General features: G+C 47.4%; 54 protein-coding genes (2 of these 54 only partly in view). 36 read left to right on the plus strand and 18 right to left on the minus strand.

Annotated elements, in window-relative coordinates:
* The 5 genes from ACO05Z_RS19835 to ACO05Z_RS19855 form a co-directional block, all read left to right on the plus strand.
* Positions 1–515, plus strand: partial view of a DnaA ATPase domain-containing protein gene (locus ACO05Z_RS19835; protein WP_421903918.1) — the 3' end only. The gene continues 790 nt to the left of window position 1, outside the view; 515 of the gene's 1,305 nt are visible here — the last part of the coding sequence; its start codon lies beyond the left edge, outside the window; it ends in the stop codon at positions 513–515.
* Between the two features lie 134 nt (positions 516–649).
* Entirely contained in the window at positions 650–1,813 is a 1,164-nt protein-coding gene (gene dnaN, locus ACO05Z_RS19840; RefSeq protein WP_421903920.1) for a DNA polymerase III subunit beta, read from the plus strand.
* Positions 1,813–4,209, plus strand: a complete 2,397-nt coding sequence (gene gyrB / locus ACO05Z_RS19845) for a DNA topoisomerase (ATP-hydrolyzing) subunit B (RefSeq protein WP_421903921.1) — start codon at positions 1,813–1,815, stop codon at positions 4,207–4,209. Before dnaN ends, gyrB begins: the two co-directional genes overlap by 1 nt.
* A gap of 12 nt (positions 4,210–4,221) precedes the next feature.
* A complete protein-coding gene (gene gyrA / locus ACO05Z_RS19850) occupies positions 4,222–6,675 on the plus strand; it encodes a DNA gyrase subunit A (protein ID WP_421903922.1) in 2,454 nt (817 codons plus the stop codon).
* Entirely contained in the window at positions 6,675–7,463 is a 789-nt protein-coding gene (locus ACO05Z_RS19855; protein WP_421903923.1) for a tetratricopeptide repeat protein, read from the plus strand. Before gyrA ends, ACO05Z_RS19855 begins: the two co-directional genes overlap by 1 nt.
* 69 nt (positions 7,464–7,532) lie before the next feature.
* On the opposite strand, the gene ACO05Z_RS19860 is transcribed toward ACO05Z_RS19855, so the two are convergent.
* Entirely contained in the window at positions 7,533–8,399 is an 867-nt protein-coding gene (locus ACO05Z_RS19860) for a LysR family transcriptional regulator (protein ID WP_421903924.1), read from the minus strand.
* 100 nt (positions 8,400–8,499) lie between these two features.
* On the opposite strand from ACO05Z_RS19860, the gene ACO05Z_RS19865 reads away from it, so the two are divergent.
* Positions 8,500–8,847, plus strand: a complete 348-nt coding sequence (locus ACO05Z_RS19865; RefSeq protein WP_421903925.1) for a carboxymuconolactone decarboxylase family protein — start codon at positions 8,500–8,502, stop codon at positions 8,845–8,847.
* A 161-nt stretch (positions 8,848–9,008) separates the two neighbouring features.
* Here the strand turns inward: ACO05Z_RS19865 and ACO05Z_RS19870 are convergent, their stop codons facing one another.
* From ACO05Z_RS19870 to ACO05Z_RS19900, 7 genes are all read right to left on the minus strand, one after another.
* Positions 9,009–10,112, minus strand: a complete 1,104-nt coding sequence (locus ACO05Z_RS19870; RefSeq protein WP_421903926.1) for a hypothetical protein — start codon at positions 10,110–10,112, stop codon at positions 9,009–9,011.
* A gap of 111 nt (positions 10,113–10,223) precedes the next feature.
* Positions 10,224–11,567: a glutamine synthetase family protein gene (locus ACO05Z_RS19875; RefSeq protein ID WP_421903927.1), complete on the minus strand. Its 1,344-nt coding sequence runs from the start codon at positions 11,565–11,567 to the stop codon at positions 10,224–10,226.
* A gap of 161 nt (positions 11,568–11,728) precedes the next feature.
* Complete coding sequence (locus ACO05Z_RS19880) at positions 11,729–12,679, minus strand: hypothetical protein (RefSeq protein ID WP_421903928.1); 951 nt, start codon at positions 12,677–12,679, stop codon at positions 11,729–11,731.
* Between the two features lie 398 nt (positions 12,680–13,077).
* Positions 13,078–13,233, minus strand: a complete 156-nt coding sequence (locus ACO05Z_RS19885) for a hypothetical protein (protein WP_421903929.1) — start codon at positions 13,231–13,233, stop codon at positions 13,078–13,080.
* Between the two features lie 566 nt (positions 13,234–13,799).
* Positions 13,800–14,675: an ATP phosphoribosyltransferase gene (hisG, locus tag ACO05Z_RS19890; RefSeq protein ID WP_421903930.1), complete on the minus strand. Its 876-nt coding sequence runs from the start codon at positions 14,673–14,675 to the stop codon at positions 13,800–13,802.
* Positions 14,675–15,049 carry a phosphoribosyl-AMP cyclohydrolase gene (gene hisI, locus ACO05Z_RS19895; protein WP_421903931.1) on the minus strand — a complete coding sequence of 125 codons (375 nt, stop codon included), beginning with the start codon at positions 15,047–15,049 and terminating at the stop codon, positions 14,675–14,677. Before hisI ends, hisG begins: the two co-directional genes overlap by 1 nt.
* 160 nt (positions 15,050–15,209) lie before the next feature.
* A complete protein-coding gene (locus ACO05Z_RS19900; RefSeq protein WP_421903932.1) occupies positions 15,210–15,650 on the minus strand; it encodes a Fur family transcriptional regulator in 441 nt (146 codons plus the stop codon).
* 224 nt (positions 15,651–15,874) lie between these two features.
* Here ACO05Z_RS19900 and ACO05Z_RS19905 point away from each other — a divergent pair, with 224 nt between their 5' ends.
* The 7 genes from ACO05Z_RS19905 to ACO05Z_RS19935 all read left to right on the plus strand — a co-directional run bounded on the left by ACO05Z_RS19905 (position 15,875) and on the right by ACO05Z_RS19935 (position 26,643).
* A complete protein-coding gene (locus tag ACO05Z_RS19905) occupies positions 15,875–16,264 on the plus strand; it encodes a hypothetical protein (protein WP_015853659.1) in 390 nt (129 codons plus the stop codon).
* A 172-nt stretch (positions 16,265–16,436) separates the two neighbouring features.
* A complete protein-coding gene (nhaA, locus tag ACO05Z_RS19910) occupies positions 16,437–17,795 on the plus strand; it encodes a Na+/H+ antiporter NhaA (RefSeq protein WP_421903933.1) in 1,359 nt (452 codons plus the stop codon).
* Between the two features lie 134 nt (positions 17,796–17,929).
* Positions 17,930–20,485 (plus strand): PAS domain S-box protein, encoded by a 2,556-nt coding sequence (locus ACO05Z_RS19915; protein ID WP_421903934.1) that lies wholly within the window; start codon positions 17,930–17,932, stop codon positions 20,483–20,485.
* Between the two features lie 16 nt (positions 20,486–20,501).
* Positions 20,502–21,560: an HD-GYP domain-containing protein gene (locus ACO05Z_RS19920; RefSeq protein WP_421903935.1), complete on the plus strand. Its 1,059-nt coding sequence runs from the start codon at positions 20,502–20,504 to the stop codon at positions 21,558–21,560.
* A 204-nt stretch (positions 21,561–21,764) separates the two neighbouring features.
* The gene (locus ACO05Z_RS19925; RefSeq protein ID WP_421903936.1) at positions 21,765–22,364 is read left to right on the plus strand and encodes a TetR/AcrR family transcriptional regulator; all 600 of its coding nucleotides are present in this window, start codon (positions 21,765–21,767) and stop codon (positions 22,362–22,364) included.
* Positions 22,354–23,370, plus strand: coding sequence for an efflux RND transporter periplasmic adaptor subunit (locus ACO05Z_RS19930; protein WP_421903937.1), 1,017 nt, complete (start codon positions 22,354–22,356; stop codon positions 23,368–23,370). The genes ACO05Z_RS19925 and ACO05Z_RS19930 overlap by 11 nt, the downstream gene beginning before the upstream one ends.
* A gap of 108 nt (positions 23,371–23,478) precedes the next feature.
* Positions 23,479–26,643 (plus strand): efflux RND transporter permease subunit, encoded by a 3,165-nt coding sequence (locus tag ACO05Z_RS19935; RefSeq protein ID WP_421903938.1) that lies wholly within the window; start codon positions 23,479–23,481, stop codon positions 26,641–26,643.
* 27 nt (positions 26,644–26,670) lie between these two features.
* On the opposite strand, the gene ACO05Z_RS19940 is transcribed toward ACO05Z_RS19935, so the two are convergent.
* The 3 genes from ACO05Z_RS19940 to ACO05Z_RS19950 all read right to left on the minus strand — a co-directional run bounded on the left by ACO05Z_RS19940 (position 26,671) and on the right by ACO05Z_RS19950 (position 28,686).
* Positions 26,671–27,132, minus strand: a complete 462-nt coding sequence (locus ACO05Z_RS19940) for a GNAT family N-acetyltransferase (RefSeq protein ID WP_421903939.1) — start codon at positions 27,130–27,132, stop codon at positions 26,671–26,673.
* 88 nt (positions 27,133–27,220) lie between these two features.
* Positions 27,221–28,294 (minus strand): ribosome small subunit-dependent GTPase A, encoded by a 1,074-nt coding sequence (gene rsgA, locus ACO05Z_RS19945; protein WP_421903941.1) that lies wholly within the window; start codon positions 28,292–28,294, stop codon positions 27,221–27,223.
* Between the two features lie 2 nt (positions 28,295–28,296).
* Positions 28,297–28,686, minus strand: a complete 390-nt coding sequence (locus ACO05Z_RS19950) for an RNHCP domain-containing protein (protein WP_421903942.1) — start codon at positions 28,684–28,686, stop codon at positions 28,297–28,299.
* A gap of 744 nt (positions 28,687–29,430) precedes the next feature.
* Here ACO05Z_RS19950 and ACO05Z_RS19955 point away from each other — a divergent pair.
* The 13 genes from ACO05Z_RS19955 (at position 29,431) to fliQ (ending at position 40,923) form a co-directional block, all read left to right on the plus strand.
* Entirely contained in the window at positions 29,431–30,756 is a 1,326-nt protein-coding gene (locus ACO05Z_RS19955) for an APC family permease (RefSeq protein WP_421903943.1), read from the plus strand.
* Between the two features lie 141 nt (positions 30,757–30,897).
* Positions 30,898–31,191, plus strand: a complete 294-nt coding sequence (locus ACO05Z_RS19960; protein ID WP_421903944.1) for an Hpt domain-containing protein — start codon at positions 30,898–30,900, stop codon at positions 31,189–31,191.
* 123 nt (positions 31,192–31,314) lie between these two features.
* Positions 31,315–33,717 carry a type I DNA topoisomerase gene (topA, locus tag ACO05Z_RS19965; protein WP_421903945.1) on the plus strand — a complete coding sequence of 801 codons (2,403 nt, stop codon included), beginning with the start codon at positions 31,315–31,317 and terminating at the stop codon, positions 33,715–33,717.
* A 364-nt stretch (positions 33,718–34,081) separates the two neighbouring features.
* Positions 34,082–34,999 carry a GTPase Era gene (era, locus tag ACO05Z_RS19970; protein WP_421903946.1) on the plus strand — a complete coding sequence of 306 codons (918 nt, stop codon included), beginning with the start codon at positions 34,082–34,084 and terminating at the stop codon, positions 34,997–34,999.
* A 104-nt stretch (positions 35,000–35,103) separates the two neighbouring features.
* Complete coding sequence (locus tag ACO05Z_RS19975) at positions 35,104–35,808, plus strand: YggS family pyridoxal phosphate-dependent enzyme (RefSeq protein ID WP_421903947.1); 705 nt, start codon at positions 35,104–35,106, stop codon at positions 35,806–35,808.
* A 27-nt stretch (positions 35,809–35,835) separates the two neighbouring features.
* Positions 35,836–36,597: a motility protein A gene (locus ACO05Z_RS19980; protein ID WP_421903948.1), complete on the plus strand. Its 762-nt coding sequence runs from the start codon at positions 35,836–35,838 to the stop codon at positions 36,595–36,597.
* Positions 36,598–36,645: 48 nt separating this feature from the next.
* Positions 36,646–37,476, plus strand: coding sequence for an OmpA/MotB family protein (locus ACO05Z_RS19985; RefSeq protein ID WP_421903949.1), 831 nt, complete (start codon positions 36,646–36,648; stop codon positions 37,474–37,476).
* Positions 37,477–37,485: 9 nt separating this feature from the next.
* The gene (locus tag ACO05Z_RS19990) at positions 37,486–38,214 is read left to right on the plus strand and encodes an OmpA family protein (protein WP_421903950.1); all 729 of its coding nucleotides are present in this window, start codon (positions 37,486–37,488) and stop codon (positions 38,212–38,214) included.
* 29 nt (positions 38,215–38,243) lie between these two features.
* Positions 38,244–38,744 (plus strand): flagellar basal body-associated FliL family protein, encoded by a 501-nt coding sequence (locus tag ACO05Z_RS19995; RefSeq protein ID WP_421903951.1) that lies wholly within the window; start codon positions 38,244–38,246, stop codon positions 38,742–38,744.
* 95 nt (positions 38,745–38,839) lie between these two features.
* Complete coding sequence (gene fliN / locus ACO05Z_RS20000; protein ID WP_421903952.1) at positions 38,840–39,529, plus strand: flagellar motor switch protein FliN; 690 nt, start codon at positions 38,840–38,842, stop codon at positions 39,527–39,529.
* Positions 39,522–39,887 (plus strand): flagellar biosynthetic protein FliO, encoded by a 366-nt coding sequence (gene fliO / locus ACO05Z_RS20005; RefSeq protein WP_421903953.1) that lies wholly within the window; start codon positions 39,522–39,524, stop codon positions 39,885–39,887. The genes fliN and fliO overlap by 8 nt, the downstream gene beginning before the upstream one ends.
* Positions 39,820–40,611 (plus strand): flagellar type III secretion system pore protein FliP, encoded by a 792-nt coding sequence (fliP, locus tag ACO05Z_RS20010; RefSeq protein ID WP_421903954.1) that lies wholly within the window; start codon positions 39,820–39,822, stop codon positions 40,609–40,611. The genes fliO and fliP overlap by 68 nt, the downstream gene beginning before the upstream one ends.
* 42 nt (positions 40,612–40,653) lie before the next feature.
* The gene (gene fliQ / locus ACO05Z_RS20015) at positions 40,654–40,923 is read left to right on the plus strand and encodes a flagellar biosynthesis protein FliQ (RefSeq protein ID WP_015853679.1); all 270 of its coding nucleotides are present in this window, start codon (positions 40,654–40,656) and stop codon (positions 40,921–40,923) included.
* A 98-nt stretch (positions 40,924–41,021) separates the two neighbouring features.
* On the opposite strand, the gene rlmB is transcribed toward fliQ, so the two are convergent.
* The gene (gene rlmB / locus ACO05Z_RS20020; protein ID WP_421903955.1) at positions 41,022–41,777 is read right to left on the minus strand and encodes a 23S rRNA (guanosine(2251)-2'-O)-methyltransferase RlmB; all 756 of its coding nucleotides are present in this window, start codon (positions 41,775–41,777) and stop codon (positions 41,022–41,024) included.
* A 439-nt stretch (positions 41,778–42,216) separates the two neighbouring features.
* Here rlmB and ACO05Z_RS20025 point away from each other — a divergent pair, with 439 nt between their 5' ends.
* From ACO05Z_RS20025 to ACO05Z_RS20035, 3 genes are all read left to right on the plus strand, one after another.
* Complete coding sequence (locus tag ACO05Z_RS20025) at positions 42,217–43,839, plus strand: LysM peptidoglycan-binding domain-containing protein (protein WP_421903956.1); 1,623 nt, start codon at positions 42,217–42,219, stop codon at positions 43,837–43,839.
* A gap of 150 nt (positions 43,840–43,989) precedes the next feature.
* Complete coding sequence (locus ACO05Z_RS20030) at positions 43,990–45,354, plus strand: NAD-dependent succinate-semialdehyde dehydrogenase (RefSeq protein WP_421903957.1); 1,365 nt, start codon at positions 43,990–43,992, stop codon at positions 45,352–45,354.
* A 114-nt stretch (positions 45,355–45,468) separates the two neighbouring features.
* A complete protein-coding gene (locus ACO05Z_RS20035) occupies positions 45,469–45,804 on the plus strand; it encodes a cupin domain-containing protein (RefSeq protein WP_421903958.1) in 336 nt (111 codons plus the stop codon).
* Between the two features lie 127 nt (positions 45,805–45,931).
* Here the strand turns inward: ACO05Z_RS20035 and aroE are convergent, their stop codons facing one another.
* The 6 genes from aroE to queA all read right to left on the minus strand — a co-directional run bounded on the left by aroE (position 45,932) and on the right by queA (position 50,911).
* Positions 45,932–46,750 carry a shikimate dehydrogenase gene (gene aroE / locus ACO05Z_RS20040; RefSeq protein ID WP_421903960.1) on the minus strand — a complete coding sequence of 273 codons (819 nt, stop codon included), beginning with the start codon at positions 46,748–46,750 and terminating at the stop codon, positions 45,932–45,934.
* Between the two features lie 290 nt (positions 46,751–47,040).
* Positions 47,041–47,583, minus strand: a complete 543-nt coding sequence (locus ACO05Z_RS20045; protein WP_421903961.1) for a 2-oxoacid:acceptor oxidoreductase family protein — start codon at positions 47,581–47,583, stop codon at positions 47,041–47,043.
* A gap of 1 nt (position 47,584) precedes the next feature.
* The gene (locus tag ACO05Z_RS20050) at positions 47,585–48,343 is read right to left on the minus strand and encodes a thiamine pyrophosphate-dependent enzyme (protein ID WP_421903962.1); all 759 of its coding nucleotides are present in this window, start codon (positions 48,341–48,343) and stop codon (positions 47,585–47,587) included.
* Positions 48,344–48,345: 2 nt separating this feature from the next.
* Positions 48,346–49,413, minus strand: coding sequence for a 3-methyl-2-oxobutanoate dehydrogenase subunit VorB (locus ACO05Z_RS20055; RefSeq protein WP_421903963.1), 1,068 nt, complete (start codon positions 49,411–49,413; stop codon positions 48,346–48,348).
* Between the two features lies 1 nt (position 49,414).
* On the minus strand, positions 49,415–49,645 hold the full coding sequence (locus ACO05Z_RS20060; protein ID WP_421903964.1) for a 4Fe-4S binding protein: 231 nt from the start codon (positions 49,643–49,645) through the stop codon (positions 49,415–49,417).
* 180 nt (positions 49,646–49,825) lie between these two features.
* Positions 49,826–50,911: a tRNA preQ1(34) S-adenosylmethionine ribosyltransferase-isomerase QueA gene (gene queA / locus ACO05Z_RS20065; protein WP_421903965.1), complete on the minus strand. Its 1,086-nt coding sequence runs from the start codon at positions 50,909–50,911 to the stop codon at positions 49,826–49,828.
* Between the two features lie 148 nt (positions 50,912–51,059).
* On the opposite strand from queA, the gene ACO05Z_RS20070 reads away from it, so the two are divergent.
* The 7 genes from ACO05Z_RS20070 to ACO05Z_RS20100 all read left to right on the plus strand — a co-directional run.
* Positions 51,060–51,737, plus strand: a complete 678-nt coding sequence (locus ACO05Z_RS20070) for a hypothetical protein (RefSeq protein ID WP_421903966.1) — start codon at positions 51,060–51,062, stop codon at positions 51,735–51,737.
* Between the two features lie 168 nt (positions 51,738–51,905).
* A complete protein-coding gene (locus ACO05Z_RS20075; protein WP_421903967.1) occupies positions 51,906–52,397 on the plus strand; it encodes a hypothetical protein in 492 nt (163 codons plus the stop codon).
* Positions 52,397–53,608 carry a bifunctional phosphopantothenoylcysteine decarboxylase/phosphopantothenate--cysteine ligase CoaBC gene (gene coaBC, locus ACO05Z_RS20080; RefSeq protein ID WP_421903968.1) on the plus strand — a complete coding sequence of 404 codons (1,212 nt, stop codon included), beginning with the start codon at positions 52,397–52,399 and terminating at the stop codon, positions 53,606–53,608. The genes ACO05Z_RS20075 and coaBC overlap by 1 nt, the downstream gene beginning before the upstream one ends.
* Positions 53,584–54,429 (plus strand): hypothetical protein, encoded by an 846-nt coding sequence (locus tag ACO05Z_RS20085; RefSeq protein ID WP_421903969.1) that lies wholly within the window; start codon positions 53,584–53,586, stop codon positions 54,427–54,429. The genes coaBC and ACO05Z_RS20085 overlap by 25 nt, the downstream gene beginning before the upstream one ends.
* Before the next feature lie 125 nt (positions 54,430–54,554).
* Positions 54,555–55,865, plus strand: a complete 1,311-nt coding sequence (locus tag ACO05Z_RS20090) for an NfeD family protein (RefSeq protein WP_421903970.1) — start codon at positions 54,555–54,557, stop codon at positions 55,863–55,865.
* Between the two features lie 26 nt (positions 55,866–55,891).
* Complete coding sequence (locus ACO05Z_RS20095) at positions 55,892–56,674, plus strand: slipin family protein (RefSeq protein ID WP_421903971.1); 783 nt, start codon at positions 55,892–55,894, stop codon at positions 56,672–56,674.
* Between the two features lie 2 nt (positions 56,675–56,676).
* Positions 56,677–57,671: the 5' portion of an NAD-dependent epimerase gene (locus ACO05Z_RS20100; RefSeq protein ID WP_421903972.1), read on the plus strand. 13 nt of this gene lie beyond the right edge of the window; 995 of the gene's 1,008 nt are visible here — the first part of the coding sequence; its start codon is at positions 56,677–56,679; the stop codon falls past the right edge of the window.

Below are 57,671 nucleotides of genomic sequence, written 5' to 3' on the forward strand. Positions count from 1 at the left end.
AGATCAGAGCCAAGTATGTTCAAAAGCAGTGCAAACTGAAAAAGCTGCCTTTGAGCAAAGACCAGATCCTGACTCTTTCCCAAAGATTTCAGGACTTCAGATACCTCCAAGGTATCATCATCAAACTTTCAGCATTCCGTGAACTTGTGCGCAAGAACATGGATGACCGTGATTTTGAACACATCCTCAGTAACACGGAAGAAAAGGCTGACGAGACCCTTACACCGGAATATGTGATTGAGTCCGTGGCCTCCCATTTCAACCTCAAACCATCCGACCTTACCGGGAGCAAAAGGCACAAGATGACTGCCCACGCAAGGCAGGTGGCCATGTACCTTTGCAGGGAACTTTTAGGTATCTCCTATCCCGCACTCGGCCGGACATTTGGAGGCAAAGACCACTCGACTGTTCTTTATTCGGTAAAAAAAATACAAGAATTACAAAGAGATGATAGAGTTTTGAAAAGACTGTTGATAGACTTGAAGAATAAGTGTCTTTTGCGTGTCTCAAACTGAACAAGTTCAAAAAGAGTGTAGGTTTGTCACTTAAATGCGACAGGGATTGTGCATAAAAAAACAATAAATTTTAAAGACTTAACAAAGAAAGAAACATAGGAACCAACCTAATAAAAAAAACAAGGAGAATATATATGTATTTAAAGGTGAATAGGGATGAAGTGATCGAAGGATTGCAGAAGTCTGCCAGCATCATTCCCGCCAAAACAGGAGCAGCATATCTGCGCACTATCTGGCTGAAAAGTGATGGTGGAAACCTGCGCATCATGTCCACAGATTCCAATCTGGAATTTTGCGGAACATATCCGGCAGAGATCATGGAAGAGGGCCTTGCTGGGGTACAGGGACGTGCTTTCTATGATCTGGTCCGCAAACTTCCTTCCGGAGAACTGACCATCAAAGCTGATGCTGAAGGTTCTTCCATTCTGGTGGAGCAGGGTTCCAGAAAATACAAGCTGCCTACCAACGATCCCACCTGGTTTCAGAAATTCTCCTCTTTTCCTTCTGAAGGAGCAGTATTCTGGTCCGGTGACTTCCTGCTTGAACTCATTGAAAGAATCTCCTTTTGCATCAGTGATGAGGACAGCATGGAAGCCATTGCCTGCATGAACATTGTACCAGCTGCTGATGAGAATGGTCAGTTTGTGGAAGTATGCGGCCTGAACGGACACCAGTTCGCTCGCCTTAAATTCATCAATGATGACATCCATTCCATTCTTCCTGAAGAAGGCATCCTTATTCAGAAGAAATATCTGGTTGAACTGAAAAAGTGGCTCACTGAAGATGAGATTGAACTCAGCCTCAGTGAAAAACGTCTTTTCTTTAAGACCGCAGACGGCAAGGAAACATTCAGCCTGCCGCTGAGCTACTACCAGTATCCCAACTACAAGAATTTCCTGTCCAAGCTCAATGATGACGATGTGTCACGCATGAAAGTGGATAAATCCGAGCTTTCCATGGCTCTGGACCGTATCTCCATTTTTAACACCGATTCCAACCGTTGCGCTTCCTTCCTCTTTAACCCGGGTGAGCTGGTGCTATTCTCGCAGGGACAGGAAGTAGGTACTGCAACCGAATCCATGGAAATTGAATTCTCCGGTGAAATGGAACGCATTGCTTTCCCCACCAAAAACCTCATTGAGATCCTTGGACACTTCCAGTCCGACAAAATTAACTTCACCCTGACCGGAGCCGAAGCGCCCTGCGGCGTTACCGGCGATGATGACAATGAATACCTTGTTATCGTCATGCCCATGAAGGTTCAGGAAGAGACTTACTACAGCGAGGAAGACGTTTAATGGCTCCCAATCAAGATTACAGCGCGGAATCGATTACGGTCCTTGAGGGACTTGCCGCGGTTAGAAAAAGACCTGCCATGTACATCGGCTCCACCGATATCAGGGGTCTGCACCACCTTGTTTACGAGGTGGTCGATAACTCCATCGATGAAGCCATGGGCGGTTACTGCGACAAGTTCAAGGTAACCCTGCACATGGATAACAGTGTAACCGTATCCGATAACGGCCGCGGTATTCCTGTTGATATCCATCCCAAGAAGAAAAAGCCGGCTCTTGAGATCGTTATGACCGTGCTCCACGCCGGTGGTAAGTTCGATAACGATGCCTATAAAGTTTCCGGCGGTCTGCACGGGGTTGGTGTTTCCTGCGTAAACGCCCTTTCTGAGTCTCTTGAAGCTACAGTTCGACGCGGGGGTAAGATTTACCGCCAAAGTTACGAGAGAGGGGTTCCTACGGGTCCTTTGGAGTGCATTGGTGATGCGGTGACCACCGGTACCACCATCCGCTTTCGTCCTGACGAGGAAATTTTTGAAACCAACCAGTTTGATTTCAATACCCTCAAAAAACGTTTCCGCGAGCTGGCCTACCTGAACAAAGGGCTGATGATCGAGTTCGTTGACGAGCGTTCCAACGAATCCGCCAGCTTTAAGGCTGACGGCGGTATTGTTTCTTTTGTCGAAGATCTGAATAAAGGTCAGACCACAGTAAGTGACATCATTTATGCCGAGTCCGAGACTGACAACGTGATCACTGAACTGGCCGTGCAGTACAACACTGCCTTCAAGGAAAATACCCATACCTTTGCCAACAACATCCGTACTGTTGAGGGCGGAACACACCTGGCAGGTTTTAAGGGTGCCCTGACCCGTGCCATCAATACCTACATCCAGAACTCTGATCTGCCTAAAAAGCTTAAAATCAAGCTTTCCGGTGATGATGTTCGTGAAGGTCTGACCGCGGTAATCAGCGTTAAGCTTCCTGATCCGCAGTTCGAAGGGCAGACCAAGACCAAGCTCGGTAACTCCGAAATGGTCGGTATTGTGTCCGGTATGGTTTACGACAAACTTTCTTCCTATTTTCAGGAGAATCCCAAGGACGCAAAATCCATTGTTGAAAAAGTTGTTGATGCGGCACGTGCAAGGGATGCAGCGCGCAAGGCTCGTGACCTTGTCCGTCGCAAGGGGGCTCTTTCCGACCACTCCCTGCCCGGTAAGCTTGCCGACTGCCAGTCCAAGGACCCCAGCGAAAGTGAACTGTTCATTGTTGAGGGTGACTCCGCGGGTGGTTCTGCAAAGCAGGGCCGTAACCCCAAGCATCAGGCTATCCTGCCCCTGCGCGGTAAGATTCTGAATGTTGAGAAAACCCGTTTTGACAAGATGCTCGGTAACAAGGAAATTCGGGCTCTGATCACTGCCATGGGTATCGGCATCGGTCAGGAAGAGGGCGAGAAGGATTTTGACAAACTGCGTTACCATAAGGTCGTTATCATGACTGACGCGGATGTTGACGGTTCCCACATTCGAACCCTGCTGCTGACTTTCTTTTTCCGTCAGTACGAAGAGCTTATTCAACGCGGCCACCTCTACATTGCGCAGCCGCCTCTGTACCGTATTGCCAAGGGTAAATACGAGAAGTTCATCAAGGATGATTCCGAACTCTATTCCCTGCTTATCCAGAGGGTAGCCAAGGATATCAGCATCAAGACCGAGTGCGGTCAGGAATACCATCAGGAATCCCTGATCGAAATGCTTGATGATATCCGTTTTATCAAAGGAAAAATCGGTGAAGCAGCCAACATGGGTATTTCCGATGCCCTGTTTGCCAAGCTGGTCAGCCTTGATGAGAAGATGACTCCGGAAATGTTCGCTGACAGTGATCCGCAGAATTTCATCTTTAAGATGGAAGAAGCCGGTTACAAGGTCATCATCGAGCGCGAAGAGACAGAAACTGAAGGTGAAGCGCGTGTTTACGTTGTCTTTGAGAACGAAAATGGACACCGCACCAGACTGGCTGTTGAATTCTTCAACTCCAAGCTGTTCCGCAACACCTATGACCGTAACCGCAAGATCGTTGATGAGTGCGACGGTACCGACTTCAAGATCACCCGTGGTGAGAATGAAACTGAAGTCAGCGGTATTTTCAGCCTGCTCGATGGCGTGATGGAAGAAGCCTACAAGGGCATCAACCTCCAGCGGTATAAAGGTCTGGGTGAAATGAACCCCGAGCAGCTCTGGGAAACCACCATGGATCCCGAAAAGAGAACCATGCTGCAGGTGACCATTGAAGACGCATCCGCTGCCAACGACATCTTTGAAGATCTCATGGGTGATAACGTTGAGCCGCGCCGCGAATTTATTGAAAAGAACGCTCTCGCAGTTCAAGAGCTTGATATTTAATTCGGAGAAACAATGTCTCAAATCACAATTGAAGAAGAGCTTAAGAAATCGTACTTAGAGTACTCCTTGAGCGTAATCATCGGCCGTGCGATTCCCGATGTAAGGGACGGGCTGAAGCCTGTACACCGGCGTATCCTTTACGCCATGCACGAGCTTGGTAACACCTACAACAGGTCCTATAAAAAGTCGGCCCGTGTTGTCGGTGACGTAATCGGTAAATATCACCCTCACGGTGACTCAGCTGTTTACGATGCCTTGGTACGTATGGCGCAGGAATTTTCCATGCGCGATCCGCTTGTTGACGGTCAGGGTAACTTCGGTTCCATTGACGGCGACGCTGCAGCGGCTATGCGTTACACCGAAGCAAGGATGTCCAAGCTCAGCTCCGAGTTTCTGGGAGACCTTGAGAAAAAGACTGTCGATTTCCGCGACAACTACGATAACTCATTGCAGGAACCTTCTGTCCTGCCTACTAAGGTGCCCAACCTGCTGCTCAACGGTACTTCCGGTATTGCGGTCGGTATGGCCACCAACATTCCCCCTCATAACCTCGGCGAGCTGATCAACGGTACCGTGCATCTGCTCGACAACCCCGAGTGTGAAATTGAAGACCTCATGGGCCACATCAAGGGGCCTGACTTCCCCACCGGAGCACTTTGCTTCGGCGGTAAAGGGCTTCGTGAAGCTTACCTGACCGGACGCGGCTCCATTAAAATCCGCGGTGTTGTTAACATCGAGGAGAAAAAGAACGGCCGCCAGTCCATCGTCATCACCGAGATTCCTTACGCTTTGAACAAATCCAGCATGGTCGAAAAGATCGCCCAGCTGGTGGGTGAAGGTAAGATCGAAGGCGTATCCGACCTTCGTGATGAATCCGACCGTAAAGGTATCCGTGTTGTTGTTGACCTTAAGAAAGGCGCAATCGCAGATATCATCATCAACTCCCTGTACAAGTTCACCCAGCTGGAACAGAGCTTCGGCATTAACATGATGGCTGTTAACGCCAACCGTCCGCAGCTCATGAACCTGAAGCAGATTCTGGCTGCATTTCTGGAACACCGCCGCGAAGTCATCATCCGCCGGACCCGCTTTGATCTGGATAAATGCGAAAAGCGCGCCCATATTCTTGAAGGTCTGCGTATCGCACTGGATAACATCGATGAAGTTGTTAAAATCATCCGCGGTTCCAAGAACGGTGATGAAGCACGTATCGGTTTGATGGAACGTTTCGAACTGTCCAAGGTTCAGGCTCAGGCTATTCTCGACATGCGATTGCAGAGACTGACCAACCTTGAACATGAAAAGCTGCTTGAAGAGTACGCAGAAATTCTCAAGAAGATTGAATACTTCAAGTCCATTCTTGAAAATGATGAAATACTCAAAGGCGTTATCCGCGACGAGTTGGTTGAGATCAAAGACAACTACGCCACCGAGCGTAAGACCGTGCTTATGGATCACAATCCCGATGATATCGACATTGAAGACCTGATCCCTGATGACGATGCGGTTATAACCCTTTCCAGACGCGGATACATCAAACGTACCCCGCTTTCCAACTACCAGAAGCAGAAGCGCGGCGGTAAAGGTATTGCCGGTGTTCAGACCAAGGACGGAGACTTTATCCACACCTTCCTGACCACCTCGAACCACCAGTACCTGCTGCTGTTCACTTCCAAGGGTAAGATGTTCAAAATCAAGGTTCATCAGGTTCCCGAAGCAAGCCGCATCGCCCGTGGCGCGCATATCGCCAACCTGCTACCCCTTGAAAAGGACGAGACCATTGCCACTGCAATGACCATGCGCGAGTTCGAAGAGGAGTGTTTCTTCCTGTTCGTAACCAAGAACGGCATGATCAAGCGGTCCTCCATTGCTCTGTACCGCAACTGCCGCCAGTCCGGTATCCGCGCAGTAGCCCTGAAAGACGGTGATGAACTGATTACCGTAAAAGAGGTCAGCGCTGATTCTGAAGCTGTACTGGTTACCAGAAACGGTACCTCCATCCGCTTTAGCTGTCAGGATGCAAGAGCTATGGGCCGCGTAGCCAGCGGTGTTAAGGGTATTGCCCTGCGCCCCGGCGACGAGGTTGTTTCCGGCGTTGTGACCGGCGATGAAGAGCGCGTTCAGCTGCTGACCATCTCCGAAGGCGGTTACGGTAAGCGTACCGATATTGAACAGCACCGCATTCAGACCCGTGGCGGTAAGGGGATCATCAGCATGAGGGTGACCACCAAGACCGGCAAGGTGCTTGGTTCAATCATGGTTTCCCCTGATGATGAAGTTGTCCTGCTGACCTCCGGTAACAAGATCATCCGCATGGGTGTCAAAGATGTTTCCCTTGTTGGCCGTGCCACTCAGGGGGTTCGTCTTGTACGCATGGATGACGGTGACCATGTTGTCGGTTTTGACCTTGTTCAAGATGCGGCTGAAGAGCCAGCTTCCGAACCTGAAGGCGAAGAATCCGAATAATGAAGAGATTCTTGATTATATTAATCGCATCCCTGCTGCTTATGGCGCAGGGATGCGATAAACCTAACGACAACAGATCAGAAGTTATCGATAAGGCTAGGTCTAGTTTTATTAGCGGCTTTTACAGTGATTCGGAAAAAGGGTTCGAAAGATACCTGCAGGATAACCCGCAGGGCGAGCATCGTTTTGAAGCCTGGAATTATCTGGTAAAAATTGCTGCTGAAGTTCGTCATGACAGCGAGCGCGGTGCCGCTATTCTTGAGGCCATGTATCTAGAATTCGGCCATAAACCTGATATAGCCTCAAAGTTGAAGCTGCAACTGGCTGAAATGTATATTCGTACCGGGCAGTACAAAGCTGCTGTTGAGGCTCTTGAAAAGAGTCTTGAATATGCGGACCAGACACAAGAGCAGCTTGATTCAAAGCGGACCCTGCTTGCCGAAACTTTTTGCAAGCTCAGGAATTATGATCTCGCCATTTATACATACAACGACATAGCAAAAACTACTGATGATCCGGCCACCAAAGCCCGGGCTATTTTTGAAATGGCCCATACATTGACTCTTATTCAGGCCTGGGAAAGGGCGGAATCAGAGTTGGAGAAGCTGCTCAAAATGGACGGTGTTCCTGAGAGTATCCAAGCCGAAGCAACATTCATGCTGGCTGATATCTATGAAGACAGGCATGAATACAAACAGGCCGCAGAGTTGCTGGAAGAGATTGTCGATACCTACCCCAATCCATACGCAGTCAGGTATAAACTCGATTATTTGAAGAAGAAATTTTAATGATCGGAAGTTTTGAACTTGTAAGGCCTGCTTGCAAGTTCAAAATGTTCCAAAAACTGCTCAACTCGTTTAGATCACAATTCCCAATCCCTTCGCAATAAACCCACCTAAAACCGAAACAACCTCTGAACGGTTTCTCGGCTTAAATCTCAAGTCTATATAGACAGATTTTATGGGCGGTAATCCGTCTGAGGGCAGGGCATGTCTGCATCCTTTGGCTGTTGTGTCTTTGGTGACCACAGCTATTGCCAATCCTCCCTGAACTGCGGCAAGTAACCCGGCCAGACTGGGGCTGCCGTATGCAATGCGGTATTTACGACTTGCTTTTTCAAGAGCTTTCAAACCGTTTTCCCGGTAACAGCAAACCGGATGGAAAAGGGCTAAAGGCAGTTCTTTTAGCCCTGAAGGGTCCATTCTTTCCGGCAGAATCCATGTCAATTCCAATGGAGCAGAAAATTTAGTTTTGACATTATCGGTTGCAATAACCAGATCGAGTTGTCCATTATCCAGCATTTTGCTTAAGTTCGGGGTGTCATCACAAAAAACATCAACTTGGACCTGTGGATGGTTTACGGAAAATTCCCGCAGTATACCGGGGAGATGTTTCATGGCGTAATCGTCAGGTGCTCCCAAGCGAACCTTGCCATGAAGTTTTGGTCCGGATACAGCCGTAAGGGCCTCATCGTGCAGTTCAAGTATCTTGGCTGAATAGCGGTAAAGAATTTCACCTTCGGCGGTAAGGCTGACCCCTCTTCCGTCCCTCTTGAAAAGTAGGCATTGCAGGTCTTCTTCCAGTTTTTTCATCTGCATGCTTACTGCGGCCTGTGTTTTATGTACAAGGCTGGCAGTGCGGGTAAAGCTGCCTGTGTCAGCTGCTACTAAAAATGAGCGAAGCAGGTCCGGAGTCAGTTGTGCAGTTTTTGCGATATCAAGCATTTTTATGTCTTAGATAAAAAACATTAGTTTGTCTAATGTTCGTGGTTCAGTCACTATCTTCACAGGCAAGAAGTTAAATCCAAAAACAAGGAGATAAAAAATGGCTGAAAAACAAGTAGAAATTCATACTCAGATTGGCGAGAACTGGGCAACTTACAACAAACTGATGCCCGAAGTAGGAGATCTTTATGACCAGTTTCACGGTGAAATCTACAAAGACGGTAGCGTGAAGGCTAAAGAGAAAAGGCTGATGGCTGTGGTGGGTGCACTGGTCAGCGGGTGTCGGGCCTGCATGCTTTACCAGACTGAAGAGGCTCTGAATCTTGGCGCTACTGTTGATGAAATTCTCGAAACATGCGCTGTGGCTATTTCCCTTGGTGGTACAATGGCTGCCGGGGAAGCAACCCATATCATGGGATTCCTTAAAGAGTTGGGAAAGATTGATTAGAGTTGAGGCGCTATCGCGCTTTTGATGAAATGATTTTGCCTCCGGCGGCTTAAACCCTTTGAAAAGGGTTCAAGAATCCCAAACTATTTTTAATAGGCTTTGCTGTTTCGTATTAATAAAATATTTAAAAAGTCGGCTCCGCAAGGAACCGACTTTTTTGTTTATTCTTCAAAATCATAAACTGTGTAGCTGCTCATCAATTCCAGCATGATGTAGGTGCTGGCATTTTCCCTGATACATGTGGCCGCATCAATAATCATCTTTAGCTTAATTCCAAATTCATCCAGAATCGATTTTTTGCGCACTTTGATGATTCTATTAGCGTATTTTGGATTCATATTAGATGAAGTTATCGATAGCCCTTTTGTGAAATAATAATTATTTGATGAGCGAATAAGCTTTTCGATGCCATGCATGTCGTATTCGTCATGAATCAGTTTAAGCTTGAAAAGACTCATGGCAATATCCTCTGCCGGAAGCTCATCTTTTACTGCCGGGATGAGTAGCAGGGGACCGTTTTTAAGGAGTTTGTCCTGCATGGAATTATCTTCAGGAAAATGGTCGGCCAATCTTGCGGCGAAGTCACGGTCATTTTTTTTGTCCAGCAGTTCCAGCAGAAATTCTTCAATCAGATTTAGGCGCAGTTCGTATTCACGAAATGTTGATACGCGCAGTCCTTCAGCTTTGTCGCTGAATTCACTTTTTCTGAGATCATCAATGGTATGGGCAAAAATTTCAGCACTGAATTCATCTTCAAGTCTTTTGAGGACAATGTTTTCGGCTTGTGCCTTTTGTCCGAAAAGAGATTTGATATTCTTGGCGGCAAGATTCCACCATGAAATTAAATCATGAATGTCATTGTGATAAAAATTAAATCTGGGAAGAGTGTCTGAGAAGTCAGATAACTCTCCGGAAGTATTCAGAATTGATTCATCAAGGCATATTGTGGGGACTTGAATCCTGCCATCTTCTTTTAGTTCCTGAACCCGGTCCATTAAGTCTTCGCAGGTCTTTTCAAAACGGGAAAAAGGTATCTCTAACTCTCCGTTTTCAAAATCATTAATTATCTTATTTATCCGCACAGCACGGACCATATTGAAATTCTCTAATACCTTTAGGCGGGTGTTCTCCGAGAGGAGAATAATGATTTTAGCTGCGGTGGCGTTGTTAATTTCACGGCTGAAGATTTCCTGCAAACAGAAGTCAGGAAGCAGGCCGAGTGAATCGAGCTTGTACTGTTTATTGAGTGATGAAATTTCAGCCATAATGTTTTGCCCTGACGAAGACGCGAAGCGTATTGAAAGGTTTTGAAAAGGGGAGTCCAGAGGGGAAAAACTTTTGCAAAAGTTTTTCCCCTCTGGTCGCCGAAGGCAATATTAAAGTACAGGCAGATAGGTTGAGATTTCGTACTCAGTTACCTGAGTGCGGTATTTATCCCATTCCTTGATCTTGTTCCTGTAGAGGTTGCTGTGAATATGTTCGCCAAGGCATTCCTTGACCACTTCACCGTTTTTCATGGCCACGGCTGCTTCGTAAAGGTTGCCGGGCAGGGCGGTGATACCGTGTTCTGCAAGGGTAGGGCCGTCCATGGCGAAGATATTTTCTTCGATAGGTGCAGGCAGTTCGTAAGCTTCGTCGATACCCTTGAGACCGGCCTGCAGCATTACTGCAAAGCAGAGATAGGGATTGGCTGCCGGATCAGGACAACGCAGTTCCATTCTGGTGGCGTTTTCCTTGCCGGGTTTATACATGGGTACCCTGACCAGTGTGGAGCGGTTCTTACGGGCCCATGAAACATATACTGGTGCTTCATAACCGGGAACCAGACGCTTGTATGAGTTTACCCACTGGTTGGTAACGCAGGTCATTTCCGGGGCATGCTTTAGAATACCGGCAATGTAGCTCTTACCTTCAGGGCTGAGATGGTATTCATCATTGGCATCGAAAAATACGTTACGGCCGTTTTTGAACAGGGACTGGTGCACGTGCATGCCGGAGCCGTTTTCACCGAAGATGGGCTTGGGCATGAAGGTGGCGTAGATACCGTGTTTTCGGGCCACTTCCTTGACTATAACCCGGTAAGTCATGGCGGTATCAGCCATGCGCATACCTTCAGCATAACGCAGGTCGATTTCATGCTGGCTGGGGGCAACTTCGTGGTGGCTGTATTCTACATCATAGCCCATCTGTTCGAGTGAAAAGATGATGTCTCGGCGTACATCGTTACCGAGATCCAGCGGCGGAGCGTCAAAGTAGCCGCCACGGTCAATGATTTTGGTGCCTTTTTCATCCTGAAAGAGGAAGAACTCAAGCTCGGGGCCTACATAGTAGGTGTAACCACGCTCAGCAGCCTTATCGAGAGTCTTTTTGAGTACCCAGCGGCTGTCGCCTTCATAGGGCGTTCCATCAGGATTCTGGATGTCGCAGAACATGCGGGCTACAGGGCGTTCTGTGGGGCGCCATGAGCAGAGCTGGAAGGTTGTGGGATCAGGGATGGCAATCATGTCCGATTCTTCAATACGGGTAAAACCGAGGATTGAAGAACCGTCAAAGCCCATACCTTCTTCAAAGGAAGCTTCAAGTTCCTTTGGTGTTATCTGGAAACTTTTCAGAGTTCCGAGAATGTCCACAAACCAGAACTGTACGAAACTTATATTGTAGTCACGTACAGCTTTCAGAACATCGTCAGCATTTTTGCAGTTAAAGATTGGCGCAGTCACAGTGGTTTCCTCCTTAAAAAAGAAGTTTTAAAACAACCCCGGTAAAACAGGATAGTTTTTGATATTGTTGAAAATAATTGTGCCAGATTATTTAATATCAGGCTGATAATAGCTGATTATGGATTCTTTTTGCAAACAGTATCCGCACAATTTTCCAGAAATCAGATCGAATCAATCAAGTCCCGTACTTCCTTGAAGAAGGAAAGAATATCTGCATGGTTGCGAGATTCAGAATTAATATCCAACTTGTTGAAGAAAGATACAATATTTCCTTTGGGGGTCTTGGTCATGCTGAAGTGAAGCTCGTAGAGAGGACCTTCAGATGATTTGACAGCCAGTACCCAGTCCCGGCCTTCTTTGTGCCAAACTCTAGAGGCTCCTTCGAGCTTGCGGGTGCTGACCAGATAGACCAGCTCCTGCAATGTGAAAGGGTGTCCCGGCTTACCGGGCAGGCCTAGAAATTCACCGTTTTCAGAGTGGATAACCACCGGGAGTTCCAGAAAATCAGCTTCAGGTTCAATAGCTGAAGTGTCAGCATCAAAAGAATATGAGTCTTCCTGACCGTTATCTTTCTTGATGGTCACAACCTTTTTGGCTGTGATTCTTTCAGGTTGCTGCAATCCACCGGAGCTGGCCAGTATATCTTTGATTTCCTGCAGTAGCTCAGTTGTTTCTGCCGGGGATTCACTTTGGGCCTGCACCAGTTCTTTAAGGGATTTTTCCATGCGCGCAAGGCGTTGCTCCGCTTTTGCCTGAGCTGTAACCAGTGCAGCAAGGCCATTCATCATCTGAGAGGTTGTTTTAGCCAGCTTTTCGAATTCATCATTGTTAATTTGTGAATCCGACTTGGTTTCCGATAACTGATGATTTTCTTTAACCGACTCAAATTCTGTTAAAAGTTTGTCGCGAATCTGCTTTACCGATAAATTTTTGTTAAAGAGATCACGGATGCGCAGGCAGAGTTTGTCAGCTCCTTTTCTGAAGCGCAGGGGTTTGCCGTGTCCGACAATGAAAAAGAATTCGGGAAATTTTTTACGATAACTCTTGATGGTGGTGACTGATACTCCGGTAATGGAGGAAAGGTTCCGGTGGGTGAATGTTTCGGCAGTCATTTTAAGTTGTCCTGTATAATTTTTATTGATCCGTCAGCTTGCAGATCAATGTTTATCTACTGAATCGTCATAAAATAATTCCAATATATCTAGTGAATAGTAATTGGATTTAGTTATCGATAACTTTAATCGTCAGTGAGGTCAACAAGGTAAAAAAATAGAACGGCTGCAGTCATGGTAAAAGCAGCCGTTCTAAGCAACAGAGGTCATGAGATAACCTTACTCAGGAATGTGAGTGGAGTATTAATCCCTGAGAGACATCAGAATAATCCCCCTTCGGATTGAATAGCAATGTTAAAATTTAAATCAGATGTTAAGTTTATTTAAGGTAATGCTCTAGTTTTTTATTTATGGAGTAAAAATAATTTTTAGTTATCGATAAGTATTTATGGAAAATGTCAGTTTTGAAATCTGGTCAGCAGGGAAATGATGAAAAGAACAACCAGAGCGGCCATGAGGATGGTATTGATATTGATGCCGCCTTTGATTTTTTGCTTTTTGCGGTACCCGAATATCAGGATCAGGATTGCTATGAAGAGAAGAAGCTTGAACATACGAGTCTGCTGGATTTAAATCGTTTTGTAGTGTGGACAATGTTTAAATCGTCTTGTGGAAAAAAGCAAAGTAATATGCCGTCTCCATAAAGTTTGATTAGCAGCTATATTTGAATTATTATATTAAAATTAATAGGTGCGAGTTTGTATCACTAAAATATAGTCGGAGCGCTATGATCATGACTTGGAAAAAATGTGCAGTAATTGTTTTTATGTGCATCTTGTTATCTTCTCTGTCTTCACTCTCAGCGCAAGCATCCAGCATGCATCAACTTATTGAGCAGCATTTATTGGGAGACAAACCTCAGTTGTTTCAATGCCCTTCGGGAACTTCTTTGCATCGAATGAAGAGTGATTCCAAATTTTATTGCATTAGAATTAACTATTCGAGCAGCAATTATTGCCCTTCTGGACAAGAGGAAGTTTTTCTTATTCAAAGAAATAGATTAATTCCGGTTTGCGTTAAACAATTTCGAAATTGATAGTTTGGGTCTAGTAAAATCCACAAAAAAACGGGACAACAGCGATTGCCATTGTCCCGTTTTTATTTTGAGTAATTGTTGTTGCTAGATAACTTTATTCAGCGGGTACTCGATGATTCCCTCTGCTCCCATGTCGATGAGTTCTGGGATGAGTTCGCGGACAACCACTTCTTCGACCATGATTTCAACAGATACCCATTCGGGATCGGAAAGATCGGATACAGTGGGGGAATTCAGGCTGGGCATGACCTTCATGGCTTTTTCAAGAGAAGCCTTGGGCATGTTCATTTTAAGGCCGACCATCTTTTCAGCCCGCAGCGCACCTTGGAGGAGCAGGTTGATATTTTCGATTTTTTTGCGTTTCCATGGATCGTTCCAGGCGTCCTTGTTGACGATGAAGACGGTGTTGGTGGACATGACTTCGTCAATTACACGCAGGCCGTGGGCCTTGATGGTGGTTCCGGTTTCAGTAACTTCGACGATGGCATCGCAGAGTCCTTCGACAACTTTTGCTTCAGTGGCACCCCAAGAGTAGAAAACGTCTACGGGGATGTTCTTGGATTCGAAGTATTCTTTGGTGGCGCCGAGAAGTTCAGTGGCGATTTTTTTTCCGGCAAGGTCTTCAGGTTTTTTGTAGGGAGAGTCTCCGGAAACCGCTAGAATCCAGCGGGCAGGTCGGTTGCTGACTTTGGAATAGACGAGGCTGGAAATTTCTACAACATCGGATTTGTTTTCAAGAACCCAGTCTCTTCCGGCAAGTCCGCAGTCCAGAACTCCGTCTTCAATATAGCGGGATACTTCCTGTACCCGGCACATGGAGATATTCAGCTCTTCATCGTTAACATCAGGAAAATAGTTTCTGTGGTGCAGGTTGATCTTCCAGCCGGACTTGGCGAAGAGTTTGATTGTTGAATCCTGCAGGGAACCTTTGGGCAGTCCGATTTTAAGTTGTTTGGACATTATTTATATACCTCCTTGGGGTCAAAAACCATGGGCGAACATTCAATTACTTCGCCATCCTTAAGTTCACGATAAAAACAGCTTCTGTATCCTTTGTGGCAGGCTGCGCCGCCGATCTGGTCCACGAGCAGGACAAGGGTATCCTCATCACAATCAATCTTGATGGATTTGATTTTCTGCACATGACCGGATGTTCCGCCTTTATGCCAGAGGGTGTTGCGGCTTCTGCTCCAGTAATGGGCATCACCGGTTTCAAGCGTCTTATTCCATGCTTCTTCATTCATGTAAGCCATCATTAGGACTTCGCCTGTTTCAGCATCCTGCGCGATGGCCGGTACCAGACCGTTCATTTTTTCAAAGTCGGGCTTGATCATACAATCCTCTGTTTAGCGGGGCTTTGCAGCCTCATGTAATTAGATGAAAAGGGATTTGTTATCCCGCCAATTGCCTTATATTGAAATTTCCCGTGAGCCAAAAAAAAGCGCCGTCTGATCTCAGGCGGCGCTTTTAAGTATGTGTAAGGAAATATCTGCGTTATTTATCGCTTTTTCCCTGGCACTCCTTGCAGACGCCGAAAAGATACATCTCATGATGGGTAAGTTCGAAACCGTACTTCTTAGCAAGTTCTTCCTGTAGATGTTCGATTTCGTTGTCCACAGCTTCGATGGTCTTACCGCAACGTTCGCAAACGAGATGGTCATGATGCTCATGACCGTACTTATGCTCATAGCGGATGACTCCGTCGTTGAAGTCGACGGATTTGGCAATGCCGGAGTCAGCAAGTAGTTTAAGGGTACGGTAAACAGTGGCCTGTCCGATGGATGAATCTTCTGTACGGACAAGGTTGTACAGTTCTTCTGAAGAAATATGGCCTTCCTCAGCAAGGAACACTTCCAGAATTGTCCTGCGCTGGGGGGTCATCTTAAGTCTCTGACGGGTCAGATATTCAGTAAATATGTCCTGTGCTGATTTCATTAAACTGTATCCAAAAAATTTATGATTACCTTGAGAATACAGTTCACTTACATTGAATTGAAGACCGATGTCAATTGATCATTGCTCATATTTATTCCTAGGAGTATGAATATCGCAAAAAAGTGACGAAATTATGTCCTGATCATGAATTATTACAATTTTCAGGTCTGTTTCGTTTCGCCCTTTGCGGGGATCGATAATACTAAACCAAGGAGCTATGCAAAATGGAACTGGAAAAATTTATTTCTGAATGGACTGAAGATCCTGCCGGCGTGAAAGATGTTTTTGTTGAATTCAAGCAGATTCTCGAATCTCTCGATAATACTGAGATTGAATTCCATGCCCGTCCCGGTGTTACCTATTCCATGCGCGGAGTTAAGAAAGGTCAGGACAAATGGCCTCTTTTCGCAATGGTGGATGTTATTGATGATGATCCCGCCAACCGCTGGCTTTCCGTTTGCTTTTTCGGTGATTGTATCAATGACCCTGACGAGCTTGGCGACTTTGTTCCCGGTGGGCTCCTTGGTCAGGATGGACATTGCTTTGATGCTGATGACGCTGAACCCAAGGAATATATTGCTGCCAGAATTAAGGAAGCACATTCAAATCAGTAAGCCAGATAATGATGTAATTCTTAGCGGGTTTCAGTGTAGCTGGAGCCCGCTTTTCCATTTATAATCTTACTTTAACTAATTTCCATATACATACATTCCTGTTATGGTGTTGCTGCTTTAATGAATATTATTCGTTAGTATTATATACCGGACACAATATGCAGGAGTTCCTATGAGCAAAGCACAAGTTGTGAGCAAGGATAGTGAGCCAAGAATTGATAAGATGCTCCAGCCTTTCTATGAGTTCGTTAAGGTCGAATCTTCCGGTGGGTTGGTGCTGATCATAGCAACAATTATTGCTCTGATCTGGGCCAATTCTCCCTGGGGGCATTTGTACGAAGCTTTTAAGAATATGCCGCTTATTGTCGGCGCTGGAGATTTTGTTCTTTCAAAGCCCGCAATTCTCTGGATCAATGACGGCTTGATGGCAGTGTTCTTTTTTTTGGTCGGCCTTGAGATCAAACGAGAAATTCTTGTCGGTGAACTCAATTCCTTCAGACAGGCTTCATTGCCGATTTTTGCGGCTATCGGCGGTATGGTTGTTCCGGCGCTTGTTTACGTTTTTTTCAATATGGGGACACCTTCTGCTGACGGCTGGGGAATCCCCATGGCTACGGATATCGCCTTTTCTCTGGGGGTGCTTTCAATGCTCGGTGACCGAGTTCCGCTGAGCCTTAAGGTTTTCCTTACAGCAGTCGCCATTGTAGATGACATCGGCGCAATACTTGTTATCGCGATTTTTTATTCTTCGGGTATCTCGCTTTGGATTATCGGGCTGGGAATGCTCTTCTTTCTGTGCATGATGGTACTGAACCGTCTTGGAGTTCGCCATCCGCTCCCATATCTGTTTTTGGGAGCCCTGATGTGGTTGGCTTTTCTTAAAAGCGGTGTCCACGCTACAGTAGCCGGGGTTTTGGCTGCCATGACTATTCCCGCCTCTACAAGGATTTGTTGTACTGATTTTACCATTCCCATGCGTAACCATATTACTGAATATGAAATGGGCGGGGATAAAAACAGGGTAACTCTTTCCAATAAGCAAATGCTTTCAGCCCTCGGTAATATGAATAGGGATGTGCTTATGGCCAGCCCGCCTTTGAAGAGGATTGAACATAACCTGCATTACTGGGTTGCTTTCGGGATTATGCCTGTTTTCGCCCTTGCAAATGCGGGTATAAACTTCAGCGGCGAAGGTGGAGGAATTGATATTTTCCATCCGGTAAGCCTTGGTATCTTCTTCGGCTTAATCGTGGGGAAAGTCATAGGAATATGTTTTGCCAGTTGGGTAGCCGTGAAGAGCGGAATAGCTGAAATGCCGAGAACGTTAGTTCCCGGTCATTTTGTCGGGGCGGCATTGTTGGCGGGGATAGGTTTTACCATGTCTATTTTTATTACCACCCTTGCCTGGGATGCTTCTTCTCCTTTCATTGTTGATGCCAAGTTCAGTATTCTTGCAGCTTCTGTTGTCGCCGGAATTCTGGGATTTATTGTGTTGAGAAGTTGCCCTCTGGCTGTAGGGTGTGAAGATTAGGTTCGCTATTTTTAGTTATGCGTGAAACAAAGATTGTTTTTTTTAAATATACAGCGGTTGTGCTCGGTTTATTCCTGACTCTGGATATCTTTATTCAATATCAGCTTTATCAGCGGTATAGGAATGACCAGAAATTGTCAGTCTACCATCAGGCTGCAGCAATTCGCGCCCAGCTTGAGAAGGAAGTAAACAGCAATCTTTTGTTGATTCAGGGCTTGGCAGACTATGTTTCTTACCATCCTGAATTTCGCACAAGTGAGTTGGAGAGTTATTGTCAGGGAATGCTTTTCCGCTCAAAGCTGATCAAGAGTATCGGTGTAGCTCCTGATTATGTCGTTAAATATGTCTATCCGTTTGATGGTAATGAGGCTGTAATAGGTTTTGATTACAGGTTTTCACCAGAGCAGTGGGAAAAGGTGAAAGAGGTTCATGATTCCGGTAAAATGGTTGTTGCCGGGCCGCTCAATCTGGTTCAAGGCGGGAGAGGATTGATAGGGCGTGCTCCTGTTTTCGTACGTTCCAATGAATATTTTTGGGGAATTGTTTCTGCGGTTATAGATTTAGATGAGCTTTTAGTTAACGCCGGACTATCAAATCTTCCGAATCTTGATGTTGCTATTCGCGGTGTGGATGCCAAGGGGGTAGACGGTACTGTCTTTTATGGAGATTCCAAGCTGTTCGATTCGGGTAACAGCCCGGTTATCATGCAGGTTGTCCTTTCATCCGGATCTTGGAAGATTGCCGCCATGCCTTTTGGAGGCTGGGGAGTAATACCACCCGGGTCAATTGTTCTGCATGCAATTCTATTTCTGCTCGCCCTTAGTATTTGTTTTACCATTTATAAAATTATTACCAAGAATGCTGAGGTTGAAATGGTAAAAACCAACCTCAGTGAAGCACAGTCCATTGCCCACCTTGGCAACTGGTCTATGGATTTGCTGACTGGAAAAATCTGGTGGTCAAATGAGACATATCATATTTTTGGATTGACCAAGGGCGAATATACTCCTTCAAAAAGAGGTTTTTTTAGCGGATTAGTTCATCATAAAGATCGAAAGGCTGTTAATGATAGCTATATTGAGTCAATGAGAAGTGGAGAGCCTTATTCGCTGGACCACAGGATTGTACGTCCCGATGGGGAGATACGATATGTTTCTGAGCGAGGTAGGTTTAGCTACAATGATGATGGTAATCCTATCCGGGCATATGGAACAGTCCATGATATTACTGAGCGTAAATTGATCGAAGAGGAGCTTAGGGAAAGTAAAACCCGTTTTGACCATGTGACTAATAAGTTGAGTAACAAGCTTGTCTTCTTTTCCCACACCATCAATGGCAAATTTATCCGCTTAAGTGAGGGGATTACTTATTTAGGGTATGGTTCACCTGAATCAGGATTGGGACATAGTTGGACTGAACTCTTTGATTTTACGCCTGAATCCGTTGCGTTGGCGGAGGAGAATAATGCCCGGGTTATTTCCGGTGAGCTTGAATCAACTGAGTACGAAATGAAATTTACAACTCCTGATGGGCAAGAGCGGTGTATGTCCGTTTATGCTTACCTGGCTTATGATTTTGAGCTCGAAACAAATGTTGTTGAGGGAGTTGTTCTGGATATTACTGAGAGAAAAGCTTGGGAAGAAAGGTTGAAAATTTTGACCCGGGCAATTGAGAATGCTCCAGTATCAGTTGTAATTACCGACACTAAAGGAGTAATTACTTATGTTAATCCGTATTTCTGCAAGCAGACCGGTTATTCAAAAAAGGAAGCTGTTGGTGAAACTCCGCGTATTTTAAGGTCCGGCGAGCATGATGAGTCCTTTTACAAGGACATGTGGGAAACTTTAGTCGGTGGAAGGACATGGCGCGGAGAGATTGTTAACAGAAAGAAAAACGGTTCGTTTTATTGGGAATTAGCCTCTATTTCACCTGTTTATAATGAAAAAGGTGAAGTTGTCAGTTATGTTGCGGTAAAGGATAATATAAACGACCAGAAGGAACTTGAACGTCTCAAGTCCGATGTTGATTTGATCATGCGTCATGATTTGAAAACCCCGCTAAATGGTATTATCGGTCTTCCGGGCTTGCTGCGGATGGATGACAACCTGACAGAGCAGCAGCATGAATTGCTTAAAACAATTGAGAATTCCGGAAAGAACATGCTCCATATGATTGATATGTCATTGGATATGTTCAAAATGGAAACCGGAAAATATGAATATTATCCCCTGCAGGTTGATGTAATCAGTGTGGCCAGGCAAGTAGTTGATAATTGCAGGTCGAATATTTCAGCTCAAAAAGTGGAAGTTGAATTAATTGCTTCCGGAAATACTGATCTTTCTGAAAATATTGTCGTTTGGGGTGAGGAAAGATTAATCTATTCCCTAATTTCCGGATTGTTAACCAACGCTATTGAAGCCTCGCCTTCCGGTGAAAAAATAGTTATTGAATGTATGCAGGACGGTAATACTTTAATTTCCATTAAGAATACCGGGGTGGTACCTGAGCCGATCAGGGAGAGGTTTTTTCATAAATATGTGACCCACGGTAAAGATAACGGTACCGGACTTGGAACATATTCGGCTAAGCTTATGGCTGATGCCATGCATTATGATATAAAAATGCAAACTTATGATGAGCGTAACGAAACAGTGATAAGTGTTAATATTCCTGAAGAAAGGCCTGAATAAACGGGATGGTTTTTTCATGGAGTGTAAAAGAAAAATATTAGTTGTCGATGACGAGCCGCACAATATTGTGCTGCTGGAAGGTATCTTGACCAAGCTGGGTCATAATGTGGTCGGAGCTGAGAATGCCGTGGTAGCACTCGAAAAGCTGGACCGCACTTATGATCTTGTGCTCAGTGATGTAATGATGCCGGTAATGAACGGTTTTGAGTTTGTTGAGAAAATCAGGGAAAATTCAGAGACTCAGGATATCCCGGTAATTATGGTTACAACCCTTTCTCAGAAGGGTGACCGCCTTAAGGCTGTTGAGGTCGGGGCTAACGATTTCATAACTAAGCCTATTGATATAGTAGAGCTTAGAGTCCGTACTGAATCCATGCTGCGCCAGAAAGCACAGCAGGATGAAATTAAAGCTTTTGAGTCAGATCTTCATGAGTTGGTGGAAAGCCGGACCCTTGAATTGCGGGAAGCTCTGTTCAAGCTTGATGAAGCACACGTGGAGACCATTCATCATCTTTGCGCCGCAGCTGAGTATAAGGACGAGGAGACCGCCAACCATTTGGTCCGCATGGCCGAGTACAGCCGTATTCTCGCAAAGCAAAAAGGTCTTGATAAGGAAACGGTGCAACTGATTCACACCAGCAGCCCCATGCATGATATCGGCAAGATCGGTATTCCGGACAATGTCTTACTTAAGCCCGGAAAACTGACAGCCGAAGAATGGGATGTGATGAAGAGTCATGCTGTTATCGGTGGAAACATCCTTTCCATGGGCACTTCAGATTACATAAATATGGGTGCGGTTATAGCCTTGAGTCATCATGAAAAATGGGATGGTTCAGGTTACCCTTCAGGTCTTTCCGGTGAAGATATTCCTTTGCCCGGCAGGATTTGTGCTATTGCGGATGTTTTCGATGCCCTGACCAGTAAACGTCCTTATAAGGAGCCGTTTTCAGTTGAGAGATCCCTTGAAATTATGAAAGAGGGGCGCGGTAAACATTTTGATCCTGAACTTATTGATTTGTTTTTTGAAAACCTTGAAGAGATTCTTTCCATTAAAGAAAGTTGTGCTGATTAAGAGTAGTTAGTTTAATTTCTAAGAGCAGCCAAAAGCCGGCTATGCATTTGCTAAAAAATGCATGGCCGGCTTTTTATTTTGTGTATAGCTATGGTTCTGATTTTAGTATGTGAAGTTTTTGTGAACAGTGTTTACAAAGTTAACACTGTTTGCTAAATGCAGTTTATGTCAAAAATAACCAGAAGAGAAGAAGAGCATAAACGGATGAAGCAAAGAATCCTTGATGCAGCACGAGAGCTGTTCGTTAAGGATGGATTTGATAATGTTTCCATGCGCAAGATTGCGGCTAAAATTAATTACAGTCCGGCAGCTCTGTATCGATATTTCAAGAACAAGGAAGAACTTCTTTTAACCCTTAAGCAGGGGGGGATGGAAAAATTCGGGCGAATGCAAAAGCATTTGCCGGAAATCGAAGATCCTTTTCAACGTTTAAGGGAGGGGGGGCGAATCTATCTCGATTTTGCCATTGCCGAACCGGAATATTATGAGCTGCTTTTCAATAGGAGAGCTCCTTCTTTTGCTGATCCTGAAAAATGGATTGGAAAACCGCATCGTAATTTTATGAATTTTAAGGAAACAGTCCGCCAATGCATTGAAACCGGTGTGTTAGGTGATGTGTCGGTTGATGTTGCCGTGGCTTCTCTGTGGGCTTCAGTCCATGGATTGGCTTGTCTTGTTTCAACCGGAAGGCTGCAGAACAGCATGCCCGAGCTTGATATGGACACTGTTTTTGATCAGGTCCTTGATTTTATTACTATCCCGCAAATAGAGCGGGCCAGACAGGGGACAAATAATGAGAGCTAAACCAAGGTCGATTAGTAAGATACTTGTTTTTCTACTGCTTATACAGGTTGCTTTGATAAGTAATAGTTTGCCGAAGGCCTTTGCTTCCAGTACAAAAACTTTCAAAGCTACGCAGGCTTCAAGAGTAGTCACTTTGATCGGATTCACCAGACCAAGAGTGGCTATGACTCTGGTCAGTGAAGAGTCTGCAGTATGCACCAAGGTTTATTCCGATGTCGGGGATACAATCGGCAAGGGTGGGCGTTTTGCAGAACTGGATCCTACCTTCATTAAGCTGGAAATCGCCCAGTTGCAGGCTGATCTTAAACGTTTACGCTCAGACCTGACCTATTACGACAAAGAAGCCAAGCGCTATATCAAGCTGGTCAAGAAAAATACTGCCGCTCAGTCCGAGCTGGACCTGCATATCCGTAACTTTGAATCCGCAGAAGCCTCACTTCGCTCTACACAGCTCAAACTGAATGTAGATCGCGAGCATCTGCGCCGCTATACCCTGCGCGGACCTGTAGGCTGGCGGGTGATCAAGCGTTACATTGAGCCGGGTGAATGGGTTAATAAGGGTGAAAAGGTTGCTGAGCTCGGTAATTTTAAAACTCTGCTCGTTCCCTATGCCTTGACTATCCCCGAACTCAAGAAAATCCGTACATCAAAAAAGCTCACTCTTAAACTGCCCGACCTCGCTATTGAAGTTCCTGCCAAGCTCGAACGCATTTCACCTGATTTTGATCCTGAAACCCGTAAGGTTGAAGTGGATTTTGAGATCAGCAAGGGCAATTTCGAATTCCGGGGTGGTCTGCGGACTGAATTGGATATCAAGATGCCTGATCCCGGTGGGGCGGTAATAGTTCCCAAGTCCGCACTGCTCAAAGCTTATGACGATACTTTCATCGTCAGGCCGGACGGTGTTCGGGTGAAGGTTCTTGTACTCGGCGATACGGATGATGGAAGAGTTCGCGTATCATCACGAGCTGTTAAGTCAGGCGAAGAGTTTCTTATAAAGCCCTAATTCTTGCGTTTCATACAGACTAAAAACAACTAAAAGTTTTTGGGATTCTTAAACCCTTTTTACAAAAAGGGTTTAAGGCCCCCGGCAGGGTCGCCGAAGGCATACATCATGAAAAAATTAATGCGTTTTACTCTTAAGCAGACGGTTTTCATCAACATCGTTTTCATCCTGTTGATGATTGTTGGAGTATTCAGCATGGCTGACCTTCCTGTTGAACGTTACCCCAACGTTCATATGGGCAAGGTTGTTATCTCCGGTTTTTTGCCCGGTGCTTCTCCATCCGATGTGGAAGCACTGGTTACCAAGAAAATTGAGGACGCTCTGGATGACCTTGAAAATGTGGAATATATCCGTTCAAGGTCATTCCGGGAACGGACCAGCATCATGGTCAAATTCCTTGATGATACCGACTATGCCAAGGGATACGAGGAACTGCGCTTCCGGGTTCTTTCAATTCAGAATGATCTGCCGCGTGAAATGGACCCGCCTACATTTACGGAAATCAATGTCAGTGAATGGCTTCCGGTAGTCAGGGTCTGCCTTGTGGGAGACCGCGCTAACCGCGCCTTGTCCATGATGGCCGATGAAATGAAGGTCCAGCTGCGCAAGATTGCAGGCGTGAACGAGGTTGAGGTGGAAGGGGAGTATACCCGTGAATTCCATGTAAATCTCGATCCGCATAAACTGGTTCGCTTCAAGCTGACCTTTGATGATGTGGCGCGTGCTCTGGCAGATGCCAATATTTCCATTCCCGCAGGGGACTTTTCCGCTGCCGGCGGTGAGTATGTGATCGTTGTGGATGAGCGTTTTCGTACCCGTGAGGAGATAGCTGAAACCATCGTGCGTATGGACGGTGACGGATCGTTCGTTACTGTGGGTGATGTGCTCAGCGACGCGCGGGTTTCCTACCGTGATCCTCAGGTGATCACTTCCATTAACGGCCGTAACGCAGTGACACTCAAGGTCGTGAAATCTTTAGATGGTAATGCGGTGACCATCGCTGAGGAAGTGGAGAAAATAGCGGATTCATTTAAGGGTGCTCTGGAAAAGGAAGGAGTTGAACTTATTCTGACCAGTGACCAGCGGCTGCATATTGAAGATGCCATAAATACACTGGGTATGAACCTGTTGGTGGGTATTGTACTTGTCTTTGTGGTTATCTATCTGGTTATGGGTTTCAGAAATGCCATGCTGACCACCATCGGAGTGCCTTTTGCCTTTCTGGTAACCATGATCATTATGAAGCTGACCGGGAACTCCCTGAACCAGATTACGCTTTTTTCCTTTGTCCTGGTCAGCGGGATTATCGTGGATGACGCCATTGTGGTGGTGGAGAATATTTTTCGCCATGTACAGGAAGGTAAATCCCTTGAGGAAGCGGTTGTCGACGGTACATCCGAGGTTTTCCTGCCCGTTATTTCTGCTACTGCTACCACGGTTGCGGCTTTCCTGCCCATGTTGATCATGACCGGGTCTACCGGGGAATTCTTTGCGCAGGTTCCCAAGGCGGTAACCTTTGCGCTTATTGCTTCTTTGATCGAGTGTTTACTGATTCTGCCAGCGCACTTTCTGGATTGGCCCGGTGCCAAGGGATTGATGAAAGAAAGGGAAAAACACACCCGAGAGCCCGCTTTCATGCGTCCCTTGCGCAGATGGACCGATAAGTTTCTTTCCGTGGTCGCCCGGTTCAGGGTCATTTCCTTGGCTGTGGTTTTCGGGGCCTTTGTTTCGGCCTTGTTCATCCTTGGGGTTTCCATTTCAGGTAAGTTGCCGCTGATCAAGATCAAGTTTTTCCCGGATGATTACTCCCTTTATTACATTGAGCTGGAAGGTCCGGTGGCCACGCCTATCGAGGTTACTTCCGATAAGTTGAAGCGTATTTCTGTTTTCGTGGAAAAAATGGGACCGGGTATGGCCAAGTCAGCAACAGCTTTTGCCGGTTTTTACCAGAACGAGGACTATGAAATGGTCCACGGTTCCAACCTCGGTAATATAGTGGTTGAGCTTCCGGCCAAGGATAAGCAGGTTTTTGCTGATGCACCGGAGAATGATCCGGGCGCGCATCTGGAATATATGCGCAAGGAGCTGGAGAAGTTTGCTGAATCGGGATGGACTTTCCGGGTCCGGCCTGAAAAAGACGGTCCTCCCGCTGGTAAGGATATCAACATCAGGATTCTCGGTGCCGACCATGCCTCAGTTAAAGGACTGACTGTGGCGATCATGAAATTCATCAAGGAAAATGATGATCTTGGACCTCATCTGGTTAACCTTGCCACTGATGACGGCACGCCAAACCGTATTTTCCGCTTCAGTCCTATAAATGAAAGGGTGGCAGAATACGGGTTGACCCCGAAGCAGGTCGCTAACATTTCGGGATCGGTGCTGGATGGTCGTTTTGTGGGTGAATTCAGGCTTTCCGATGAGGATGTGGACCTGCGCTTGAAGATTGACCCTCACTACTTGAACACCCCAGAGGATGCCCTTTCCGTGCCCGTGCTGGAACACAATGAAAGTCCGGTACGCATCGGTGATATCTGCGATGTGTCTATTTATATGGAACCGGGGCAGTTCAACCGCTTCATGAGCCAGCGTGCGGTGACTATCACCGCGAACATCAAGCCGGGGTCACGGCTTTCATCCCCTGCGGCAGTGAATATGGTCAGCAAGTTTTATGACTCTGTGCGTACTGAGTATCCCGGTGCTACGGTAAACTTTTCCGGTGAATATGAATCCACACGCAAGTCATACACTTCACTTGTTTATGCCTTCATGACCGCGATTTTGATCATTTACCTTATTCTGGCTACCCAGTTCCAGTCTTATGCTCAGCCTGTGATCATTCTTTCGGCGGTAATCTTCTCGCTGACCGGGGTTATTCTGGGGACGTTCTTTTCCCAGACCATTTTTACGGTGAACAGCTTCATCGCCACCGTGGGGGTAACCGGGGTTGTGGTCAACGATTCACTGGTTTTGCTGGATTTTATGAACAAGCTTTATAAATCGGGCATGGACCGCAAGGCCGCCATGCGCGAGGGAGTGCGTATCCGCTTGCGGCCAATCCTTTTAACTACTTTGACAACTACTCTCGGTCTGTTGCCTATGGCTGTTGGGTTTCCATCATATTCCCTTGTCTGGGGGGCCATGGCTTCAACCTTTGTAACCGGTCTTTGCACTGCGACTTTCCTGACCCTGTTCATTATTCCCATCGAATGGGATCTGCTGATGGGATTTATGGAATGGCGGGAGAAACGAAAAATGAAACGCGCAAGATAATATTGCTTAATTGGCCCCGGACTGATCTTAGTTCGGGGCTTTTTCCATTACTACTGTTTCTATTCCGGCTGGATTCACAGGGCCCGGTTCGGTCTGCTTGAAACCTAATTTTTTGTACAGGTTTACGGCTGGTTTCCCTGATTCAATTTCCGGAGCAAAGGTGGTGACTGTTATGGGACGCTTGTTGCTCAATTTTCTTATTGCATAGTCCAGCAACTGATAACCTATTCCTTTGCCTCTGGCTTTCTGTGTTACAGCAAACCATGCAATATCATTAAGCTTAGGAACAATAACAATTCCCCCGAGTAATTCTGAGGTCGCGTGATGTTCCTCTCTAATGCAGAAGGCAGTGCCGCTTTTAATGGCTTGCTTTAATCCTTCGTGGAATGCCGGCTCATCAGCCATAGGGCCGAATAAAGGCTCTACTTCTCTTGCCAGTTCAATCCATCCGTCAAAGTCTGAAATAGTTGCAGAATTTATTTTGCTCATTCTGGTTCTTCCGTTTTTTAGGTGCTTGAATAAACTTGAATGAAATTGGAACAGGGTGACTCTATTGCCAGAGCCACCCTGTTTTTATTTATTTTCTTTTGTTTTTCATGGTCCTGCGGATTAACTTGGAAAGCTGCTTATCTTTAGCTTTTCTCGCGTGGCGTTTTTTCTCGTCCACCTTACTTTCGATAAAGGCCAGTTCAGTCTGCATATCAGAGTAGTTCTCATAGCGTTCTGTTTCCAGTGAACCGTTGATCAACAACTCACGCACGGCGCAGCCGGGTTCATTCTGGTGGGTGCAATCCCTGAAACGGCAGTGTTTGGCTGCTTCATGGATTTCACTGTAGGTTTCATCCAGACTTTTCCGGCTTCCCCATAATTGGAGTTCGCGCATGCCCGGGGTGTCGATGACCATGGCCCCGCTTTTAAGGAAAAACAATTCCTTATGGGTGGTCGTGTGTCTGCCCCGCAGATCGCTTTCGCGAAGACTTGCGGTTTTTAATGTTTCCATGCCCAGCAGGCAGTTGATGAGGGATGATTTTCCCACCCCTGATTGACCGCTGAAGGCCACAGTAGAACCTTTTTCAAAACTCATTGAAAAGTCGTCTACACCTTCTTTGGTTATTGCGCTGACCATGTGGACGGGAATGTCACCTGCAACACTTTGGGCCTGCAGCAAGGCTATTTCCCTATCTGTGCAGATATCAGCTTTGTTGAGCACGATGACTGGTTGGGCTCCACCCTCAACAGCCATGGTAATGTAACGCTCAATGGAGCGGAGGTTGAAGTTCCTTCCACCATCCAGTCCGCAGACTATGCACAGATAGTCGATGTTAGCGACAATCACCTGTTCACGGTCTCCGCTTCCGGCATTGTTGCGGGAAAAACCACTTGTCCGGTCCAACACATGTTCAATCTGGGCATAATCAGCACATTGTCGGAAAACCACCCAGTCGCCCACTGTAGGGTAATCCGAGCGGTCCATGGCAGTGTAATGGAAATGTCCGGAAACATCTCCGCTGATTAACCCTTGTTCTGAGTACAGGGTGTATTGCTGGCGTACTTCCCTCAATACCCGACCGACACTTAAGCCCTGTTCTTTGTATGGCCGAAACTGATCTGCAAAGTATGAATTCCAGCCTAATTGTTCGATATTCATCATGGCTAGCCTCCCATTTGCTGACGTTCAATTTTTTCCAATGCGATGTTCGCAGGGAAGGGTAATTGTGTAATCAGGCGCGCTGCCAGTGTGAACAGCACTACCTCATTATCGTCGCCTGCAATACGGTTGGTACGGATAAATCCGCACTTCTGGCAGCGATGAATAACTGCACACTCCTTGTTTTCTTTTACCCATAAACCAATGGGTTCCATGATACCCCGGCATCCTGAGCGCCGGTCCCCGATTTTCATGTCCATATGCTTGCTGTGCAGGCAATGGATACAATGGTTTCGGTTTTGCGTCCCGCTTTCCGGTGACGGTACTGTAAGGCCGCAATTTTCACAGATGAACGGGTTGGTATCAATGTGGACGGTTTTTTGTTGTCTGGACATAACTCTACTCCTGCAAACACATAAATGCATTTACCTTATATAGTGAGCTGTCTGAGAACGATTCATTTGGGGTATATCCATGCACAAGGCAATGGGATATCCCTGCTGTGCAAAAGCACAAACCAAATAATCAGCTAAGACAGCTGTATATTAAACTAATCCTGGGTAATAACAGTTAGGTGCTGGGATGCCCCTGTCCTGCGGGAGTGGAATGCCAAAAAAGACGGGTAGAATTAAGCCATAGGCTTAGAATAGAAATTGATTCTAAATTTTTTAATGTCCTTAAAGTGCACTCCTAGAACAGGAACACCCTTCTCACATTAGTAAACATAAAAATCTCCTTTAAAAGTTAATAACTGAGCCCATTTTTCACTTTTATATTAATTTGTCAATAACAAATTAACCGATGCATCCTCTAGTCCTAAAAGTCAGGAAATATATGAGAGTAGAAGTTAATGTCATTTTGATTTTTGCAATATTAAATTCTCTTGTTTTGCAAAAATGAAAAAAAAAGTTCTGGACAGAACCGCATTATCCGCGCAAGTAAATCTGTTTGTGTCTTGTGATTAGTAATAGTGTGCGGTTTTTTATGTATCTCCAGCAGGGATTGTGTGCAGCTATTACTCATTGGCATTTTAGTGTGCAGAAGGTTGCCTTCCTGATTTTTATTTTTCCAGATTGTAAGCTGCATTTTGGATCAGGGGAAGGGCGTTTGGAAGAAGTGTAAAGGGGTGATTGTTTAATATGGATAATTTACAGAAGAAATACGGTTTCTGGACTGCAACCGCTATGGTTGTGGGTATTGTAATCGGCTCAGGGGTTTTCTTTAAGGCCGATGACGTTCTCAAGGCTGCCGGCGGTGACCTGCCTACAGCACTTATTGCATGGCTGATCGGTGGCTCCATCATGGTTGTTACCGCATATGTATTTTCTAAGATTGCGACCCGCATTGAGAAGGTCAACGGTCTGGTTGACTATTTTGAAGAGGCTTATGGCGAAAAGGCCGGGTACATGGTCGGCTGGTTCATGACCTTTATTTACTACCCGACTCTGGTAGCGGTTCTTGCCTGGGTATCCGCTAACTACACCGTGGGGCTTGTGGGCATGAAAGACATGCTCTGGCCTCTGTCCTTCGTATACCTGACCGGATTCTTCCTGCTCAACTACTATTCTCCGGTTCTGGCAGGTAAGTGGCAGGTTTCTTCCACTGTAATTAAGCTCATTCCGCTTGGTCTCGTTGCTGTTGTGGGCGGTCTTGCCGGTCTTTCCAGCGGACAGACCATGCAGAACTTCATGCAGACTGCCAGTGAAATTTCCGGTAGCGGAGGCGGACTTGCTGTAGCAACCCTTTCCACCGCCTTTGCTTATGAGGGCTGGATTATCGCTACTGTTATTAACGCCGAACTGAAAGACGCTAAAAAGACCCTGCCTCGTGCATTGGTTGTCGGTACCATCGCGGTTATGACCATCTACATGCTCTATTATCTGGGTATTTCCGGCGTACTGACCAACGATCAGGTTCTGGCTGAAGGCGACGCCGCACCTGTTCGCGTTATTGAAATGATCTTCGGCAATGTTGGCGGCACCCTGCTGACCGTGTTCGTTATCATTTCCTGCCTCGGTACCCTGAACGGTCTGATCATGGGATCCGCACGCGGCATGTTCTCTATTGCATCCCGTAACCTCGGTCCCAAGGCTTCTCTTTTCAAGCAGGTTAACCCGGTGACCAACAGCACCAGCTGGTCCGCAATCATCGGTTATTTCCTGTCCTGCTTCTGGCTGGTTGTCTGGTACGGTAACTTCCACGGCTGGTGGGGCCAGTTTATGGATGTGTCCGAACTGCCCATCGCGTTCCTGTACGTGATTTACATCTCTATCTACATCTGGGTGATGAAGACTTTCACCGACCTCGGTCCGCTGAGCCGTTACCTCTGCCCGTTGCTGGCTGGTTGCGGTTCCGTCTACATCATCTGGGGCGCCATCCAGAAAGATATGTTCATCCACTTCCTGATCCTCTTCCTGATAATTCAGGCTGTAGGGGCCATGTTAATGAACAGCTCCAAAAAGTAATGACAAAAGCCCGCACTACGCGGGCTTTTTTTTTGATGCCTCCGGCGGCTTAAACCCTTTTGCAAAAGGTTTTAAGAATCCCAAAACCTTTTAGTAGGGCTTCGCCGATTTTTATGTATAATCGTGCGATGGAGGTAATTTATGGCAACACTTGACGAAAAGCTGGCAGAGCTTAATAAGAGATATGCTGCGGCGTTGAGCGGGCGAGTTATAGAGTTGGAAGGATTTCTTTCGGCTTATGAAAGCACAGGGTCTGCTACTGATTTGGAAAAGCTTTATAAAAATGCCCATGCTGTGGCAGGTTCGGCGCGAACTTTCGGTTTACCGGAGGTGACGGTCAAGGCCAAGGAGCTGGAACTTGCTGCCCGCGATCGTGCTGACACAGAAATTTTACAAAGAAAATTATCAGCGTTGAAAGATTGTATTTCTTCCTGATTATTGAAGGGTTTAAAAATAACATTTAACTGCTGTGCATATGGATTCCGAATGGTGAAATCCCTATTTCGGTAATTTTTTATGGTTGCATAGTGTTCTCTTGGTGGTTATAGGCTGCAAACTATGAGCAAAGATTTGATTGTTGTTGAGTCCCCGGCAAAGGTGAAGACTATCAGTAAGTTTCTTGGCAGGAACTATCAGGTTGCTGCGTCCGTAGGTCACGTGCGCGACCTGCCCAAGAACAAGCTTGGCGTCGAAGAAAATGGTGATTTTACCCCCCAGTATCAGGTCATTCCCGGTAAAGAGGATGTGGTCAATAAACTGAAGAAGGCAGCGGCAAAAGCCGACCATGTCTTCCTCGCACCTGACCCCGACCGCGAAGGGGAGGCCATCGGCTGGCATGTGGCAGCCATTATCAAGGAAGTGAACGAGAACGTCAGCCGTATCCAGTTCAACGAAATTACCGCAAGGGCTGTTAAAGAGGCCCTCGAACATCCCCAGCCGCTCAATGAACAGCTCTTTGACTCGCAGCAGGCCCGCCGTATTCTGGACCGTTTGGTGGGTTACAAAATTTCTCCCATCCTTTGGAAAAAGGTAAAAAGGGGTATTTCCGCAGGGCGTGTACAGTCTGTTGCGCTTAAGCTCGTAGTAGAGCGGGAAAAAGCCCGCAGGGCATTTATCCCCGAAGAATACTGGCTCTTCAAAGCCCATGTGGAAGGCAAGAATCCGCCGCCTTTCGTGGCCGACCTCTGGAAAGTTGACGGCAAAAAGGCCGAGATCGGTTCTGCCGATGAAGCCGAAGCTCTGCAGAGCAACATAAAAGGTGTTCCTTTCGAGATTACCGATCTCACTGAAAAGGAACGCAAGCGTAATCCCTTGCCGCCTTACATTACCTCTACCCTGCAGCAGGATGCCAACCGCAGGCTCGGTTATTCCGCCAAGCGGACCATGACCCTTGCCCAGCGCCTCTATGAAGGGGTTGAGCTTGGGGACAAGGGTACCACCGCGCTGATCACTTATATGCGTACCGACTCCGTGCGTATCGCCAACGAAGCGCGTGATACTGCCAAGAAGGTTATTCTCGAAAAATACGGTGATGAGTTTTATCCGGCCAAGCCTCGGGTCTATAAATCTAAAGGTGGCGCACAGGACGCTCACGAAGCAATCCGCCCGGTTGACGCAACCATCCTGCCTGAAGATGTTAAGCCGTTCCTGCCTGCTGACCAATTCAAGGTTTACAAGCTGATCTGGAACCGTTTCATCGCCTCCCAAATGGCTCCGGCCCGCTTCTGGGATACTGTGGTTACCATCCAGGCTAAGAATACCATTTGGCGTTCTAAGGGTGAAAGGCTGCTTTTCCCCGGTTTTATGCGTGTTACCGGAAAGACCGGTGATGAAAAGCTTATCGAGTTGCCCAAGCTGGAAAAGGGCGAAGTGCTTAAGGTCGAGAAAATCGACAGCGAGCAGAAATTCACCCAGCCTCCGGCCCGTTACTCCGAAGCTTCTCTCGTCCGCGAGCTGGAAGAAAAGGGCATCGGTCGTCCTTCTACTTACGCATCCATTATTTCCACCATTCAGGATCGCGGCTACGTGAATCTGGAGGAAAAGAAATTCATCCCCACCGAGCTTGGTTTTGTAGTCAGCGATCAGCTTTCCGAACATTTCAAAGAACTTATGGATGTAGGGTTCACCGCTGCCATGGAAAAGCAGCTTGACGATGTTGCCGACGGCAAGATTGAATGGACCTCGCTGATGAAAAATTTCGTGGACGGGTTCTATCCCACCCTTGAAACCGCTGCCAAGGAAATGAAGCGCGGTGGTGAGGATACAGGGATCACCTGCGATAAATGTGAATCGCCCATGGTCATTAAGTTCGGACGTACCGGTGAATTCCTCGGCTGCTCCAACTATCCTGAGTGTAAAAATATTGTAAACTTCACCCGTGACGAGAAGGGTAAGATTGTCGTTCTTGAGGAAGAACCGCCGGAAGAGACCGGGGTTACTTGTGAAAAGTGCGGCAGTGCCATGGCTATCAAGCGCTCCAACCGCGGTGAATTTCTTGGCTGTACCGGGTATCCTGATTGTCGCAACATCAAGAACTTTGAGCGCGACGATGAAGGCAAGATTAAGGTTGTGGAAACTCCCACCGCCCAGATCGTCGGTAAATGCCCCGATTGTGAGGACGGTGACCTGATCATCAAGCACGCCCGCACCGGAAGCCGCTTCATTGCCTGCTCCAACTACCCGGATTGCAAGCACGCCAAACCTTTCTCCACCGGGGTCAAATGTCCCCGCGAAGGTTGCAAGGGTGAACTGGTGGAAAAAAGCTCCCGTCGCGGCAAGCTCTTTTATTCCTGCGACCAGTATCCGGATTGCGATTACGCAGTCTGGTATCCGCCCATCGACGGTCCCTGTCCCAAATGTGGACATCCCGTGCTGGTCAAAAAGACCACTCGCGCCAAAGGAGAGCACATTGCCTGCCCGGAAAAAGGATGTGGTTATGTTCAGGGTGAGGAAGACGGCTAACTATTTGGTTTCAAGGAAAACTAAACAAAGTCTAGATTTAATCTAGTAAAGTGTTAGATTAAAAAAGACCTTTCCAAGGGCTAATTGGAAAGGTCTTTTAGTGTTTAAACAGGTCTTTTCAGAAATGCTGTTTTTTGAAATTGGCCTAGTATCACTTTTTCGTGTATTTTGCTCTCGGCGGTTGATTGAAATAAGTCACCGCACGAATTTTAAAGACTGGTAGCGACAGCTTATTAAAAGTTTTTTTGGAGAGTCCAGAGAAACTTTTTTTCAAAAAAAGGTTCTCTGGTCCCGCTGAAAGCGCCGCCGGAGGCTCTCTTAATAAAAAGCGCGATAGCGCATCAAAATAAATAAGGAAATAAAAATGTCAGAAGAATATAAATTTGGTTGGGTTGCTCTGATCGGCCCGCCCAACGCCGGTAAATCCACTCTTATGAACCATTATCTTGGTCAGAAGGTGGCGATTGTTTCACCCAAACCCCAGACAACCCGTAACCGGATTAGCGGTATCCTGAGTGATGAGAATTCGCAGGTCGTTTTTCTGGACACCCCCGGTATCCACCGCATGCGCGGCAAGATGAACCGTTTCCTGCTCGATTCCGCATGGGAAGCACTTGGCAATGCCGATGCCATTGTAGTGCTCTTTGACGCCGCACTTTACGCCGCTAAACCGCATCTGATGGAAAAAGAACTGGCTCCGGTTGTTAAGCCCGTGAACCAGTCCCGCAAAAAACTTTTCGTGGCTGTGAACAAGGTTGATAAGGTTAAAGATAAAGCCAAGCTACTTCCGGTTATGGAAAAGGCGCAGGAACTCTGGCCTGAAGCTGAGTTTATCCCTGTTTCCGCTTTGAAGGGTGACGGCGCTGACGTGCTTTTGGAAAAGGTTGTCGAGACCCTGCCTGAAGGTCCGCCCATGTTCCCGGAAGATCAAGTTTCCACTGTTCCTATGCGTTTTATGGCGGCTGAGACCGTGCGTGAAAAGCTGTTCATGAGCCTGCAGCAGGAACTGCCTTACTCCACCGCGGTTGAGATTGAATTCTGGACCGAGGAACCGGAGCGCAATCTGGTCAACATCGGTGCGATCATTTACACCACCAAGAAGAATCACAAGGGCATGATCATCGGTAAGGGTGGACAGAACCTTAAGAAAATCGGTTCACAGGCCAGACGTGAGCTTGAAGAAATGCTCGAGATGAAAGTTATGCTCGAACTTTGGGTTAAAGTCCGTGAAGGCTGGACCGAAGACGTGGGATTCCTGCGCTCACTTGGACTCGGCGAATAGTCGATTCTGTGAAATCTTGTCCTTTTGTTTTCTTTTTATTAAAGAAATTTATATAATCAACCGAATTTTAATGTATGCCGCTTACTAAAAACGGCAGTTTGACGATGAGTAACAGGGAAAAAGAACTTATTGAAAATATCTCAGAGGTTAAGGAAGAAGTCGCTCAGGCCTGCATGCGGGCCGGGCGTAAACCTGAAGAAGTGACCGTCATGGCGGTCTCCAAGCTTCATGCTGCCTCTGATATCGAGATCTTGTACAATGCCGGGCACAGCTGCTTTGGGGAATCCTATGTGCAGGAAGCCCTTGCCAAGCAGGAAGAGCTGTCCGGGCTGGATATAGACTGGCATTTTATTGGCGGTCTGCAATCCAAGAAGGCCAAGCAGGTGGCCGGTAAGTTCAGCGCCGTACACAGTGTGGACAGTTCCAAGCTGGCAGGACTGCTGAACAAAAAGGCCGAGGCTTTGGATGTGGTTCAGAATATCCTCATTCAGGTAAATACAGCTTGTGAGGATCAGAAGTGCGGGGTCACTGAAGAAACACTCCCTGCGCTGGTAGAAGAAATTCTGGGCTACAAAAATCTCAAGCTGATTGGACTCATGGCCCTACCTCCATTTTTCGGTGATCCGGAAGGGGCAAGGCCTTATTTTGCAAGACTGCGTATGCTTTCCGAAGGCATGGAAAAGCTTTTCGGAATTGAGCTGCCGGAACTCTCTATGGGCATGACCGGTGATTTCCGGGTAGCCATTGAGGAAGGTTCGACCATGGTCAGGGTCGGGACCAGGATTTTCGGCACCAGACCGGGCTATTAAACTTTAAAACACCCACAGGCGGACTGAATGGATCTGGGTACAGTTATAGGAATAGTTCTTTCTTTCGGGCTTGTTCTTTCGGCTATTCTGGTCGGAAGTTCGCTGGCTATTTTTATTTCCGTGCCCTCCATGCTGATTGTTATCGGCGGGACCATCGGGGCCTCGCTTGTTAACTACCCCATGGGCCATGTGCTCGGGGTAGTTGGGGTAATCAAAAAAACCTTTTTTTCCAGTCTTGAATCCCCGGGTGAGATTATCGATAAGTTTATGGATTTCGCCAACCGTGCCCGCCGCGAGGGAATCCTCTCCCTTGAACCTGCCTTGAAATCCATTGAAGATGATTTCTTGCGCAAAGGACTGCAGCTCACAGTTGACGGCCTTGAGCCGCAGGTTATTCAGGAAATTCTGGAAACCGAAATTCAGTATCTTGAGAACAGGCATGAGACCGGGGCTGAAATTTTGAAAATTTTTGCCGACTTTGCCCCGGCTATGGGTATGATCGGTACAGTTATCGGTCTTGTACAGATGCTTCAGACCATGAGTGACCCAAGTACCATTGGTCCGGCAATGGCCGTTGCGCTTTTGACCACACTTTACGGTGCGATTCTGGCCAACCTTGTTTTTACGCCCATGTCCGGAAAGCTCAAAACCCGCAGTAAGGAAGAGATTCTGCTTCGGGAAATGGTTATGGAAGGCATTATCTCAATTTCCAAAGGTGAGAACCCCAAAATTATTGAGGAGAAGCTGAACAGCTTCCTGCCTCCTAAAATACGCAAGATCAGCGATTAGCTGTTTGATTTACTGGCGTTACGGCCTGCAACTGTTACCGGGGGATGAATGGGTAGGAAGAAGAAGCCGCCTGAGCCGGAGGGCCAGCCTTTATGGCTGATCACCTTCAGTGATCTCATGACCCTGATGCTCACCTTCTTTGTGCTCTTGGTGAGTATGTCAGTTGTTGACGAACGCCGTAAATTGGTTGTCCTAGGTTCCATCATCGGTACCTTTGGTTTTGGTACCAAGGGCTATGATGTTCTTTCCGACACTCAGTCCCGTAAGACCGTTCAGGTCGGCCCCATGGAGCTGCAGGAAGATCTGGAGCCCATCAAGCCTTTGCTGTGGGAATTTGCGGAAGAAGATTTACGTTTTGAATCCAATCGGTTTGTTCAAATCCTTTCCATTGGAGCCGATGTCCTCTTCACTCCGGACAGCACCAGTCTCTCCATTGAGGGCACACGCATCCTCGATACCGTTCTTCCGGTCCTTAAAAGGGTCAAGCATCCTGTGCTTGTTGCCGGGCATACTTCTATCCTGCGCGATGAACTGGGTGAGGATTACCGAGTGGAAGACCGGGATCTTACCCCTGATATTTCATGGAAGCTTTCACTGAACAGGTCCCTTGCTGTCTATAATTACCTGATTCGTAACGGCATGAATCCGGAAATGTTGAAGCTGGAGGCATTCGGTAAATTCCGGCCCCGTCATCCAAATTCTACACCGGAAGGGCGCAAGATGAATCGCAGGGTCGACCTTGTCCTTGATACGCGCAGTGCTGCTGTTTCCAAAGAAATCAAGGAGTATCAGCCTCCGCGTAAGGAAGATGATAAATTCAAGTTTGATGATTTTGTCTTCCCTATCGGTGATGCCGAAAAACCACCTAAGGGACAGTGAGGCTGAGCTATGGGTCGCGATAAAGTAAAAAAGCCGCCGGATCCGGGTGGGGGGTGGCTGGTCACATTCTCTGATCTGGTCACCCTGCTTTTGACTTTTTTTGTGCTCTTGCTAAGTATGGCTTCAATGGACCAGAGTTTTATCACCCGGGTTACCATCATGCCTGCTGAACTTGGCTTTCTCGATAAGCGAGGTTCCGGGCGGGTAACAGCCAAGGTAAAGCTGGTCAGTGAATTTCTGGAGCGCCCTTGGGAGGTGCTTGAAAAGCAGAACCGGATTAAGGATCTGCTTTTTCCGGACGATGTTCTGCCGCCGGATATGGACCGGGCAACCCTTGATGAAAACCTTAAGGTTCTAGCCAAGCCTGAAGGTGTGGCTTTGGTGCTTACGGATAAGCTCATGTTTCCACTTGGTAAGTCTGAACTTGACGAGAGGGCGAAAATACTGCTTTACCAATTGGTTCCGGTGCTTGATTATCTGGGGTCCGCTGATGTTAATATTGCCGGGTATACGGATAATGTGGGTGGAATGAGTCCATCCAATTTCCAGTTATCCGGGGAGCGGGCCATGGCCGTGCTTACATATTTTGTGGAGCAGGGTATAATGAATGACCGGTTGACAGTTTCCGCCTGCGGGCCGACATTTCCGTTGTACAGCAACACCACTCCGGAAGGGCGCGCTCAGAACAGGCGGGTTGAAATATTGATAAAGACGACTCCCCCCATGGGGGGCTACTAGTCCAGTACACATAATTAAGAGGGTGAATCATGGCTGATGAAGGTCAGGAATCGAAAAAGAAAGGCGGAATGCTGAAGTGGATAATCCTTATCCTGCTTCTTGCCATACTTGGTGGCGGTGGTTTTTTCGCCTACAAGAAATTTTTTTCCGCTCAGCCTGAAGATGCTGTGGAAGAACCTAAGGAAGATCAGGCCGCAGAAGGTGAAGATCCGGGAACTCTTCCCGGTGACGGGTTTACCGTTACCCTGCCTACTTTTGTAGTTAACCTTGCTGACCCGCTGGGGCGCAGGTACCTTAAGCTTGGGGTTGATGTTGAGGTTGTCAGCGAAGAGGCCGTGGCGGAGCTTTCCAAGAAAGAACCTATGGTCAAGGATACGCTTATCCTGCTGCTTTCCAGCAAGACTTATCAGGATCTTTCCACCATGGAGAGCAAGATTCTCCTGAAAAAGGAAATTGTGGACCGGCTGAACCAGATTCTGGGCGGCTCTAAGGTTTTACAGGTATATTTTACGGATATGGTTATCCAGTAGCACGGTTTTTGCTTAACCCTTTGATGGTGTGTCGATTTTATGTCGTCAGGACCGTTTTACGGGATGGCCAATGAATAATCCGGAGGTAGGCTGCAATGATGTCAGATGATCTTGATCAGGATAAACTAGCACAGGAGTGGGCGGACGCACTCACTGACGATTCCGCAGGTGGTGACCCTCTGGGTGGTGATCCCGGTGACGGCAATGATGAAGCTCTGGCCGATGAATGGGCTGCTGCACTGGCTGAACAGGATGAGCCCGGAGCCTCTGATGAAGACGCTCTTGCTGATGAATGGGCGGCTGCCCTTGGTGAGCAGGGTGATGAAGGTGGCGGCGAAATGGATCTCGGCGGCGGTGGGGGGGGGGACGATGCCCTTGCTGATGAGTGGGCTGCTGCCCTTGCTGAAGATACCGGCGATGACATTCGCAAGGAAAAGGAACAGGAATTTCTGCGTACCCAGACCCGGGATGCTGATTTCAAAGACCTGACCAATGAGGCCAAGAACCCGCGTCATGACGGTTCAAGGCGTGACCTTGATTTTATCCTCGATATTCCGCTGGATGTTTCCGCTGAACTGGGCCGAGCCAAGATGCTCATCAACGAGCTCCTGCAATTGGGAACAGGTTCTGTTGTCGAGCTGACCAAGCTGGCCGGGGAACCCCTTGAAATTTATGTTAACGGCAAACTGGTCGCCCGTGGCGAAGCTGTTGTTATTAATGAAAAATTCGGTATCAGGCTGACTGATATCATCAGCCCCATTGAAAGGGTGAAGCATCTTGCCTAACGCAACAGCCAGCGCATTTATAGCCCCGGAATCCGGTTTGGATTCTGTGCTCAAGATGTCGGCAGCGCTTTTTTTCATTCTGGCAATGCTGCTTCTGGCATATTATTTCATGCGCCGTTTGAATATCGGGGGATCTTTTCCCGGTGCGAGAAAAGGTGTGCTTGAAATTGTTGATCGGCTTCCTTTAGGGCCGCGCCAGAATATTACTGTGGTCAGGTATCGCGACCGTGAAATGGTGGTCGGTGTTACTCAGGATAATATTACTCTGCTCCAAGCAAGGGATGAAGGGCATGCAAAGATTGATTCCGACTTTGCCGGATACCTTGAAAAAGAAAGCTCCGGCTCTTCTGACTCTTAGCGCAATTTTTCTGCTGCTTATTCCGGCAGCAGCCTTTGCTCAGGAGACAGTACCTACCCTTACGCTCAATCTTGCTGCCGGACAGGAAGAGCCGGAGCAGGTTGCCAAGCTTTTGGAAATCCTGTTCCTGCTGACCATTTTGGGTATGGCTCCGTCCATCCTGCTGACCATGACTTCCTTTACCCGGATCATCATTGTTTTCCACTTTCTGCGTCAGGCCATGGGAACGCAGCAGATGCCTCCCAACCAGATTCTGGCCTCCCTTGCTATTTTTATGACCGTGGTCATCATGATGCCCACCGGTAAGGCCGTAAACGATCAGGCCCTACAGCCCTATCTCAACGAGGAAATAGGCTTTACCGAAGCCCTTGACCGGGCACAGGTTCCCATACGCACATTTTTATTCAAGCATACCAGAGAGAAAGATCTTTCCATTTTTTATTCCATTACCGGGGAAAAGCGGCCGGAAACCAAGGAGGACGTGAATACCATGCTCCTTATTGCCGCTTATACCATCAGTGAACTTAAGACCGGTTTTACCATCGGCTTTCTGATTTATGTTCCGTTCCTGATCCTCGATATGGTTATCGCCAGTATTCTGCTGGCTATGGGTATGATGATGCTGCCCCCGGCAATGGTTTCGTTGCCGTTTAAGATTTTACTGTTTATCATGGTTGACGGTTGGTCGCTCTTAACCGGGTCCATCGTTAACACGTTCCAGTGACCCGGGCAGTAGTGCGTCTTTTTTACGCGGAGGCATAGAAAAATGACCCCAGAATTTGTTATCGGATTTGCAAAGCAGTCAATTGAACTGGCCCTGACGTTGGCGTTGCCTATGCTTATGGTCGGGCTGGTTGTGGGTATTTTTGTTTCCGTAATTCAGGCCGCAACGCAGATTCAGGAAATGACCCTGACCTTTGTTCCCAAGATCGTTTCCATGTTTCTGGCCCTGCTTTTTGCTTTTCCGTGGATTATGGACAAAATGATTGATTTTACACGTAATATTTTTTTAAACCTGCCCAACTATATTAAGTAGATTTTATTTAGATTATTTCTAAAAAATAGCCCCCTGAAAAAATACTTTTCTTCAGGGGGCTTACTTTATGTCTGTCTAGGCAGAAAATTTAAGCTGATTTAGCCTAACCGTCTGGCAAATTCACTGATCAACATGGCTCCGGCCTGTGCTACGTTCAGGGAATCGAAGTCCCGGCGGAAGGGGATATGGATAAGTTTCTGGCAGCGTTTTTCAACATTGAAGCGGATGCCTTTTTCCTCATTGCCGAGGACAAGGATAGCCGGGGTATGAATCTCAGCTGTGTAGGCGGATGAAGAATCTTCATCAAGTCCGGCCCCGTAGATGCTGATACCCATATCGATTGCTTTGTCGAGGGCTTGGGAAATATTATTGACCCTTGCTACGGGCAGTTTATTAAGTGCTCCGGCGCTTGCTTTAACTGCTGCAGGGCCGAGGAAGGCACCGCCGTGCTTGGCAGTTACAATTCCTGCACCGCCTAATGCGTAGAGGGAGCGGGCCAGAACGCCCACATTGCCGGGGTCCTGAACCTGATCCAGAACAACCAATAGGGGCAGGGGCGATTCAGCCAGATTCTCCAGCATATCGTCGTAATCGGCAAAGGGAAGGGCGGCAACGCGGGCAATTACTCCCTGATGGTTTCCTGAGAATACCCGGCCCAGTTCCGCCTTGTCGGCGATCTTGTATTTGATACCGTGCTTTTTACAGCGCTGGATAGTGCGTTCGAAATTTTTGTCCTGACGCCCTTTTTGCAGGTAAAGCAGGTCAATCCTCTCAGGAGAGTCTAAAAGAAGCTCCTGAACCGGTTTGCGGCCCGCTATGATGGTGTTATCGTCTTCTCTGGTCTTTTTTTTCATGCAAAATCTACCTTTTTATTAAAAATCTAAAAATCTGCTTGGGCGCGGATTTTTTTGTAGTTGTCTTATTTATTTTCGGAAGCTGAAAGTTGCTCACTTTCAGATCTCATAATTGGCTAATTAAACTGCTTTGTTACGGTGAATACGATTCTCAATTTATTAACACCTAGCCAGTCCAAAGCTCGAGCATAATGGGCTGAAACCCTTGCGCCCGAACGGTTTGGGCAATCTATACGTTTCGTTTTACTATTGCAAACCCTCGCGCTTTAGTATAGCTCTACATATGTTTGAACAACTCAAATCTTTGCACTGAAAAGCTTGTATTTTTAAGCTCTTGAGCTTCTTTTTATGTGCCTAACCGGGTAAATTTTATAGTTTTTCTAGATAAATTATGGATAAAATCAATACGTTTGACGTCCACAGTGACAAGGAGTCGAAGATGCTGAAATCGTTTCGGTTAATCGCACTTCTGGCTTTATTTGCATTTTTTGCCGGGTGTTCTGCCAAGACCGCTCCGGTTGATGAGGCTGCTCTTGATGCCCAGACAAAAGCCGCCTTAAAAAGTGAAGCTTCGGTTGAAACCGAAGTAGCCGATTCCGGGGTTGAGCCTCTCGATCCTGAGCTGGAAGCCGCTCCGCAGGAAGCTGAGAAGCTTACCCCTGAGGAAGAAAAAGTTCTCCAGTCCAGCAACGGAATCTTATTCGACCTTGATGAGCACGATACGAAGGAAGTGCAGCAGTACTTTGGTTTTTTTACCCATAAGGCACGCAAGACTTTCGATCGCTGGTTGAAACGTTCCGAGCCTTTCCTGCCTTATGTGCGTCAGGTACTTTCTGAAAATAATATGCCTCAGGACCTGGCCATGCTGCCTTTTGCCGAAAGCGGTTACAACGCATGGGCTTATTCCCGTGTTGGCGCGGCAGGTATGTGGCAGTTTATGCCCTATACAGGACGGTTATATGGCCTGCGTGTGGACTGGTGGGTTGATGAACGCCGTGATCCATATAAATCAACCAAAGCAGCGGTTGAGTACCTCAAGGTTTTGCACGAAATGTTCGGTGACTGGTATTTGGCCCTTGCTGCTTATAATGCTGGTGAAGGTAAGATCGGGCGAGCTTTGAGAAAGACAGGTTCCAAAGATTTCTTTGATCTGACCAAGAATAACCATAAACTCAGCAGAAGAGCCCGACTCCGCGCTGAGACCAAGAACTACGTTCCCAAATTCATTGCCATCTCCAAGATTTTCAAAAACCTTGATGAACTCGGTTTTACCAATATTGACTGGAACAACGGTATACAGGTTGAAACCGTTAAGGTTCCCGGTGGTACCGACCTGCTGGCACTTGCCAAAGCCTGCGGCATGAAATGGAGTGAGTTCCATAAACTCAACCCCCATTTCCGCAGACAGGTCAGCCCGCCCAACGCAGTAATTAATGCTTACCTTCCCGAAAGGGTCATGGCTAATGCTGCCGATTACCTCGAATCCCCCAATTCGCGTCCTTTTGCAGGCTATAAGCGCTACAAAATCCGCAAGGGTGATTCCTGGTACCGCATTGCCCGCCGTTACGGCATTCCCGTGGCTGTGCTTAAGTCTGTAAACAACCGCAGGTCCAACCTGATTAAGCCCGGTCAGTACATCATGATTCCGGGTAGAGGATCCTCCAAGGCTGTTTACGCAACTAAAACCAGTAAAACCCGTCGTACCGCGCAGAGCCGTGCTAACTACCAGGTTCGCAAGGGTGATACCCTCTGGGATATTGCCAGCCGCTATCATGTAAGTGTGCGTACCCTCAAACGTGCAAACGGCCTTTATTCTTCCAAGCTCAAGATCGGTCAGAAGCTCTACATTCCCGATAACAATGCCCGCAGTTCCGCGCGTTCCGTTGCCAAGGCTGAGAACGTCAAGCAGCAGTTGGTTAAATATCGGGTCCGTCGCGGCGATAACCTCTGGAAAATTGCCCGCCGTTTTGGAGTGAAGGTTTCTTCACTCATGAAGTGGAACAGCTTGAATTCCAAGTCTATTCTCCGTCCCGGTGATAGAATCAAGGTTTACGTCCAGTAAAACAAATTGAGTTAAAGACAAAATAAAGGCGGTTTCCCTAGGGTTGCCGCCTTTTTCTTTTGCCCCTTTCTTGTTAAGTAGCCTTTCCACGCAGTGAGCAGAATCACCCCTCACTCCATAATAATCATGTAAAAATAAGGTATTGCCCCGATGGCTATTCAGAGTACCAACCCCATGACCGGAAAGGTCGAAAAAAAATTTACTGAATTAAGCTCCGCAGAAACTTCTTCCATTTTAGCATCAGTTGCGGATGCATTTTCCACTTGGAAATCTACTTCTTTTGAACATCGTGCAGATTGTTTACGCAATCTGGCTGCATTGCTTCGTGAACGTGCAGATCATTTTGCAGAACTTATGGCCGCTGAAATGGGTAAACCGCTCAAATCAGGCAGGGCAGAAGTTCTTAAGTCTGCTACTGTCTGTGATTTTTATGCTGATAACGGTGCTGCCATGCTGGCCAGTGAGCCAAAAATTGTCGATGGTATGCAGTGCTCTGTAGAGTACGCCCCTATGGGTTCTGTACTGGCCGTGATGCCTTGGAACTATCCGGTATGGCAGGTTTTGCGTATTGCCGTACCCACACTCATGGCAGGCAACACAATGCTTTTAAAGCATGCTCCCAATGTTCCACAGTGCGCTCTGGCTATTGAAGAGCTTTTCTGTGAGTCCATATTTCCTGAAAATGTATTCCGGACCTTAATCGTCGGTACCGAGCAGGTTGAAGACGTGCTGGCAGATGACTCTGTTATCGGTGTCTGCCTCACAGGTAGCGTCAGAGCTGGGCGTGCGGTTGCCGCACTAGCCGGCGCACACCTCAAGAGGTCAGTTATGGAGCTTGGCGGAAGCGATGCTTTTGTGGTCCTTGCTGATGCTGATCTGGACAAGGCTGCAGCCACAGGAGCTGAATCCCGCTGTTCCAACGCAGGACAAGCCTGTATTGCTGCCAAGCGTTTCATTGTCCACAATGATGTCTACGATGAGTTCATCGGCAAGCTTAAAGAGCGCATGGAATCTGTCCCAATGGGCAGCCCTCTGGATGAAAATACCGTTATGGGACCCATGGCTTCACACCAGTTCCGCGATAATCTGTTATTTCAGGTAGAGAGCTGTCTCAAAGCGGGTGGCAGAATTGTACTTGGTGGGGAAGTTCCTGATGGCGAAGGGGCTTTTTACCCTCCGACCATTATCACTGATGTTCCTTTCGAAAGCGACGCGGGGCGTGATGAAATTTTCGGGCCTGTAGCCCTTGTATTCCGTGCAGATAGCGAAGAGCAGGCCATGGAAATGGCTAACGACAGTGCATTCGGCCTCGGTGGTTCAGTTTGGACCCGTGATGAGGAAAAAGGATTGCGTCTTGCCCGTCAGATCGAAGCCGGACTGGTCTACGTGAACGGACGTGTAAGCAGCCGTCCGCCGCTTCCGTTCGGAGGGGTAAAGAATTCAGGTTACGGCCGCGAGCTTTCTACTTACGGAATTAGGGAATTTGTGAACGTTAAGTCTGTTTGTATCGGATAGAAAAACTACTCTCTGCTTATAAACTGAGGAAGATAGCAATAACTTCCTAGCTCATATTTAAGGCTTTGGTGTAACTACTGAATCAATTCATAATTATACTAAAGGAGCTGGGCAATGGATAAGGTTAATATTCGTAGTGAATTAGCCAGAATCAGTGAGTATTGGTCTCAGGTAGTTATTGGGGAAGGTAATAATCAGCTTTTCAAGATCGCCAAGGGTCTGGGCAGCACAAATTGGCATAAGCACGATGATCAGGATGAAATATTTATTCTGTACAAGGGGTGTATGATTATCGAGCTTCGTGACCGTACCATTCAATTATTTGAGGATGATATGTTCATAGTTCCAAAAGGTGTAGAGCACCGTCCTAAGGCCGATAACGAGGCTGAATTTCTTATTATCGTTTTAAATATTACCTCTACTGAAGCGGGCGGTAAGCCTAACCTTTAACCTCGATCCCTAATACGAAAAGCAGTACCTTTGGGGCTGTTTTAATGTTCATAATTTTAATGCAGTCAGTTTTCCCGATCAACGTGAAATCTTGGGGAACTGACTGCATTTTATTTTGCTTTTAGGATTAAAGGCTCTTGAGCAGTAGTTCTCTCGCCTTCTTCTCATCCAACTTAATTCCTGTCCAAAGTCTGAATTGTTCCAGCCCCTGATGGATGAACATCTCGATTCCGTGGATTACAGTGCATCCTTTGGCTTTGGCTTCGCGTATGAAAACAGTCTCCATGGGGTTGTAGACTAGGTCGAAGACAATGGTGTTCGCGTTCTGATTATCCATGATCATGGGGTTGATCTCTTCAAATTTTCCTGACATGCCTAGCGAGGTGGAATTCACGATAAGATCGAAGCTTTGATCGCCACGAGCGTCCCAATCAAGGGCTGATATTTTGAATTCAGCAGCGAGATCATTTGCTTTTGATTTAGTGCGGTTGGTAATGAAAATTTCCTTGATGCCCAATGATTGAAGACCTGTGATCGCAGCGCGAGCAGCACCTCCGGCACCGATCAGAAGGGCTTTTTGCACCTGATCTGAATAAGGACGCAGCGGCTCCGAGACTCCCGCGGCATCGGTATTGTCGCCCACGATTTTATCACCGTTCCAATAGAGTGTATTCACCGCTCCCACAGACCTAGCGCGCTCGGTCAGCTGATCAATGTAGTTCATTACGGAAAGTTTATGGGGAATAGTCACGCTGGCACCGGAAATGGGCAGATTTTTGAAAGTCTGCATGAAATTTTGGACCTTTTCCGGCTCAGTAGGCCAAGCCATGTATATTGCCGGAATTTTGTGCTCTGCAAAGCCCCAGTTATGCAGCAAAGGACTCATTGTATGGCCAAGAGGGTGTCCAATTATTCCAAAAAGCTTTTCAGGCTTGAATACTTCCATATTTAGCTCCTGAAGACGTTTGTGGTCTTTTGTAAAGACTAGATCGTTTTTTTGAATTAAAACGCTTAAAATTAATGATAAAATTAAAAGAAATATTTAAAGGCAGGAGTTTGTGCTTGGCAATAGAAATACAAGATCTATTTATCATCAAGCACCTTTTGCTAATCTACACGGCGAAGCCCTAGGGGGTAAGCCGCTGGAGGCAAAATCTTTCTATCAAAAAGCGCGAAGCGCATCAAAAAGAAATGCCCCCTGCGAAAATTCGTAGGGGGCATTTAAATTGTGCGTACTTAGATAGCAGCAGCGCCTTCTTTGAGGGCTTCTGCGTTTTTGGGGATGAGGTGGTGGTAGTGGGCGGAGATCACGTTTTCGAGGGAGTCGATGACTGCCTGCAGGTCCATGATACTAGTCGCCTTGATGAAGGCACCGAGTGCTACCATGTTTGCCATGCGGGTATTACCGAGTTTGTCGGCGATATCGTTGCAGGGCACCATGTAGGATTTGATGCGCTTGGTGTCCACCAGCTCTGCGTCAACAAGAGAGGAGTTGACGATCTGGATACCGTCATCCATGAGCATGGGCTGGAATTTATCCAGAGAAGGACGGTTCATGATGATCAGGCTGTGAGGGCTGCGGATGATGGGGGAACCGATTTCGTCGTCGGAAAGTACGACTGTGCAGTTCGCGGTACCGCCGCGCATTTCAGGGCCGTAAACCGGAATGTAGGTTACGTTCAGTCCGGCATTCATGCCTGAATAGGCCAGCAGGTTACCGATGAGCATAACGCCCTGTCCGCCGAATCCGGCAATGATGCTGTCGAGGTATTTGCTCATCTTAGTCCTCCGCAGTTACGTCTTTATATACACCCAGCGGGAAGTAGGGGATCATTTCAGATTCAACCCTTTCGTTCGCCTGAATGGGAGTCATTCTCCAGTTGGTGGGGCAGGTTGCCAGCAGCTCGATGAAACCGAAACCGAGACCTTTCTGCTGCACTTCAAAAGCCTTTTTCATGGCTTTCTTGGCCTGACGGATGTTTTTCACATTGTTCAGGGCCACGCGTGCTGCGTAAGCGGTTCCACCGAGGGTGGCGATGATCTCTGCCATCTTGATAGCCTGACCTTCCTTCATGGGATCACGTCCATTGGGGGAAGTGGTGGTCTTCTGGCCTTCCATGGTGGTGGGAGCCATCTGTCCGCCGGTCATGCCGTAAACAGTGTTGTTTACGAAGATGATGGAGACTTTTTCACCGCGGTTGGCGATGTGCATGATCTCAGCCATACCGATGGAAGCGAGGTCGCCGTCACCCTGATAGGAGAGGACAAACTTGTCACCGCGGGCGCGTTTTACGCCTGTTGCAACTGCCGGTGCGCGGCCGTGCGGAGCTTCCACACTGTCTACGCCGAGGTAGTTGTAAAGGAATACGGAACAGCCGATTGAGGTGACCAGAAGGGTGTCTTCGGTCAGGCCCATTTCGCTGAGCAGTTCACCCGCAAGTCTGTGGGCGATACCGTGCTGGCAGCCGGGACAGTAGTGGGTGGGAACGTCTACAATTGCGTCAGCCTTATCAAAGGCGAGAATTTCTTGTTCGCTCATTCTTATTTCCCTCCAAGGCTTTTGAGGATGGGCTCCTCGAAATCGTCGGGGGTAGGCAGGTTTCCGGGCATGAAGCCGAAGAAATCACTGTCGGTAACGGTGCGGATGGAAAGACGCACGTCTTCGACCATCTGACCGAGGTTATGTTCAATAGTCAGGAATTTCTTACCCTGCTTGGCGAGCTTGTTGAGCTCTTCGGAGGGGAAGGGGTAAAGGGTGATGGGACGGAAAAGACCGACCTTGTGACCCTGAGCGCGTAGTTTGCGCACGGTGCTCTTTACGATACGTCCGATGGAGCCGTAGGCAACTACGATGAGTTCTGCATCTTCGGTTTCGAAGAGTTCCTGTTTGGTGTTCTTGGCCATGTCATCATACTTGGCCTGCAGGGCCTGGTTGTGGCCTGCAAGTGAACCTTCGGTGAGGAACAGGGACTTGATGATGCGGTGATCGCGGTCCTTGGCACCTTCAATGCGCCATTCGGTTCCTTCTTTTTCATCATGCTCTTTGACTTCCCGAGTGATAACGGGTTCTTTCATCTGACCGACGATGGCATCACCGAGGATCATAACCGGGTTGCGGTATTTGAAAGCGAGGTCGAAAGCTTCGATCACGAGATCATAGCACTCCTGACAGGTACCGGGGGCAAGAACGAGGGTGCGGTAGTCACCGTGTCCGCCGCCTTTGGTGGCCTGAAAGTAGTCACCCTGACTAGGGCCGATGTCACCGAGACCCGGTCCACCACGGTTCATGTTGACGATTACTGCGGGAAGCTGGCTACCTGCGAGATAGGAGATGGCTTCCTGTTTGAGGGATACACCGGGGCTGGAAGAGGAAGTCATGCAACGGGCACCGGCAGCAGCAGCGCCGATGAGCATGTTTGCAGCAGCAACTTCACTTTCAGCCTGAACGAATTCACCGCCGACTTTGGGCAGTTCTGCGGACATGTATTCCGGGATATCGTTCTGGGGGGTGATGGGGTAGCCGAAGTAGCATTTGAGCCCGGCTGCGATAGCGCCGCGGGAGATAGCCTCGTTGCCTTTGATGAAAAGCTTTTCGCCGTTCTTAGCCATACTATTCTCCTTTGGCCTTTTTGGTTCTGTAAACCCGGATAGCGATATCCGGACAGATCAGAGCACAGGAAGTACATCCGGTACACTTTTCCATATCCTCAGCCGCGACTTCAGCAACTTTGTAACCGTGCTGGTTGAATCGGTCGGATTGCCTTATGATTTCCTTTGGACAGACGGTGGTACAGAGCAGACAGCCTTTGCACCGTTCATCCAAAAATTTTACTCGTGACATCCTAAACTCCTGTTACCGTGGACAGAAAAGCCCGTTATATCAACGGGCTGGGACCAATAGAGTCTTATTTACTTGTAGGCAGTACATTTGAGAAATGTGACTGTTGAAAAACAAGGTATAGTTATTTGCGGTCAGGTGCAAATTTTTCCGAAAAAAATACGTCAGACCGTTATTTCTACCTTATTTTATATACATTGAATCGCCATAAGAGAAGAATCTGAATTGATTATCGACTGCTTCTGTATAAGCGTTCAGAACATTTTTCCTACCAGCGAGAGCGGAAATCATAATGACAAGGGATGATTCTGGCAAATGAAAATTGGTAATCATACGGTCGACGACCTTGAATTCAAAACCGGGGTAGATGAAAATATTTGTTTCTCCCTTGAATTCACAGATTTCCCCGGCCTGCTGAAAAGCGCCCTCAAGGGTCCGGGCTGAGGTGGTTCCAACAGCTATTACCGGTCTTCCTTCCTGCTTGGCCTTGATCACAGCCGCTGCGGTTTCTTCCGGGATTTCAATATATTCGCTATGCATTTCATGATCACGGATATCTTCAGCGCGTACTGGGCTAAATGTTCCGTAGCCTACATATAATGTAACTTCGGCCCTTTCGATGTTCTTGGCCTTGAGTTTTTCATTGATCTCTTCGGAAAAATGCAGTCCGGCAGTAGGGGCGGCTACTGACCCGGCCTTTTCATCGCAGGCGTAGAGGGTTTGGTAACGTTCATTGTCGGTTTCATCTGCAGCACGACGGATGTAGGGGGGCAGGGGAATCTTGCCGCATTCTTCAAAAATCTTTTTCAGGTCTCCTGTCCATTCGAGTTCAACTTCGGAAAGGCCGAACTTGCCCTTGCCCAGTACGGTAAGCTTCAGGCCGCCTTCAAAGAATATTTCATTTCCCGGTTTGGGACCTTTTGATGCCCGGAGCAGACCGCGGGCTTGCGCCTTGAATCCACCGGGAACCTCTTCGGCTTCGATAAGTGGCAGGGGGGTCAGCAGCAGGAATTCCACCCGGCCTCCGGTAGGCTTTGTGCCGAAGATGCGGGCCGGGACAACTTTTGAGTTGTTGGCTACCAGCAGGGCGCCTTCGGGAAGAAGATCCACAATGTCTGTGAAGTTTTTGATTTCGGTTTCACCGCTCTTTTGATCAAGGACCATGAGCTTGGAACCGTGGCGCATTACTGCGGGACATTGTGCTATCTGTGCTTCAGGTAATTCAAAGTCGTAGCTTTTAAGGAAAAAGTCTTCTGTATTTATGTTCATTTTTTCAGTTTTCATTATTGATGATAATCTGGTAAGAATCTTTACAGCAGACACCGCCAAGGTCTATGAATGCTGTGTTTGTTCTTTGATTGCCCAGTCAAACAAGGTTGTTTGATTGTCACGTTGATCACCAAATCCGGATTAGTTTATGAAATGGTTGTCAGTAGCTGAAATATCCAAGATTACGATGATCCCCGCTCCTACAGCAAGGCGCTATGCTTCGCTGTTCAAGGATTTTCTTTCCAGTAAAAAAATGGGCCGGGTAACCAAGTACCCTGAATCCGCAGTGGAAATCTTCAAACGCATCGTTACATTATATAATGATGGGATGGTTACCACGGAAATTGAGCAGCAGCTCCGGTCCGAATTTCCCCGCACTATTGAGATCAGCCCCTCCGAACGTGGCGTACCTGCCCAGCCGGCCATGAATATTCAGGCGGAGCTGAGCGGAGCATTTGCCGAGATGATGGACAAGATGAGCAAGTCACTTGAAGTGATTGCCGATCAGAAGTCAATCATTGAAGAGCAGCGCGAAGATATTTACAAGCTCAAAAAAGCTTTTGTTCTTCTTGCCCGCAGCCAGAAAAAAATCAAGGCTTTGCCGCAGCTCGATATTAAATCCATAACTGATGAGTATGACGAACGGACTAATGCCTTAGCGCAGAAGGACGTTGAGCTGGAGTGCGCTACCAGTGAATTAGCTCAGGAAAACACAGCCTTAAAGCATAAGCTTGAAGTTATGGAGTCTGAGCTCATTCGTTTGCGCAAGGACCGCAGGGAAATGGAAAATTATTTTATGGATAAGATCAAACGCCTGAACGGTTGATTTTCCTGCTTGCGGAATTGATTTTTTGCTCTCATGTCTGTAGAAAATGTCTAGATGATGCAGTGGTGATTTGGGATCAATGCTGCATAATTTACTGTATACAAATTATGTCCAGCCCAGCTGGCCTGAATTTCAATATGCATCGGCATTAAAATCGGAGGATTAAATATGCGTACTTTCATCAAAATGCTTCTTATTTCCATGATCTTTGTGGGGCTGACCGGTTGTCTGGCCGGAACCAACAAAACTTCTGAAGAACCTGTAGTTGCTACCACTGGTGCGACTGAAAGTTTCGAGGAATTCGTACCTTATACTGAATTTGATGACATTGCAGTTCCCAACGAACTGAGCAGGGTACCTGACCAGTCCTATGTTGCAGAAGACCAGTCTTTTAAGTATGGAAAAATCGTTCTCAAGGGACGTGTTGAAAACCAGTCACTCATCGATTTCTTTGTAAATCAGATGGCAAAAGACAACTGGACCAAAGAAAGATCCATTACCTCCACTGTTTCCACTCTTTCTTTTACCAAGCCTTACAAGAGCTGCACAGTGAGAATTTTTGACGGATCTTACAATACTGAAGTTGAAATCTACGCCGTTGAAATGAAGTCTGATTCCATGCCTTCTTCCGGCGGTATGCAGGAACAGAATATACAATAATGAATGAACATCTTAATTTTGACTGCTTTTTAGGAAAACGCATCCACCTCGGCGTCAGCGGTTCTATCGCAGCTTACAAGTCTCTGGACTTACTGCGCATGTTCCGTAAGGCCGGGATCGAAGTAAGCGTTACGCTTACATCAGGTGCGCAGGAATTTATCAGGGGCCTCAGTTATGAGGCCCTTGGTGCTTTTAAGGTCTGGGAGAAAATGTACCCGACCATGGACGACACCTTCGGGCATCTTGAGCCTGGACAGGCTGCTGATGCCATGCTCATTGCCCCGGCAACAGCTTCGGTGCTGGCGCGCATGACCCATGGTTTGGCAGATGACATGCTTTCCTGTCAGGCTCTGGCCTTTAACGGCCCCAAGCTGGTGGCCCCGGCCATGAATCCGGCTATGTGGGACGCTCCGGCTACCCGCGATAATTGCCGTGTGCTCGCTGAAAGAGGGGTTGAATTTATCGGTCCCGATTGTGGCGATGTGGCTTGCGGTGATCATGGACGTGGACGTCTTGCCTCTCTTGAATCCATTTATGCCCACGGCTTACGCGCTGTTGCTCCTGACGATATGAGCGGTAAGCATGTGCTGATCACTCTTGGACCTACCCGTGAAAAATGGGATGCAGTCCGCTTCTGGTCCAACCCTTCTTCCGGCTTGATGGGTGCTTCCATTGCTATGGCTGCATGGTTGCGCGGGGCCAAGGTCACAGTTGTTTCCGGTCCGGTGAACTGGTGGTTTCCTGAAGATATCGACGTGATCAAAGTTGATTCTGCTCAGCAGATGTTTGACGCTGCCACCGAGGTTTGGCCCAGCTGCACCACCGGGTGCTTCACCGCTGCGGTTGCTGACTTCAAGCCTATTCCTCACGGGGAAGGCAAATTCAAGAAAGCGGGCAGTGATGCTCTGCGGGTCGAATTTGATACCAACCCTGATATCTTGAAGACTATCGGGACCATGAAGAATGATGATCAACAGCTCATTGGTTTTGCAGCTGAGACTTCCAATATTCAGGAAGCCGCCAAGGGCAAACTTGAGCGTAAAAATCTGGACTTGATTGTTGCCAACCCCATCAACAAGCCCGGTGCTGGATTTGAGTCTTCCACTAACTCGGTCTATGTTCTGGACAGGGCAGGGCGGTCCGAAGAATGGCCCGATCTTGCTAAAACCGAAGTAGCGTGGCGCATATGGGATCACCTTCTGCTGAATTAAATGTACTTGAAAGTGTTAGGCCGTGGTATCAAAACGGCCTGCAATATGTTTTCAAGGATGCACTGCCCGGTATCGAGGAACTCGAGAAACCGAGAAGGCAGCAGCGTCCTGCTGCGCCCTCACAACCACGCCAGCAATATGCTCAGCAGGCTCCTCGCAGGCCACAGCAGTTCGCAGAACAGCAGGTGCAGTCTGCCGCTCAACAGCGTGGACAGCAGCAAGCTACTGTTCAGAATCAGCACCCGCAAGCTCAACCTGCACAATCCCAGCAACAGCAGCGGCCTTCTTTTGACCGTACCCCTCCGGCAAAGCCGTCTCGTATGCCCGTGCAGCGTAAGGCTCCGGTTCAACCTCAGGTCAATTTTCCTGATCCGCAGTCCTGGCCGGCTCCTTGGTCGAATCTTGCTTCGCGTATCACACCGCGTTTGCAGATTTTTTGGACTTATGCCCAGATGGGACAGGATTTATCCGGTCAGGCGGATGCAGCGCGTAGAAAGCTCTTTCAGTCTTTGATCGGTTATATGGGCTTACCCAAGGGAGCTATTTCTTTCTGGCCCTGTACCGCTTGGAACGGCAATGAGTTTGAAAACAAGTCTGACATCTTTTGGAAGGGAGTTGAGTCTTACGGTGTAAAGTTTGTGGCTTGCTTCGGAGATCAGGCCCGGACCATTATCGCCCCGGATGCACCCTCATCATCAGCATCAGTACATATTAACGGAGTGCAGATGCTTATGCTTCAGGATCCGGACTTCCTTAAGAATCTGCCTCCTGATGAGCAGCAGTTGCTCTGCATCTCGCTTTTGCGCCTACCTCTTTTCTAAAGTCGATTTTCATTTTGTAATTATGGACCCCGTCTTAATCAGGCGGGGTTTTCTTTTTCCATAGTTTATTTATTTCCTGTGATTTGGCATTATGAACTATAAAAGCCTATTTCATGGGAGTAGCTATGCATGGTTTAAAGAGGCGTTCAGGTTTCATTTATTGCTTGATCATCATGACGATGCTCTTCTTCGGCGTTTCAGCCAGTGCTGCATTTGCTAAACAAATGAGCGTGCTGTTGCTTGAATTTCAAGGGGGGATAAGTCCGGCTCAGGTTCATTTGCTTGAAGACGGCCTTGAGCGTGCTGGTGATGACGATCATGATCTTGTTTTGCTCAGGCTCGATACTCCGGGCGGTTTGGGTACATCCATGCGTGAGCTGGTCAAGATTATCATGAACAGCAAAATCCCGGTTTGTGTTTGGGTAGGTCCGGAAGGAGCTCGTGCAGCTTCGGCTGGAACATTTATTACAGCAGCGGCGCAGATTGCTGCCATGGCTCCCGGTACATCTATCGGGGCGGCCAGTTCGGTTTCCCCTTCCGGTGATGAACTTCCCGAGACCATGGCTAAGAAGGTGACCGGGGATATGGTTAGCTTGATTAAGGGGATTTCTCGCAAGAGGGGGCGTAATTATGAATGGTACGCCAAGTCTGTTCAGGATGGCATCAGTGTTGATGCTCAGGATGCGGTGACCTTGAATATTGTGGATTTCATGGCTCTTTCTGTTGATGATTTTTTGGAACAGCTGGGTGCGAGGGGAGTGCTCATTGATGGGCAGCGGGTCAAATTCTCAAAATCTGATGTGACGGTTACTGAATTTGAACCGGGATTTCGCTATGCTGTTCTTTCATGGCTTCTTGATCCGCAGGTTGCATATTTTCTTCTTTTGGGCGGAATGCTGGGGTTATTTTTTGAGCTCTCGCATCCCGGAGCTATTTTGCCCGGTGTGCTCGGTGCGTTTTGCCTCGTGACCGGCCTTTATGCCATGTCTGTTCTTCCCACCAATGCCGCCGGGTTGCTCTTACTTCTTCTCGGTGCCGTGCTTTTTATTCTTGAAGTTTTCATTGTCAGCTACGGATTGCTCAGTCTTGGAGCGGTGCTCAGTCTTTTTGTCGGGTCACTGGTACTTTTCAGGGAAGGAACTCCCGGTATTCCTCTGGAGACGATTCTTGGAACTGTACTTACCTTTGCCGCATTTGTCGGAGTCATTATCTATCTTGTGACCAAGGCGCAGATTTCCAGATCCGGTATGGGCATGGAAAGTATGGTCGGGCTTGAAGGTGAAGTTATTGCAGTGAAAGGGGAGCGCATGAAAGTCCGCGTGCGTGGAGAAATATGGAATGCGGAGACAAATGATAAAACTTTTTTTGATCCCGGGACCGCGATTGAGGTTGTTCAGGCCCATGGTCTGACCCTGATTGTTGTAAGAAAGAGCTGATCAACTTAATTTTTAGGGAGGCTTTTATGACTTTTTTTATTCCCGTTGTTTTACTTGTCGTTTTTTTTCTGATCACTGCCTTGAAAGTGCTGAACGAGTATGAACGTGGCGTGATTTTCAGATTGGGTAGAGTGATAAATGCTAAAGGTCCCGGGCTGATAATCCTGATTCCTATTGTTGACCGTATGGTCCGTGTCTCACTTAGAATTATGACTCTTGATGTACCCAATCAGGATGTTATCACTCGTGATAACGTTAGTATCAAGGTTAATGCGGTGGTCTATTTCAGGGTGACTGATCCGATCAAGGCTATATTAGAGGTAGAGGATTTTATGTTTGCCACATCTCAGCTTGCACAAACCACCTTGCGTAGCGTATGTGGAGGCGTTGAACTTGACGAGATACTTTCCCAGCGCGAAAAAGTGAACAGCGAGATTCAGGAAATTCTTGATACGCACACCGATCCCTGGGGCATTAAAGTCAGCACAGTCGAGCTCAAATATATTGACTTGCCGCAGGAAATGCAGCGCGCCATGGCCAAACAGGCCGAGGCTGAACGTGAGCGGCGAGCCAAGGTTATCAACGCACAGGGTGAGTTTCAGGCTGCTGACAAGTTGTCAGAAGCCGCTGAGATTATTTCTGCCCATCCTGAGGCATTGCAATTGAGATATCTGCAGACTTTGAGAGAAATGTCTGCTGAAGGAAAATCTTCCACCATAATCCCTCTTCCTCTTGATTTACTAAAGATGTTGGCGCCGTTAACCGGCAGAAGAGGGGCAATGGATAAAAAAGACCAAGAGAGCGATTAATAATGAAAGTCCTTGTAACAGGAGCAGCCGGATTTATCGGCTTTCACCTTTCCAAACGTCTTCTTGCCGAAGGCCATGAAGTTGTCGGCCTTGATATTCTTAATGATTACTATGATGTAAATGTTAAGAAGAACCGCCTCAAGCAAATTGAGGACAATGAAAAATTCACTTTTGCCTACATGGATATGGCTGATCGTGAAGCCATGGAAAATCTTTTTGCAAAAGAGAAGTTTACCCACGTGGTTAACCTCGCAGCTCAGGCTGGTGTTCGTTACTCCCTGATCAACCCTCAGGCTTACATTGATTCCAACGTAGTTGGATACATGAACATCCTTGAAGGTTGTCGCCATAACGGTGTTGAGCATCTCGTATATGCTTCTTCCAGCTCCGTTTACGGTCTGAACACAAACATGCCTTTTAGCGTGCATGATAATGTTGACCATCCTATCAGCATGTATGCGGCTACTAAGAAGTCTAACGAGCTGATGGCTCATTCCTACAGCCACCTTTACAATCTCCCCACCACCGGACTTCGTTTCTTTACTGTATACGGTCCTTGGGGCAGACCTGATATGGCTCTTTTCCTTTTCACCAAGGCTATCTTTGAAGATAAGCCGATCAATGTTTTCAACCACGGTAAAATGCTTCGCGATTTCACCTACATTGATGACATCGTTGAAGGTGTGATCAGGGTTATGAAGAACACCGCTACCCCCAACCCAGATTGGAATGGCGATGCTCCTGATCCGGGAACAAGTCCCGCACCTTTCCGTATCTACAATATAGGTAACAACCAGCCCACCGAGCTGATGCGTTACATCGAAGTTCTTGAAGAATGTATTGGCAAAAAGGCTGAAAAGAACATGATGCCTTTGCAGGCAGGTGATGTTCCTTCTACTTATGCAAACGTGGACGACCTTGTCCGTGATGTTGATTTCAAGCCTGAGACAACTGTTGAAGAAGGAATTGCCAAGTTTGTTGAATGGTACAGAGGTTA

The organism is Maridesulfovibrio sp., from assembly GCF_965230075.1.
GTDB lineage: Bacteria > Desulfobacterota > Desulfovibrionia > Desulfovibrionales > Desulfovibrionaceae > Maridesulfovibrio.

Coding starts and splice junctions, on each gene's coding strand:
- ACO05Z_RS20050 (WP_421903962.1), bottom strand. CDS start 48,343: ATGAGCGAACAAGAAATTCTCGCCTTTGATAAGGCTGACGCAATTGTA.
- ACO05Z_RS19880 (WP_421903928.1), bottom strand. CDS start 12,679: ATGACTGCCGAAACATTCACCCACCGGAACCTTTCCTCCATTACCGGA.
- queA (WP_421903965.1), bottom strand. CDS start 50,911: ATGAACATAAATACAGAAGACTTTTTCCTTAAAAGCTACGACTTTGAA.
- gyrB (WP_421903921.1), top strand. CDS start 1,813: ATGGCTCCCAATCAAGATTACAGCGCGGAATCGATTACGGTCCTTGAG.
- ACO05Z_RS19955 (WP_421903943.1), top strand. CDS start 29,431: ATGGATAATTTACAGAAGAAATACGGTTTCTGGACTGCAACCGCTATG.
- ACO05Z_RS20035 (WP_421903958.1), top strand. CDS start 45,469: ATGGATAAGGTTAATATTCGTAGTGAATTAGCCAGAATCAGTGAGTAT.
- ACO05Z_RS19860 (WP_421903924.1), bottom strand. CDS start 8,399: ATGCTTGATATCGCAAAAACTGCACAACTGACTCCGGACCTGCTTCGC.
- dnaN (WP_421903920.1), top strand. CDS start 650: ATGTATTTAAAGGTGAATAGGGATGAAGTGATCGAAGGATTGCAGAAG.
- coaBC (WP_421903968.1), top strand. CDS start 52,397: ATGAATGAACATCTTAATTTTGACTGCTTTTTAGGAAAACGCATCCAC.
- ACO05Z_RS19980 (WP_421903948.1), top strand. CDS start 35,836: ATGGATCTGGGTACAGTTATAGGAATAGTTCTTTCTTTCGGGCTTGTT.
- ACO05Z_RS19950 (WP_421903942.1), bottom strand. CDS start 28,686: ATGTCCAGACAACAAAAAACCGTCCACATTGATACCAACCCGTTCATC.
- fliN (WP_421903952.1), top strand. CDS start 38,840: ATGATGTCAGATGATCTTGATCAGGATAAACTAGCACAGGAGTGGGCG.
- ACO05Z_RS19870 (WP_421903926.1), bottom strand. CDS start 10,112: ATGGCTGAAATTTCATCACTCAATAAACAGTACAAGCTCGATTCACTC.
- ACO05Z_RS19900 (WP_421903932.1), bottom strand. CDS start 15,650: ATGAAATCAGCACAGGACATATTTACTGAATATCTGACCCGTCAGAGA.
- nhaA (WP_421903933.1), top strand. CDS start 16,437: ATGAGCAAAGCACAAGTTGTGAGCAAGGATAGTGAGCCAAGAATTGAT.
- ACO05Z_RS20070 (WP_421903966.1), top strand. CDS start 51,060: ATGAAATGGTTGTCAGTAGCTGAAATATCCAAGATTACGATGATCCCC.
- era (WP_421903946.1), top strand. CDS start 34,082: ATGTCAGAAGAATATAAATTTGGTTGGGTTGCTCTGATCGGCCCGCCC.
- ACO05Z_RS20025 (WP_421903956.1), top strand. CDS start 42,217: ATGCTGAAATCGTTTCGGTTAATCGCACTTCTGGCTTTATTTGCATTT.
- hisI (WP_421903931.1), bottom strand. CDS start 15,049: ATGATCAAGCCCGACTTTGAAAAAATGAACGGTCTGGTACCGGCCATC.
- ACO05Z_RS20060 (WP_421903964.1), bottom strand. CDS start 49,645: ATGTCACGAGTAAAATTTTTGGATGAACGGTGCAAAGGCTGTCTGCTC.
- ACO05Z_RS20085 (WP_421903969.1), top strand. CDS start 53,584: ATGGGATCACCTTCTGCTGAATTAAATGTACTTGAAAGTGTTAGGCCG.
- ACO05Z_RS19855 (WP_421903923.1), top strand. CDS start 6,675: ATGAAGAGATTCTTGATTATATTAATCGCATCCCTGCTGCTTATGGCG.
- ACO05Z_RS20090 (WP_421903970.1), top strand. CDS start 54,555: ATGCATGGTTTAAAGAGGCGTTCAGGTTTCATTTATTGCTTGATCATC.
- ACO05Z_RS19940 (WP_421903939.1), bottom strand. CDS start 27,132: ATGAGCAAAATAAATTCTGCAACTATTTCAGACTTTGACGGATGGATT.
- ACO05Z_RS19990 (WP_421903950.1), top strand. CDS start 37,486: ATGGGTCGCGATAAAGTAAAAAAGCCGCCGGATCCGGGTGGGGGGTGG.
- ACO05Z_RS19960 (WP_421903944.1), top strand. CDS start 30,898: ATGGCAACACTTGACGAAAAGCTGGCAGAGCTTAATAAGAGATATGCT.
- ACO05Z_RS19975 (WP_421903947.1), top strand. CDS start 35,104: ATGAGTAACAGGGAAAAAGAACTTATTGAAAATATCTCAGAGGTTAAG.
- aroE (WP_421903960.1), bottom strand. CDS start 46,750: ATGGAAGTATTCAAGCCTGAAAAGCTTTTTGGAATAATTGGACACCCT.
- topA (WP_421903945.1), top strand. CDS start 31,315: ATGAGCAAAGATTTGATTGTTGTTGAGTCCCCGGCAAAGGTGAAGACT.
- ACO05Z_RS19930 (WP_421903937.1), top strand. CDS start 22,354: ATGAGAGCTAAACCAAGGTCGATTAGTAAGATACTTGTTTTTCTACTG.
- rlmB (WP_421903955.1), bottom strand. CDS start 41,777: ATGAAAAAAAAGACCAGAGAAGACGATAACACCATCATAGCGGGCCGC.
- ACO05Z_RS20095 (WP_421903971.1), top strand. CDS start 55,892: ATGACTTTTTTTATTCCCGTTGTTTTACTTGTCGTTTTTTTTCTGATC.
- rsgA (WP_421903941.1), bottom strand. CDS start 28,294: ATGATGAATATCGAACAATTAGGCTGGAATTCATACTTTGCAGATCAG.
- ACO05Z_RS19885 (WP_421903929.1), bottom strand. CDS start 13,233: ATGTTCAAGCTTCTTCTCTTCATAGCAATCCTGATCCTGATATTCGGG.
- ACO05Z_RS19985 (WP_421903949.1), top strand. CDS start 36,646: ATGGGTAGGAAGAAGAAGCCGCCTGAGCCGGAGGGCCAGCCTTTATGG.
- ACO05Z_RS20055 (WP_421903963.1), bottom strand. CDS start 49,413: ATGGCTAAGAACGGCGAAAAGCTTTTCATCAAAGGCAACGAGGCTATC.
- hisG (WP_421903930.1), bottom strand. CDS start 14,675: ATGTCCAAACAACTTAAAATCGGACTGCCCAAAGGTTCCCTGCAGGAT.
- ACO05Z_RS20075 (WP_421903967.1), top strand. CDS start 51,906: ATGCGTACTTTCATCAAAATGCTTCTTATTTCCATGATCTTTGTGGGG.
- ACO05Z_RS20030 (WP_421903957.1), top strand. CDS start 43,990: ATGGCTATTCAGAGTACCAACCCCATGACCGGAAAGGTCGAAAAAAAA.
- ACO05Z_RS19865 (WP_421903925.1), top strand. CDS start 8,500: ATGGCTGAAAAACAAGTAGAAATTCATACTCAGATTGGCGAGAACTGG.
- gyrA (WP_421903922.1), top strand. CDS start 4,222: ATGTCTCAAATCACAATTGAAGAAGAGCTTAAGAAATCGTACTTAGAG.
- ACO05Z_RS19935 (WP_421903938.1), top strand. CDS start 23,479: ATGAAAAAATTAATGCGTTTTACTCTTAAGCAGACGGTTTTCATCAAC.
- ACO05Z_RS19925 (WP_421903936.1), top strand. CDS start 21,765: ATGAAGCAAAGAATCCTTGATGCAGCACGAGAGCTGTTCGTTAAGGAT.
- ACO05Z_RS20045 (WP_421903961.1), bottom strand. CDS start 47,583: ATGAGCAAATACCTCGACAGCATCATTGCCGGATTCGGCGGACAGGGC.
- fliQ (WP_015853679.1), top strand. CDS start 40,654: ATGACCCCAGAATTTGTTATCGGATTTGCAAAGCAGTCAATTGAACTG.
- ACO05Z_RS19920 (WP_421903935.1), top strand. CDS start 20,502: ATGGAGTGTAAAAGAAAAATATTAGTTGTCGATGACGAGCCGCACAAT.
- ACO05Z_RS19995 (WP_421903951.1), top strand. CDS start 38,244: ATGGCTGATGAAGGTCAGGAATCGAAAAAGAAAGGCGGAATGCTGAAG.
- fliP (WP_421903954.1), top strand. CDS start 39,820: ATGCAAAGATTGATTCCGACTTTGCCGGATACCTTGAAAAAGAAAGCT.
- ACO05Z_RS19905 (WP_015853659.1), top strand. CDS start 15,875: ATGGAACTGGAAAAATTTATTTCTGAATGGACTGAAGATCCTGCCGGC.